This is a genomic window from Pedobacter petrophilus (assembly GCF_009674725.1).
Taxonomy (GTDB): domain Bacteria; phylum Bacteroidota; class Bacteroidia; order Sphingobacteriales; family Sphingobacteriaceae; genus Pedobacter; species Pedobacter petrophilus.
Genome location: NZ_WKKH01000027.1, coordinates 1 through 57,671 on the forward strand (window position 1 = coordinate 1; position 57,671 = coordinate 57,671).

Sequence of the window (57,671 nt, forward strand, 5' to 3'; positions counted from 1 at the left end):
AGCGGAATCTAAAGTAATGCTTCTCAAAAAAAATAATCTGACAATAAAAAAACCTCTAGTATACTATTGCAATTCCATACTGATTAAACTGATCATAGGAAGAGGTAATCACTTCATCGCCTTTAGCCAGGCCATCTAATATTTCGTAATACAGGTAATTTTTTCTTCCAATCTTAACATTTTTCTTTGTGGCTTTACCATTGTTTACTACAAATACCCATGAGCCACCTGTGCTTTGAAAAAATTGCCCCTGGGCTAAAAGCAGCGATTTACTATTATCAGATAAAGTGAGTTTGGTTTGCAGCGATAATCCACGACGTAAACCATCCGGCGACGGGCCTTTAAAAACCATCTCTACCTGGAATTGCCCAGCCGTTACTTCCGGAATAACCTTACTTACCATTAAGTTATAAGTTTTACCATTGAATTCGCAACTTGCCGTTTGTCCTTCTTTCACCCTGTTGATGTAATACTCATCAACTCCAGCCTGCAGCTTATAACCCTGGAGAACATCGATTTTACCAATCATTTCGTTGGAATTATACGATTTGCCAGTTACCGGATCATAAGACGATAATTTACCCGAAACTGGTGCTTTAATCGTCATATTTTCAATATTTTTACGAATCATTTCCAAACTTTCATTCATTTGATTCATCGATTGATCAATTTGCGAAAGTTGCATCCTTCTACTTTGGTTTTCCTGTTTGATGGCTTGTCTTACAATTTTCAGTTTTCCCTGGTAATACTCGTAATCCTGAACTGATTTATTAAACTCCTGAAGGGTAATCACCTTTTTAATATATAGGGTGCTGTCTAATCTATATTGCCGGGTTGCTGTACGGAGGTTATTTTCAACATCCAGCACATCCTGATTTAAAATTCTTTGGTTCTGCTCCAAGTCTAACCTCGATTTTCTCAATTGATTAATTTGTTCGGTAGCCGCCGTTTGTTGTGAAGTATAACCCAACATTGCATTTGAGTTTGCAATCCGCAATAAAGGCGTTCCCTTTACCACAGATGCACCGTTTTCGGTAAAGATTTCTGCAACCGTACCGCCTTCGGCCGAACTTACAATAACAGACGTTAACGGAACAACACTTGCATTTAACAAAACAACGTCTTCAAAATCTCCATACTGCACTTTGCTGATGGTTAATTTTTCAACATCAGCACTATAAGTTTTCTTCAGAGATAAGGTATAGCCATAAAGAACAATTGCTACAAAAACAACCGCCCCACCTATCATCATCAGGGTTTTTGTGCTAAATCTTTTTTTCTCTATTTTCTTATCCATTGTTCGGTTGTACTGTTCGGTTTCCTTAATAACCAAGCTTGTGCCAAAAGACAATAACTAATTTAAATATCTGTAAATCAGTATATTATAATTTATTTTTAATTTACCCTGTTCATTATCGAACAGTTTATGTACGGGAGCGGACAGTTTGAGTAAATTTACCCTCCAACCGCTAAGGGGGCGCTATAGGTGTGGAGGCAATGCAGGAGTTATAAAAAAACACAGAAAAAATAAAATCACACTTTCTATGAACGATAGAATGGAAAAGCCCCCTTTGGGGGGTTGGGGACTTGACGCCTCAGTTTTAATTATTGATGATGATGACGACATTTTATTGAGTGCCAGGCTATTCCTTAAGCAACAGGTTAAGCAGGTAATTACCTGCAAATCGCCTAAAGAAATAAATGTTTTATTAAGTAAAAACGAAGTTGATATTATCCTGCTGGATATGAACTATCAAAAAGGTGCCAGTGATGGACGCGAGGGACTCTATTGGCTCGAACACATTTTATCTATTGATAAAGATTACGTGGTAATTTTGATGACAGCTTTCGGCAATGTTGAACTTGCGGTAAAAGCCATTAAAATGGGGGCAACAGATTTTATCTTAAAACCCTGGGAAAACGAAAAACTCTTCGCTACCATTTCAGCTGCCTCTAAGTTGCGCGAATCAAATAAAAAATTGAAAAAACTGGAGAAAATACATTCTTCTCTACAAAAAGACATGACCCGCGGTTTCGAGAATATTGTTGGTCAGGCAGAGGGGATTAAACAGCTTCAAAACACTTTAATCAAAGTAGCACCTACAGATGCTAATGTATTAATTCTGGGCGAAAACGGAACGGGCAAACAGGTTTTCGCTTACGAAATCCATGGAAATTCGCAACGAAAAAATCAGGTCTTTATGCATGTGGATCTGGGTTCATTAAATGAAAACCTATTCGAAAGTGAACTTTTTGGCTATGCTAAGGGTGCTTTTACCGATGCAAAAGAAGATAAACCAGGACGATTTGAACTGGCTGACGGTGGAACCATTTTTTTAGATGAGATTGGAAACCTAACACTACCACTCCAGGCAAAATTATTGAGTGTTTTGCAAAACAGAACAGTGACCCGGTTAGGGGAAAGCAAGGAAAGAAAGGTGAATGTTCGTTTAATCACCGCGACAAACATGCCGTTAAATGATATGGTGGCCAAGAATACCTTCCGGCAGGATTTACTCTTCAGAATTAATACGGTAGAACTTCTATTGCCACCTCTCCGCCAGCGTGGAAGAGATATCTTGCTACTGGCAAATTATTTTATGCAGGTTTTTAGCACAAAATATCATAAAGAAAACCGAAGTTTAAGTCATAAAGCCGAAGACATTCTTTTACATTATAAATGGCCCGGAAACGTAAGGGAATTACAGCATGTATTGGAAAGAGCAGTAATTATGAGCGATGGGCGGGAAATTACCGAAGAAGATTTGCAGCTAAGTCCGCAACGTTTTACACAAAATAATGCCATCCCCGATGAAATGGCCCTAGGCGATATGGAAAAAATGATGGTGCAGAAAGCCATCGACAAACACAAAGGAAATATTTCAAAAGCCGCAGCTGAACTGGGTTTAACCCGGGCAGCTTTATACCGGAGAATTGAAAAATTTGGAATTTAAGCTGAGAGCTTAAAGGCTAGAGCTAAAAGCTTTAATCTTTAGGCTTTTAGCTTTCAGCTTTAAAATATGTTTTACAAACGCTTTACTTTTCGTCTCATCTTCCGCCTGCTGGTTATCAATTTGCTTGGTTATCTGCTATTCTATCTGATTAAAAACACCCAGCTTTGGTTTACCATCATTGGCGTGGGCCTAATTTTCTTCGGAACAATTATTTCGCTATACTACTACATCAACGAAATCCGTTCTGATATTAAGCGCTTCATCTTAGCGGTTAAAACGCGCGATCATACCTTAAATTTCAAAAACAAAACTACAAAAGGAAGCTTCCCGGAATTGTATGAATCCTTTGGCGACATCCTGCTCGTACACAAGCAAATTCGTTTGGAGCAGGAAGCCATGTTTCAACTGATTAAAACCATTCTCGAACAGGTGCCAGTTGGGGTGATTGTAGTCAACACAAGAGTTACAGATAATGAGAACCAGGAAATTGCTTTTTTTAATCAAGCTGCTTCCAACCTTTTGGGGGTACCGGCCTACAAATACTGGCATCGTTTAAAACAGCACCTGCCGGCTTTTGCCAACGAGGTTGATCAGATTCCAAACGGCGGTAAACGTTTTTTAGAACTAAAAATCCACGAAAAATTCATTCAGCTTTCAACTGAGGTTATTCCCCTTAACCTCTACGGAAAAAATTATACCATCATTAGTTTTCAAAACATTAAAGATGAAATTGAGCAAAAGGAAACCGAAGCCTGGAACAGGCTTATAGGCGTAATTTCACATGAAATATTAAATTCCATCACGCCAATCAGCTCGCTGTCAGATACGATTAACAGCATGGTAACCGATAAGGAAAATCTTGATCTCGATGAAATGGAAGACTTAAAAACCGCTTTACAAACGATTAAACGTCGCTCGGCAGGATTGTTGGATTTTGTTAAAGATTACCGCCTTATCGCAGAATTGCCCACGCCAAACCTGGAATCGCATACCATCGGCGAGATTTTAAAACACATTAAAGTGCTGATGCAACCTTTTGCAAAAGTGAAAAATGTAACATTAGGGGTAGAACAAACCAGTTCTAAAATTACAGTTCAGCTAGATTTAAAGCTCATTGAACAAGTACTCATTAACCTGATAACCAATAGTATCTATGCTGTGGAAGAAAAGGAAACGCCTCATATTACGGTTAGTTATCGCCTGGAAAATACAAAACTATATATCGATGTAACCGATAACGGCAATGGTATTGATGTGGCAGATCTGGAAAAGATTTTCGTCCCATTCTACACCACCAGAAAAAATGGTTCGGGCATTGGCTTAACCATCAGCAGAAACATCATGAAAATGCACCGCGGAAGCATAGAAGTAGTATCCATACCTTATGAACAAACCACCTTTTCCTTAGTCTTTAACTATGTCTGACAAGGTAAAATAACTGAATTTCCAGATCGAGAAAACCATTGAATTTTTACACCTCAAAGTTTTAAAAAATAGCGGTTGATGGAATTTCGATAAATCATTTAAATGTTTTTTCAGCTAAAAATTGAAACAAAATCAACTTAGCGTGCTTTTATTTATGTGGATACATCAAATACAAGCATGAAAACAGTTATAATATCGAACAGACTACCCGTTAAAATCATCGAAGAAAATAACGAGTATACCTTCATCCCAAGTGAAGGCGGACTCGCTACAGGCCTTGGAGATGTCTATAAAACAGGCAACTCCATCTGGATCGGCTGGCCGGGAATTGAAGTACCGGAAGAAAGACAACAAGAAGTAATAGATAAACTCTCCGCCCTCAACCTCTACCCCGTATTCCTCACGCAGGAAGAAATTAACCTCTATTACGAAGGCTTTTCAAACGAAGTTTTGTGGCCGGTTTTCCATTACCTCGTTACCTACGCGCATTACGAGCAAAGTTATTGGGATTGCTATAAATCAGTAAACAATAAGTTTGCAAAAGCAGCCTTACACGTACTTGCCAAAAAGGATAAAATATGGATCCAGGATTATCAGCTCTTACTGTTATCAGGAATTCTACGGGAAAAATTACCGCAATCAACCATTGGTTTCTTTCAGCATATCCCCTTTCCCTCTTATGAAATATTTAGATTAATCCCCTGGCGGGATGAATTGCTAAACGGAATGCTGGGTGCTGATTTAATCGGTTTCCATACCTATGATGATGTTCGCCATTTTCTAAGTACCGCCACGCGATTACTTCCGGTTAATTCTTCAGCTAATGTTTTAAATAGTAATGAAAGGCAAATTGTTGTCGAAGCTTTCCCTATGGGAATAGATTTCGATAAATTTTCAAACCTGACCACCTACGATGAAGTTCAAAAAGAAATTGAATACTTCCGTAAAGGTAAAGAGGAAATGAAGGTTATCCTTTCTATCGATCGTTTGGATTACAGTAAAGGCATTCTGGAACGGTTAAAAGCGCTGGAATTGCTGCTTCAGGTGCACCCTGAATATATTGGTAAGATTGAACTTTATATGATCGTAGTACCATCCCGCGATACCGTTCCACAATACAGGGATTTAAAAGAGCAGATCGACCAGTTTGTTGGGAATTTGAATGCCCGGTACCGCTCAATTAACTGGATTCCGGTAAATTATTTTTACCGCTCATTTCCAATTGAAGTACTTTCTTCACTTTATGCCACAGCCGATATCTGCCTGGTTACGCCAATGCGTGATGGAATGAACCTGGTCAGTAAAGAATATGTTGCCAGTAGAAATCATAACGATGGTGTACTGATTTTAAGTGAAATGGCCGGCGCTTCTAAAGAACTCACCGATGCCATTATTGTCAATCCAAATAATTTGGGTGATATTATGGAAGCCATCGTTTTGGCCCTAAAAATGCCTATCGAAGAACAACAAACCCGCATGAAAGCCATGAGGGCCATTGTAGAAAAATTCAATGTTAAACATTGGGTTAATAATTTTATTTTAAGACTAAACGAAGTGAAAGATTCTCAAAATTCATTACTCACAAAACATGCCGTAACCGCAATTAAAGAAATAATTGCCGCTAAATATAACCAAACGCAAAACAGGGTCTTTTTCCTTGATTATGATGGAACGTTGGTAGACTTTGCCGGAAATATCGATGATGCCTCACCGGATGAAGAACTGTATAACTTGATTACCAAATTAACGGAAGATCCATCCAACACGGTTGTAATTATTAGCGGAAGAAGAAATGAAACACTGGAGAAATGGTTCGGACATTTAAAAGTTGATCTGATAGCGGAACATGGCGCATGGCAAAAAACTTATGCCGACAAATGGAATTGCCTCCCGCTCCTCACCGATCAATGGAAACAGGAAATGAAATCGATTTTAGAAACCTATACCGATAGAACACCAGGGTCTTTCATAGAAGAAAAAAGTTATTCTTTAGTTTGGCATTACCGCAAAGCGGAAGAAGGGCTGGGCGACCTGAGGGCAAATGAAATTGTGAGTCACTTAAAAATCCTGGCTGCAGATAAAGGTTTACAACTGATGCCGGGAAACAAAGTAATCGAATTCAAAAACATGGAAGTGAATAAAGGTAAAGCCGCGCTAAACTGGCTCTACGGTAAGCAACCTGATTTTATTATCGCACTTGGCGATGATCATACCGACGAAGACATTTTCAAGGCTTTGCCTAATGATGCTTTTACCATTAAGGTTGGCAATAATATTTCTGAGGCGAAGTATTACCTCAACGATTATAAAGAGGTAAGAAAGCTGCTTTGGGGTTTAGTTCAGGAAGAGGTTGTAGCAAAATAGTACTTAATATTCATAAATCAACCTAAATTCGTTTTAAGGATTTAGGTTAATTATTATAAAACAAAATGGTCTGTGAAATTATCACAGACCATTTTTGTTAAGCTAAAAATCTTATAAAAATATTGGTCTATCTAATTTAATTGCAATGCGATACGCCGCATTCATTAAACCAACGTGACTGTAAGCCTGCGGAAAATTCCCCCACTGACTTCCTGTTTTTGCATCAACATCTTCGCTGAAAAGCAGTAAGTGATTACAGTATTTAATAATATTCTCGAACTCTTTAATGGCCTCATCCGTTCTACCTACACAAGCCAAAGCCTCTACATACCAGAAAGCACAAATGAGGAAGGTTGTTTTTGGCTTTCCAAAGTCATCCGCATGCAAATAACGATAGAACAATCCGTCTTCTGTTTTAAGCTCTTTCTCTAATGCGATTAAGTGGTCCTTCGCCCGATCGGAAGCCGGATCCAGATAATTCATCATAATCAGTTGTAAAGTACTCGCATCTAAATGCGGACTCCCAACTGCATTGGTGTACACCTTCCTTTCCGGATCGTAGCAGGCTTCAATATGCGCCGCTGCTTTGTCGATTAAGATCTGTGCACGCCTTTCAAAATCTTCGCTGCCAATGGTTTTAGCCATCTTCAATGCTGCCTGTGCACCTGCCCATTGAAATAGGTTACTATAGCAATGCACGTTGGCAATATTTCTAAATTCCCAGATCCCTGCATCTTTTTCGTCGATGGTTCTTTCGATTTTAGATAAGACGCTTTCAATCCATTTAACCGAATCACTCCGTTCTGAAAACACAAAACGATGATCGGTATACAGCGGTAACATTGAAGTTAAAACCTGCCCATAAATATCGTTTTGAATATGCTCATAGGCCTGGTTCCCGATTCTAATCGGTTTCTCGCCCCTGTAACCTTCTAAATGATCCAACGTACTTTCGGTAATTTCTCTTTCGCCGGCAATACCATATAAAGGTTGGTAACGCTCATCTTCGTTATGAGAAATATCAGACAGGTAATTGAAGTACTTCTCCATTTCCTCAAAATGGCCGATGTGGTTTAGCGAAGTAAGTACATAGTGTGAATCGCGTAACCAGCAATAGCGATAATCCCAGTTCCGTGTACTTCCGGGAGATTCTGGTAAACTCGTTGTACTGGCAGCAATGATTGCGCCTGTATCTTCGTACTGATGGATTTTCAGAACCAACGCAGAGCGAATAACAAAAGGCTGATAAAAACCTGCAATTGAAGAATGTTTAATCCACAATCTCCAGTAGCCTATGGTTTCCCTGAGAAAATTTTCTGCTGTACTTACTAAAGGAGCTTCAAGATTTTGACCGTAGGTCATAACCAGATATTTAGCTTCGTTGAGCACGAAAGGCTTTTCATCTATAATATACGTTAAAGATACGTTGGTGCTCAGGCGGATATTTTCGTCACAGCCTAAATAATCAATATGATTACTTCCGCGGCTGGCCATCATTTTGCCTTTACCGTAATCGCAAACCGGCTGACATTTAATAGTGATCCGTGGATTTCCTTCCAAAGGCTCTATCTTTCTGATGAGCATAAGCGGTTTAAAATACCGTTCGTGAAGACGAAAGCGCGGTGCAAAATCTGTGATGCGGTATTTCCCGTCTTCCGCCGTTATTTCTGTGCGTAATACATTGGTATTTTCAATATAATATTGCGTTGAACTGTATTCGCCTTGTGGGAGGATTGAAAATTCCCCGCCTTTGTTTTTGTCTAATAAACTTCCAAATACAAAAGGGCTATCAAAACGAGGCCAGCAAAGCCAAGAGATATCGGTATTTTTATTTACATGTGCCATAAAAGCACAATTTCCTATTATTCCAGTTTGATATAGATGCTGTTCAGCCATAAGCTATTTTTATGTGTTTATGAACTAACAAGCTTCTGCCTAAAATGTTGTCATTAATGTAAAAAAACATCATTTATCGCATTAAAACCTGGCACCTGCCGGATTACTGTACTTTTAACCATAAGCCTGATTGAAGTGGAATCTTTTTTGTTTAAAGCCTATTGTTTTACAAAAAAAAACAACAAAAAAATTACAGCGAAAACAGGGTGCAGATAGCGAGGGTGCCGTCAGTAAATCGTCATTCTGAATTTATTTCAGAACCTATTTTGTAAAATAAAAGATGCTCGTGGGTTTAAAATAAAATCGTCGTTGCGAAATGAAGCAATCTATTTCGTAATATCATCGCGCGTCTTCCTGAACTTGTTTCAAGATCTATCTTTTATGCGTAAAATCGTCATTACGAACTGAAGCGGGGGTTGAGCGAGGGCGTGAAGCAATCTTATCTATTGAAGGCTTATCAATCATTTGCCCCCGTTGCGCTGGCTTGCCCCGGCTGGCCGCCGAAGGGCTTTTACTTTTTTGCTTGATCAAAAAAGTAACAAAAAAAATCAAGGCTTGGATCTGATGTTGGATAAGCGATTCGAAAACCTGATTTCGGCAGCACAAGTACCGATGAAGAATCGGCAAATGTGCGCTGCCTTGGTGGGGTGAGGGGGTAAAGTTGGTGGGGGTGGTTTTCAACGGCTTCTCCTTTCATCATCTCCTAGGCCGGGCAGGACTGCCGGCCGCCAAAAGATTATTGCTGCCCACTTCCAAAAAACCATCAATACCAGAATCACACTCCAATGCACTCAAAAGATATTATCGCTAATAAATTACCTAACTGCGATTTGACTTCGCTTTTTTGCAACTTTCTGTATAGCAAGAGATAAATTGAAATATCCGCGAAGTGGTGCAATTGCACCGGAAAATAAATTCCCGAATATGTTCAAATCGGAAAACAATTACTAACTTAACACAGTTATCTACACCAAATATTTGATGGAAATTATACATATAAGCGCCGAGTGTTACCCTGCTGCAAAAGTTGGCGGATTAGCCGATGTAGTTGGGGCTTTACCGAAATACCAAAACAAAACCGGCCACATAGCAAAGGTGGTTATACCGGCCTACGATACGAAATTTATCCGCGAGAGTGAATTCGAAGTCACTTATGATGCCTGGTCTAACTATGGAAATAATCATTTTAAGTACCGCGTTTTAAAAGAAAAGACAAATAAATTAGGTTTTGATTTGTACCTGGTTCATATTCAAGGCTTAACCGACAGGCCGAATGTGTACGGCTATGAAGATGATACCGAGCGTTTTGTAGCTTTTCAAATTGCTACATTAGATTGGATTGCCCAGTGGGAACATCGTCCGGATATTGTTCATTGCCATGATCACCACACCGGGTTGGTTCCATTTATGGTATCAAACTGTTTAAAGTACCAGGCCATTAGCAAAGTACCTACTGTATTAACCATACATAATGCACAATACCAAGGTCAGTTTGGGTGGAATAAACTTTACTACCTGCCGGCTTTCGATTTGTGGAAAGGTGGCTTATTGGGCTGGGAAGATGCCATTAATCCTTTAGCTTCTGCAATTAAATGTGCATGGCGGGTAACTACGGTTTCGCCTAGTTACATGGAAGAAATGATGTACAATGCCCGTGGTCTTGAGAGCCTGTTAAGGGAAGAACGCTGGAAATCTGTAGGTATTTTAAATGGAATCGATACAGAAGTTTGGAACCCGGAAACGGACCCTATGCTGAGTAAAAATTACAACCTAAAAACATTAGAAAGTGGAAAAACAGCAAACAAAAAAGCCCTTTGCGATGTTTTTCAATTAGATTCTTCAAAACCACTCTTCACTTTTATAGGAAGACTGGTTGATGAAAAAGGTGCGGATTTGCTGCCGGATATTTTTTATACGGCACTTCAGCAACACGGAGATGATATAAATATTTTGATTTTAGGATCCGGAGATACCTGGGTGGAAGGAAGGCTAAATCAGATAAAAGACTATTACAGTGGGAAATACAATGCATATATCGGATACAATGAACAAGTTTCACACGAAATGTATGCAGGTGCAGATTTCCTTTTAATGCCATCAAGGGTTGAACCCTGTGGTTTAAACCAGCTATATGCTTTACGTTATGGAACGGTTCCTGTTGTACGCAGAGTTGGTGGTTTGAGAGATACAGTGATCGATATTGGCGACGGGGGTTTTGGAATTTGTCACGATCAAACCAGCGTTTGGGATGTAACCCAGGCTATAAGTCGTGCTTTAGCCTTATATAAAGATAAAAAAGCATTTAAAGCTGTTCGGAAGACCATGATGAAAATTGATCATTCCTGGGATCAGGCAGCGAAAAATTATATAGAATTATACCAAATATTAAAATAAGCTTAAACATGACTGATAAAGTTTTAGGCGTTATCCTTGGCGGTGGCCAGGGCTCTAGACTATCGCCACTTACACAAACACGTTCTAAACCTGCAGTTCCAATTGCTGGTAAATATAGGCTTGTTGATATTCCGATTTCCAATTGCTTAAATTCAGGTATTCACCGCATGTTTGTACTGACGCAATTTAATTCGGCATCTTTAAATAAACACATTAAAAACACCTATCACTTTAGTCATTTTAGTACGGCTTTTGTTGATATTCTTGCTGCAGAACAAACCGTTCAAAATGCTGGCTGGTTCCAGGGAACTGCAGATGCAGTACGCCAGTGTATGCACCACATTGTTTCTCATGAGTTTGATTATATTTTAATTCTTTCTGGTGATCAATTATACCAGATGGATTTTAAAGATATGATTGAGAAACATATTGAAGCGAAAGCGGAGATCACTATTGCAACCATTCCGGTAACGGCGAAAGATGCAACTGATTTTGGTATTTTGAAAGCTGACGAGGAAAATATGATCACCTCATTCACAGAAAAACCAAAAGTGGGTTTAGATGCATGGGTATCTGATACAGGTGCAGAAATGCAGGCTGAAGGCCGTAACTTTCTGGCATCAATGGGCATTTACGTTTTCAACCGTGAATACTTAATCAATATCCTGAATGAGAATGAAGATGAAAAAGATTTTGGTAAAGAAATTTTGCCAAGGGCGATTAATGAAAGCAGGGTTTTAAGCTATCAATATGAAGGTTACTGGACTGATATTGGTAATATCTCTTCATTCTTTGAAGCCAACTTAGGCTTAACTGATGAGATTCCAAAGTTTAATATGTTCGACAGCAACCATACCATCTTTACAAGAGCAAGGATGTTGCCGCCTTCGAAAATCTCTGGTACTACTTTAGAAAAAGCCATTATTGCCGAAGGTTGTATTGTGCAAGCGAGTAGAATTGAGCATGCAGTTTTAGGAATCAGGGCGCGTATTGGAAAAGATACCGTAGTTACTAATGCTTACGTAATGGGTAGCGACAGGTATCAAACCCTTGAAGAAATCCAGTCTGAAACTGAAAAAGGAAATGCTTTAATTGGAATTGGCGACAGGTGTTACATCAACAACGCTATTATCGATAAGAATTGCCGGATCGGTAATGATGTAAAAATTAATGGTGGTCCGCATTTGGAAGATGGCGATCATGAGCTTTACGCAGTTAAAGACGGAATTGTTGTAGTCAAAAAAGGTGCTGTGCTACCAAGCGGAAGCGTAATTTAGAATCATCAATAATATGATATACAGGCCAGTTTGATTATTCAAGCTGGCCTTTTTTTATTTGAAAGGGATTATATTGGTTAATGTTTCACAAAGATCATTGCTTTTTTATTTGGCGGAATATCTATTAACAAGCAAAATGAAAGCAGTATTTTAGGTGAGGCATTTTGATTTAGTCAAACCGATTATCAAAAAGAAAAACCGCAAGGCTTTCACCTGCGGTTTTACAACAAAACAAATAATATGGTTTAGGTTGGTATTAATATTCTTCAGCGATAATTTCGTAGAAGTCTCTGATCGGCTGAAATTGTGGATGTAACGAAACCACATCGCCAAAGACTAAAAGCGCTGGTGCCTGAATCCTTTTGTCTTCTACCACTTCGACAATGGTATCTACAATTCCGACAGCAATTTTTTCATCTTTTGATGAACCATTCTGGATCACGGCTACCGGCAACAAACCTTTATTCTGATTTTGGAAAATTGCTGCTATTTCTTTTATCTTTTCAATTCCATTCAAAACAACAATGGTTGCTTTCGTTTTCGCTGCAATGTATAAATCTTCAGAAATTTCGCCTTTGGAATTGGTTCCGGTCACTGCCCAGAAACTTTCGCTTAAGTCTTTATAAATCATCGGGATTTTTTGCAAGCTTGGCGCACCAGTTGCACTCGATATCCCCGGAATAATTTCTGTTGGAATACTATAAGATTCCGCAGCATCAATTTCTTCGTAACCTTTGGCAAAAAAGAACGGATCACCACTTTTTAAACGAACCACATGACCGTAGTTTAAGGCATAGTCAATAATGAGTTTATTCACGGCATCCTGAGAGAAATCTTCCTCATCAGTACGTTTGCCTACGTATACTTTTGGAATACCTTCTGGCGCATAACACAATAAAGCTTCGTTCACATTAGCATCGTATAGTACAACATCTGCTGTCTTTAATGCTTTAACTCCCTTTAAACTAAACAAATCCGGATCGCCAGGACCAGCACCTATTAGTGTAATTTTTGGTTCAATGTTCGCTTTTTCTACTTTATTTAAAATCATGTCAGAAAATATTAGCTCGTTTTTAATCTTATTAATTAAACAAATATATAAAGTCTATAGGATTTGTAGTAATTTATTTTAAAATAATTTTTATTTACCTGATAATCATAGTCACCGGCGGAGTAAAAGTATATGCCAAAGAGCTAATTAGCTGAGATATATCAATCGTTTGTCGTTGATCGTTTTTCGTTAATCGCTTTCATTGGCAGTGCGTGTGGCATCCAAGCTCACTTTATTCTTTAAGCTTTGGGCTTTTAACCTTTCAGCCTTGCCCCTTCAGCTTTAACCTCTCTTCTTACTTACAAGGCACTTCCTGGAAGGTGAATTTGCCTGCTTCATAATTAATTGACTTTCCTTTCACAAAGTAAGATCTACCCAGTGTGGTTTCAATTTGAGCAACTCCCATAATTAGTTTGCCGTCTTTTTTCAGGAAAGCCAAAGGATTGGTGAAGGCCCTGCTGGTATCAGTTCCTGTATTAAAACGGTAATCCACCAATAAGGTATCGCCATGGAACTTTCCATTTATCTCTCCGCTGTTTTTAGGCTTTGCACCATATTTAATTAATAAAGATCCGGTAACCTTACCTGATGCCATGGTGTTTAAAATCATGGCGGCACTATCTTTTTCGAATGATGATGCATAACAGGTTTGATTAAGGATAGAATCTTTCTTTGCATCAGCTTTCTTTTCAGACGGATTACAAGCAAACAGGAAAGGAACGGCGGCAAAGGCAATGTATAGAAGATTTCGTTTCATAATATTAAAATTAAAGGTTCTTTACTAAATATACTAATCAGATGATAAGTTTTGCATGTTTCCATAACCATATTATAAACAAGCGGCAACACCCCTAAACAAAAACGGGGCACCATATGGCACCCCGCAGAAATTGCTTTCTCTCTAAATTAAAAACTCAGAGTCTTCATATAATATTTGGTTATCAATCTCTAGGTAGGATTACTGTTATTTAACCGCTTTAATTACTCAACAGCGGCCCTGAACATTAAAGCACCAACCGTTAAATTTGTACGGCTATCAATTAAAATTGCAGAACCATTCGCCCTGTTGTCATCGTATAAATCGAACGCCAGGGCATCAGCTGTTTTTAAAATCACCCGGCCAATATCATTCAACTTAAATTCATCTGCAGCATGTTTTTCCAACGTATTGATATCAACTTTATGAAGAATCTCGCTAATCTTACATTTCGTAGTCTTGCTGTTATGTTGAATTAAATACATAATGGAAGTATCCAGCGCACGACTATCCATCCAGCATAAATCGGCTTCGATTAATTTCGATTCCTGTGGCAAAGCCGATGCATTCACAATGGTATCACCACGACTGATATCCACATCATCTTTTAAATGAATGGTTACTGATTGTCCGGCATGAGCAGCATCCGGCGACTGGTCAAAAAATTCTATTTTTTCGATGGTAGAACTTGCACCCGAAGGCAATACCGTAACCCTATCATTCACATTAAAGGTTCCGCTTAACACCCTGCCAGCATAACCACGGTAATCGTGTAATTCTGCTGTTTGCGGACGAATTACCCATTGAACAGGCATTCGGGCCAGCTGAGATTTATCTAAATTATCGGTATCAACTTTCTCCAGGAAATGTAATAAACTCTCACCACCATACCAGTCCATACGCTCCGAACTTTGAACGATATTATCACCCTTCAATGCGCTTACCGGTATGTAGGTTACATCTTGCAGCTTAAGCTGTTGTGCCAGAATTTTGTATTTGCCGATAATGGAATGGTAAACTTCGCCGCTATAATCTACCATGTCCATTTTATTGATACATACCACAATATGTTTAATTCCCAATAAAGAAACCAGGTAAGAATGGCGGATGGTTTGTTCCACTACCCCATTCCGGGCATCAATCAAAATAATAGCCAGGTTCGCAGTAGAAGCACCTGTAACCATGTTTCTGGTATATTGGATATGACCTGGTGTATCTGCAATGATAAATTTACGCTTCTCCGTTTGAAAATATTTATAAGCCACATCAATGGTAATTCCCTGCTCGCGCTCTGCTCTTAACCCATCGGTTAAAATGGCTAAATCTATTGTTCCGTCATCGTTTTTGCGGTTAGAGCTTTGTAGGGCTTCCAGCTGATCGGCTAAAATAGAATCTGTATCGTATAACAAACGGCCGATTAAGGTACTTTTACCATCATCTACACTGCCTGCTGTAAAAAATTTTAATATGTTCATGTTAATAAATGATTGAATGAATGAAGGATTGAATTTAGAATAGACTCTTGACTAAAGACTCCGAACTCAAGACTAAAAATATCCCCCTTTTTTCCGATCTTCCATTGCTGCTTCAGAAACTTTATCATCCAGTCGTGCACCGCGTTCAGAAATTTTTGATTCACTGATTTCGGAAATGATATCGTCGATTAAAGTTGCTTCTGATTCTACCGCAGCGGTACAAGACATATCTCCTACAGTCCGGAAACGCACTTGCTTACGGAAAATGATATCTTCGGCATCCATATTTAGAAAAGGGGAAGCTGCCATCAACTGACCATTTCTAGTGATCACTTCACGTTCATGTGAGAAGTAAATACTTGGTAATTCGATTTTTTCCCTGCGGATATAATTCCATACATCCAGCTCCGTCCAGTTGCTGATCGGGAAAACACGAACGTTTTCACCTTTGTGGATTTTGCCATTGTAGATATTCCAAAGTTCAGGGCGCTGGCGTTTTGGATCCCACTGCCCAAATTCATCACGAACTGAAAAAATACGTTCTTTAGCACGGGCTTTTTCTTCATCTCTGCGGGCACCGCCAATACAGGCATCAAACTGATGTTTGGCAATAGTATCTAATAAAGTAACCGTTTGTAAAGCATTTCTGCTTGCATTTTTACCAGTCTGCTCGATCACTTTTCCCTGATTAATAGATTCCTGAACAGAACCAACAATCAATCTTTCACCTATTCTTTCGATCATTTGATCCCGATAAGTAATGGTTTCTTCGAAGTTGTGGCCAGTATCAATGTGAACCAAAGGGAAGGGAAATTTCCCAGGACGAAACGCTTTCTCTGCTAAACGAACCAGGGTTATAGAATCTTTTCCGCCAGAAAATAACAAGGCTGGCTTTTCAAATTGTCCGGCCACTTCACGTAAAATATGAATGGCCTCGGCTTCCAGTTCATCTAAATAATCAAAATTATATGTACTCATTTATAAATTTTTGAATGTTTGAAGATTGAATGAGTGAGTGCTCTTAACATCAATTCTATTCTTCAAATGTTATATCATTTATTGTTATTGTTAATACTATCGTCATTGCGAGGAGGCAAATCTTCTCGCTTTAATCATTTAGCTTTCTGCTTTACGCTATTTCCTTACGCCCCCAACTTTTTACCCTCTACCTCAATGGCCTCAGTAGCGTGCAAACCACATTCTTTTTTGCTTTGGTCTTCCCACCACCATCGTCCTGCTCTGAAATCTTCGCCCGGCTGTACTGCGCGGGTGCAGGGGGCGCAACCGATACTGGGAAAACCTTTATCGTGCAAAGTATTGTAAATGATGTTATTTTCTTTGATATAAGTTTTTACCTCATCTAAAGTCCACTTGAATATTGGATGAAATTTTACCAGCTGGTTCCCTTCATCCCATTCTAAATCGTGCATATCCTCGCGGTCTGGGCTCTGCTCAGCGCGGATGCCCGTTACCCATATTTCATTGCCTTGTAATGCTCTTTTTAAAGGTTCTATTTTACGAATATAGCAGCATTCTTTTCTGTTTTCTACCGATTCATAAAAACTATTCGGCCCTTTCGTATTCACCATATCCTGCAATAACTCATTTTGCGGATAGTAGGCGTAAATAGGCTTGTTATACACCTCTAAAGTCCGGTTCCAAACATAATAAGTTTCTGGAAAAAGCCGCCCTGTTTCTAATGTAAATACCTTAATTGGAATGTTATTGGAAAAAATGAGGTGCGTAATGGCCTGATCTTCCCATCCAAAACTGGTTGAAAAGATAACTTTCCCCGGATATTTATTTGCCAGGAATTTTAATTTTTCTACTGTATTAAGATTTGCCAGTTCTTGTTTAATCTCCGCTAAATTCCCCATCACTAAATTAATTTTAAAATAAATACAATTACACTGCGCAAGCTGACGATCATCACGATGATACCAACAGCAACCATAATGGTCTTTGCTGATATTCTATTTGATACTTTCGCTGCAATCGGTGAGGCCACTGCACTCCCGATAATCAAGCCTAAAACAGCTTCCCAGTGTTTGCCTCCTAACATAGTGAAAAATGTTAGCGAACTTAATGTTGCGATAAAAAACCTGCTGATTTTTACAGTTCCGAGCGAGAACAAAGGGTGACGGCCGCCGGCAATTAAGCTGGACAGCACGATAGATCCCCATCCGCCACCAAAGGCAGCATCAATAAAACCGCCTACAAAACCAAGGAAACCAATTTTCTTTATTTTTTCATCTGCTTTTTTCCTTTTAATGTTAAAGGCTTTCATTAAAATGATTCCCCCTAAAAACAAGGTATAAACCGCAACAACGGGCTTTACGTAGGAGCTGTAATGTTCTAAAGAAGACAAAATATAGGCCCCTAAAACGGCCCCGATGATTGCCGGAATGATTAGAATTTTAAATAACTTCCAGTTTACATTCCCCATTCTATAATGCATCCAGCCTGCAATACCATTACTCATTACTTCTGAAATGTGGATGGCCATACTGGCCGAAGCGGGAGGTAGCCCCATTGCGAGTGAAAAAGATGCTGTGGTAACGCCATAAGACATTCCAATGGCACCATCTACCAACGCGAATAGAAACCCTGCTCCTAAAAACCAGTAAAACAGCGGATCAATATGAATTAAAAAGGATTGAAATTCTGGTTCAGTATTCCATAATGAAATGCCAATAGCACCAATAAGCAAAATGGAAGCAATCCAGATTAACCATTTGATGTTCCGTTCTGCAAAACTCTTTTTTGGGTTAATTAAACTTTTTGTAACCTTATTCAGCTTTTTAACTTTTGCAGAAAAATCGCCGGTTAAGGTTTGGCGCAGCGCACTCATATTTTGCAACGTTTCATCCAGCTCGGCTGGCAAACCCTCGTTCAAAATTTGTTTTAATCGCTTTGCAATGGTTGGGGATTTTCCATTGGTGGAAATGGCAATTTTTAAATCCCCTTTCTGTACAATAGAACCCAGGTAAAAATCACAGAGTTCAGGCTTATCCGCCACATTAATGAGCAAACCTTTTTCATGTGTAACCACCCTGATTTCTTCGTTCAGGATGTAATTATTAGTGGCTGCAAAAACAATATCTATGTTTTCCAAATCTGAAACATCGAAACTTTTCTGCTTCACTTTGATATTCGGATAATTTGCAACTAATGCATAAACCTCTGGTGAAACAATTTCAGCTACGATTGTAATTTTCGCGTGATGGCTATTGTTGACAATTGCCGTTAACTTTTCCAGGCCAATATTACCGGCACCAATTAATAATGTGCGCAGCTTATTCAGCTTTACAAAAACTGGAAAGAGCTGATTACCTTTCTCCTCTTCAGAGAAAGATGCTTCATTATCAGGTTGGTTAGGCAATACTTGCATATTGGGCTACGAGTTTTTTAAATGATGGATGTAAGGAAACCACTTCGCCAAAAATTAACAGCGCAGGTGCTTTTACATTTTCCTGTTGAACCAAACTTTCAATCGTCTCCACCACACCAACAACTAATTTTTCTTCTTCCGATGATCCGTTCTGAACCACCGCAACCGGCAAATTACTTCTGCCTGCGGCTTTGAAGATTTCTACAATCTTAGCTAATTTTTTCAAACCCATCAACACCAAAACGGTTGCATTGGATTCTGCTGCCTGATAGATGTCTTTAGATACCTCTCCGGAAGTGGTTGTACCGGTAATTACCCAAAAGCTTTCACTTAATCCGCGATGCGTTACCGGAATCTGTTGCAAGCCAGGAACTCCGATGGCGCTCGAAATGCCAGGAATTACATCAACAGGAATACTGTAAGATGCCGCATAATCCAGCTCTTCATAACCCCTCCCAAACACAAATGGATCTCCACCTTTTAAACGCACCACATGGCCATAATTTAAAGCGTAATCAATCATCAGTTTATTAATGGTTGCCTGAGGATATGAATGTTCACCAGAGCGTTTACCAACATAAACCTTTATTGCTTCAGCTGGTGCATGTTCCAGTAATGCTTCATTTGTTAAGGCATCGTACAATACCACATCAGCAGCCTGTAGTGCCTTAACACCTTTTAAGGTTAACAGATCCGGATCGCCGGGACCTGCCCCTAAAAGGGTAATTCTTGATTCTTTATTTTGATTTAACATACATTTAAATATTGAGGGAGTGAATGTTGAATGACTGAATGTTGAATGATTGAATGACTAAATGACTGAATGTTGAGTGAATGAATGTTGAGTGAGTGGATGTTTACCTGCGATTATTAATACTATTATTTTACTACTCATTAATTCTCCCATTTTTTTAATCTCTCATTCTATAATTCGCTAATTTTTAATTTATTCTTCTATAATTTCCTCATTCACTAATTCTATCATTTCACAACTACTGCCCTTTTCTCTTTAATCTGATTTAAAAATTCATCTGCCTGGCTAAAATAAGTACTGGCAAATGCTGCTGTCGGTTCATTTTTATTAATCTGTAACACTAAATCTGAAAAGTTGGTGGATAAATTAAACTCCCCTGTTTCCACATAGTGATTATCAAATTCTCTGATGACGCCAACCTGCGTGCTGCTATTGATTCCTTTATCTAAAAGCAAAGATTTTGCTGCACTCACAAACGTACTGTAGGTATGGTAAATGGCATCGGCATAGGCGCCTTTTTCTAAATTCTGTTTTGCCCATCCAAATTTCTCATCGGCCTCTAACAGCAGTGTTGCTACTAAATCGATCACTACACCTGCACATTCACCTACACCAATTGCCGTAACAAACTGTTCTACATGTCCCCAATCTACAAACTCCTCTTGTTTAAGATTTGTTAAATCGGCCAATGGCTTTAATAATTGATAAAAATGATCTTTACCTTTCCGGTCATAATACTGGTGGAAGCTTTCCTGCTCCTCGTTATTAGCCTTAAAGTCGTTCAAAATAAAGTGCAACACACTGGTAGCTCTTTTAGAGGGCACCTTAATTACGCGTTCGGCAACCCGCCCCACGCCGTTTCCAACTGTTCCGCCTCCAAGCATTACCTGAACTGCAGGCACCACTTTACCTTCGGCTTTTACTGAACTTCCGTGGAAGCCAATTTCTGCTAAACCATGCTGACCGCAAGAGTTCATGCAACCACTGATTTTGATGTTGATGTTCTTCTCGTATATAAATTCAGGAAAATCGGTGTAAATCACCTCTTCCAAAACTTCGGCTAAAGTCATGGAGTTAGAAATACCCAAATTACAGGTATCTGTTCCCGGGCAAGTGGTAATATCTGCCAGGCTATCAAAGCCAGCGGTAGTAAAACCAATTTTATTTAAGGCTGCATATAATGATGGTAAAGCATCTTCACGGACAAATTTCAACAGCAATCCCTGGTTTTGCGTAATCCTGATTTCGTCTGCTACATATGGTCTGATGGCTTCCACAAAAGCTCTCGCCTTATCGGTTTTAATATCACCAACCTGTACTTTTACATAAACTGCATAAAAGCCAGCTTGCTTTTGTGGAACTACATTAGTGGCAGACCAATGTTTGTAATGGGCTTCATTTAATATTTCTACCGAACCATAATGCTGTTCTGAAGGAATTTCCGGCTGAGGCACAGCATCTCTATCAATGGTATAAGTTTTAACTTTATTTGCAATGCGCTCTTCGGCAACTAAACGTAAAACCTCCTCTAAACCTAACTTTTGCACCAGGTATTTTAAGCGTGCCTTATTCCTATTGGTGCGTTCGCCATAGCGATCGAACACCCGAAGTACCGATTCTGTAAAAGGAATCAACTGATCTTCGTGTAGAAATTCTTCGATCGGGCTGGCTAGAAATGGCTGTGCACCTAAGCCACCTGCAAATAAAACTTTAAAACCACGATCGCCATTTTCGTTAATTTTTGGAATGAAGCCTAAATCATGAATATAGCTGAAGGCTGTATCCCGGTCACTAGAGGAAAAAGAAATTTTAATTTTTCTACCCATTTCCTGGCAGATTGGATTCCGCAGAAAGTATTTAAAAACTGCATGGGCATAAGGAGATACGTCGAAAGGTTCATCTTTGTCAATCCCCGAATTTGGCGATGCAGTTACATTGCGAACGGTGTTACCACAGGCTTCACGAAGGGTGATATCATCTTGTTCCAATTTAGCCCAAAGTTCCGGAGTTCGGTCTAAACTCACATAGTGCAACTGAATATCCTGACGGGTAGTTAGGTGCAAATTCCCACTGCCATATTCATCTGCAATATCTGCAATCCGGAGCAACTGTTTAAAAGTTACTTTTCCGAAAGGGAGCTTAATGCGAATCATTTGTACGCCTGGTTGCCTTTGTCCGTAAACCCCGCGGGCTAAACGTAAGCTCCTGAATTTCTCATCGTGAATGGTTCCATCGCGAAAAGCTTTAATCTTATTCTCTAAATCAATAATGTCCTGCTCGACAATATTGTTTTCGAGTTCTGTTCTGAAACTTTGCATATGTGTTGTTAGCTTTATTCAAAAAATGCTTCTCTTTTTACTGAGAAGCATCCAATATTTTATACCTATAAATTATTTAAATACCCTCTTTTACTTTGTTTTACAACAATAGTGCATCGATTTATCTCCGGTATTTATAACTATAGATTTGAAGTTCATCTTTCAAATATATAAAGTATATAGGAATAGTCGTAATTTATCTCAAAAAAGTTTTAGAATATAAGATCACTTAAGTTAAGTAACCGATTCGTGAGATGTCTTACTAGCTAACGTTATTCTGAAATTATCCCAGGAAATTATTGTGGTATAAGCGAAACAGATGCTGAATCAGGTTCAGCAAGACGAGTTCTCATCTAAATTATTCTTAGGAGATTGTTGTATCCACATTATCTTCTGAACTCATTTCAGAACCTAATTTACGAATCAAGATGCTGAATCAAGTTCAGCGGGACGCCCAAGGATTTAATGAAATTTAAAGGAAATTACAAACTTTCTATTCCCAATTTCAGGGTACCTTCCCGGCCAATTACATCAGCAATACTGGTTTCACTTAAAACCTTAAGCGTGGCATCCCTCACATCAATAAAAGCACTTCTAATTCCACAGGTTTTCTCGTCTTCGCATTCATCACATTTGTGATAAAAATTCAAGCTTGCGCAAGGCACCATCGCAATCGGGCCATCTGTTACCCGCATTACATGCACCAATAGAATTTCTTCAGGTCTTTTATTTAAGCTGTAGCCACCTCCCGCACCTTTCTTGCTGTACAAGAAACCTGCATTACGTAAATCCAGAAGGATTTGTTCCAGGAATTTTTTCGGAATATGCTCCTCCTCGGCAATCTTAGAGATTTGCATAGGTGGTTTTTCTACGTTTTTACCAAGCGCAACAAGTGCTTTTATGGCGTATTTAGTTTTTTTGGATAGCATATATCTTACAAAGCTAAGAAATTAAGTATAATTATGAAATTCGCAATATTCACAAAAAAACTTCTAATGATACCCTTGCAATCTTAAAACCTAGCTGGCTACAATTTAGCAAAAATGCAAAAGAATATATTTTTTTAATCAGACCTGCGTAAAAATACATTCCCAGCTGAACACAAATCTGCTAAAGCGGGTTTAAAACCTAACTTTACCCCCAGTTGCTAATCTTAAAATGAAAAAAAGAACAAGTTTTTTACCACTTTTAGTTATCGCCCTCCTATTTTTTGCCCTTAATGCATATGTCCTTTCCGGCTTAAGTGTCATCAACCACCAGGAATGGTTAGCACCAGCCTTTTGGGTTTTAATCATCAGTTTAACCGTCTCGCTAATTTTCGCAATAACACAAATGCGGAAAGGTATAAATAGGTTTTTTACCATTGTTAGTCATGCTTTTTTAATTGTTCTGGTTTCAGAAATGGTTTTTGCTGTTTTTCTGTTGATTGGAGATTTTTACCGCGTAGTGATGTCCATCACCACTAATTTCCAGCCGCTGGGCTATCAAATTGCGGATAGAAATTATTACTGGGTTGATTTTGCGTTCATTATGTTTTGCCTCACGGTGATCCTGTTCGCCTTCGGTATTACCAGGGGGAAATATGCCTACCGGGTAATTAACCACACCCTGTATTTTGATGATTTGCCAAAAAGTTTTGATGGTTTTACCCTCACCCAAATCTCTGATATACATGCCGGAAGTTTTACCAAACCTAAACTGGTGCAAAAAGGAATCGACCTTATCAATGCGCAAAAAAGCGATTTATTCGTTTTTACCGGCGATTTAGTTAATAATATGGCTTCAGAGATTGTACCGTACATCGATCACTTTTCGCAGATCAAGGCACCATTCGGTCAGTTTTCTGTTTTGGGAAATCATGACTACGGCGATTATATCAAATGGCCTTCGGAAACAGATAAAGTAAAAAATCTAGATCAGCTGAAAGCATACCATAAGGAATTGGGGTTTAAACTTCTTCTGGATGAACATGTTGTGCTGGAAAAGAACGGAGAAAAAATAATCCTTGCTGGAATAGAAAACTGGGGCGTTGGCTTCGGTGAGCGAGGCGACTTAAATAAAGCGCTTCAAAATACTTCAATAAACGATTTCAAGATTCTGCTTTCGCACGATCCCTCGCACTGGGATGCGCAGGTAAAGAACAATCCTTCTAAAATTCAGCTTTCATTGGCTGGCCATACTCATGGGATGCAGTTTGGTATTGAGGCTTTTGGCATTAAATGGAGTCCGGTAAAATACCGTTACAAACATTGGGCAGGGATTAAAAGCGAAAATAACCGTTATTTAAATGTGAACCGGGGCTTTGGTTTTCTTGGTTTTTCTGGTCGGATAGGTATCTGGCCGGAAATCACGGTGATTGAATTGAAAAGAAAAGATTCACTATAGACATTTCGACTGGAGCGCAACGGATGGAGAAACCTTTGTACTTGCGTATAGTAAAGTGCCAAGAAATTAGAAAGTCTTCACTTCGAATCTGATGAATAATGCCATTATTTTCTGAATAAGAGAATTATTTTTTTCACTCCTTCTGCTACACCAACGGCCACTAATCCTGCCGCTAAACCAATTGCAAACTCTTTAATGGTAGACATCAGATTTGGCAACAAATGGTGTAAAAATTCTATGTTGTGAACGAAAATACCGCCTGAAACCAAGATTAATGCCACCGTACCGGCGAAGCTTAATACTTTAATAATAATAGGTAATGATTTGATCAGTACATTCCCTAATGTTGATAGAAATCCCTTGTTATCGGCATGTTTAACCAGTTTATAGCCAGCATCATCCATTCTCACGATAAGGGCAACAATGCCGTAAACACCTATTGTTGCTAAAATGGCAACCACAGATACGGTTAAAATCTGAACGGTAACGCTTCGGTCTAAAACTGTTCCGAGGGCAATAATTACGATTTCTACTGATAGGATAAAATCTGTAGTTACAGCAGATTTTATTTTAGATTTTTCAGCTGCTTTATCATCCTGGATAACATCTTTAGCTGCTTTAGTATTTTCATGCCGGTGAAAAAGAAATTCAATGATTTTCTCTACGCCTTCGTAAGCGAGATAAAACCCGCCCAAAATCAAAATAAACTTAATGGCTATCGGGAAAAAAAAGTTTAACAGCAGGGCGATGGGGACAATGATAATCTTGTTAATCAGCGAGCCTTTTGTAATTGACCACAATACAGGAAGCTCACGCGAAGACAGAAATCCAGTGGCTTTCTCAGCATTTACCGCTAAATCATCACCTAAAATACCAGCGGTTTTTTTAGTTGCAATTTTTGCGGTCACCGCTACATCGTCCATTAAAGCAGCAATATCATCTAAAATCGCGAAAAAACCTGAAGCCATATTTATCTGTTTATGTAAGGCCCGCAAAATATAAATTCAATTTTACAATACCACGAAAACATAAAGATATTATTGGCTCTAATTGTTTTAAATATTCGTCAAAATAGCCGCCAGCTCCTTAGCGAAACCATAAACAGGCTTAATATCAGCTTCATGGTGAAGCAATTTTTTAAAACCCTCCCTTAAGCTACGTTGTTCTATTCATGAACTAAAACATGAAAAAGATGAATACAGATCCAAGAGAAAACGAGCAGAATGAAGATGATGGACTAAGGAAAACGAGTCCTAATGATACCCATGAGGCAGATGATAATGATGTGCAGCGCGGTTTAACCGGAGAAACTGACGATGAAGAAGATGTTGGTGGCGACCTTGCCGGTAACGCAGGTGGAAATACCTAGGCACCTATTTAAATGCACTGTCGAAAGGCTTGTAGATCATGATTGATGTACAAGCCTTTTTACTTTTAAGACGGCACCAGGCTGATGAATTCGATTTAAGCTAAACTTTGCCCGTTAGCAACTGTTTTATATGTATAAAAAACAATGGTCATGGAAAACGAAAAAAACAAAAAAGAAGATTCGAAAGAAGAAAAAGCAGGAGTAGTTCCTGCCGAAGATATTAAAGGCAGTGATGCTGATAGTGCCTATGCGGGCGAAGAAACGAGTGTTGAGGAACTTGCTGAGCAACAACTGGGAACAGATGCTGAAGCAGATGACACAGACACAGAGAATAATTCTGAAAAGGATAATGGTTAATTAACCATCCGTCCCGCTCCGCATTTATTAATAAATTTTATAGTTATGGAAGATAAAAAACACTTTGCATTAATTACCGGTGCAACCAGCGGAATTGGATATGAGCTGGCTAAACTTTTCGCAGCTGATGGCCATAATCTAATTATCGTTTCCAGAAATGAAGATGATCTTGCTAAAACGGCAAAGTCTTTAACAGCAAATGGAATTGAAGTCATCACCATTGCAAAAGATCTTTTTGAGCCAAGGGGAGCTTACGAAGTTTTTGAAGAAGTTTCCAATTGGGGCCATCAGATTGATGTATTGGTGAATGATGCTGGCCAGGGTAGTTATGGTAAATTTACAGAGACAGATCTGGAAAAAGATTTAAATATCATTCAGTTGAATATTTCTGCAACAGTAATTTTAACCAAACTATTCTTGCGTGAAATGGTAAAAAGGAATACCGGAAAAATCCTTAACCTCGCTTCTATTGCGGGCAAAGCACCCGGTCCGTACCAGGCTGTTTATCATGGAACGAAGGCTTTTGTCCACTCTTTTAGTGAAGCGATAAGATCTGAACTTGCCGATACAAACATTACGGTAACCTCACTTTTACCAGGGGCGACTGATACCGACTTTTTTAATAAGGCTGACATGCTGGACTCGAAAATCGTTCAGGAAGGTGATTTGGCCGATCCTGCACAAGTAGCGAAAGATGGATATGAGGCGCTGTTAGCTGGTCAGGATATGGTGATTTCCGGCTTTAAGAATAAGGTGCAGGTAACAATGGGAAATGTAATCCCAGATAGTATTCAGGCAAATCAAATGAAAAAAATGCAAGAACCAGTCGATCAAAAGAAAGACTAAAAATTTAAAATAAAATTATACCAATAACAAAAAATCCTGCTGAATATCAACAGGATTTTTTTGTTATGGCAATTCATTTTTTCCAATGTCTTCCTTATTTACTCAGGTGCCATTATCCCTTGTACCAATAACTTCCATTGTGGATAAGACAAGCCTAACTTAGCAGCACCGCCTACCAACATATTTCGTCCGTTATCGATTATACTTTCGGTATCTGTGTTTGCCATTTCGTTTCTTCCATGCTCTTCGGCACTCACCACGACTTGCTTTCTACGCACAATAAACGTTGATGTAGCATCCGCTTTGAGAAAATGCGCCGTCGAATCTTCTTCAGCCAAAGGCTTTGCACTCGGGCGAACCCTAATGGATATAAGCTCTTCTTCACCGTCAGTTACATGTGCAATTTCTTCAATTTTCACCCAGTCAAAACCATCTCCGGATCTTGGCCCCGGTCCAGGAATATCAATCCTGATATAGTCTCCCTCCTGCCCACTTCGACTTACTTCGGCTCCGTGTTGATCAAAAAGCCTGAAGCTAGACATACCAGCTATATTGCCCCAATCATTAATATTTAATAAGCGTCTGCAGGCCGTTGCGAAAAAATCTGCTGCTTCTGTCATTGTTCCAAAAGTACGGCTTTCTACTGCATCGATCTCACTACCCTTCCGCTGTTCCGGAATTGGATTATAGTTCTCTTTTGCTTCCATTCTTAAAAGTTTTACACTGTATGTTTATAAAACCAGTATCAATTTTAAAAGTTTAATATTTCCGAAAACATCCCTGTATTTCTTAAGTTGAGGTTAGTGAAGCAGAATGCTGAAATACTTAAAACTTTATGTAAAAAGGAAAGGTTATTAAGATACATTAACCAAATTAAAAAACAATATGGCAACGACAAAAGCAACAGGCAAAAAAGTGCCAAGCAAAAAAAAAGAAGCTAAAACCGGCAAAATGGAAAATTCAGAATTTCACGAATTTTTTGTTGATGAATTGAAGGATATTTATTGGGCGGAAAAACACTTAGTAAAGGCCCTTCCAAAAATGAAAAAAGCGGCAACCAGTGAGGAACTTGCAGCTGCATTTGAAAAACATACTCAGGAAACGCAACAACACATCGAAACGCTCGAGCAAGTGTTTGAATTGTTAGGAGAAAAAGCATCTGCTAAAAAATGTGATGCCATGGCAGGACTTTTAGAAGAAGCTGAAGGCATTATTTCTGATACCGATCAGGGAACAATGATCCGCGACGCGGGATTGATTTTAGCAGCTCAAAAAGTAGAACACTATGAAATAGCAACCTATGGAACCCTGAAAGTTTTTGCAGAAAACATGGGCCACCAGGAGGTAGCAGATTTATTGAATCAGACATTGGAGAATGAAAAAGATACCGATGTGGCACTTACTGAAATTGCAGTAAATTCTATAAATGCAGAAGCGGCTGAAGAATAATTTTCACCCTGCTTTTTTCAAACAAAAATGGCATTCTGAAGAGGAATGCCATTTTTGTTTATTACCTTTTTTAAAATCACTTGCCAAAAATTTTCACCAGCGCAAGTACAGCCAACGAGGCAGCAACGCCTGCAATATATTTTCGGTGTGCTTTTGGTTTACCTGGAATGCCCCAGCCACCATGCACTGCATTGCCATAGGCAACAGGTGTAAAGATATTTCCATTCGTGGTGGAAATCGGATCTGCCCTTTTTAAGTAGCCCTTAATCACCATACCAGCGATAAATTGTGTAAGTGTAGGAAAAATCCCGGCAGCACCTCGCAGTAAAACAGATACGCTACCAACCATTTGTTCCTTTTTCGGATGATCAGCTAACTTAACGATGGCCTGGGCAAGCCGTTCAGGATCGTAAACCGGCGGGGCTGGCTTGAGGTGTTTACCGGTATAATTGGCGGCATGCTGGATACCGGGACTATCTAAGAAAGCTGGAAATGCATCACACACAAAAATGTTTGGATACCCGGCAAGCTCTGCCTTCAATGCCTGGCTAAAGCCACGCAAGCCAAATTTACTTGCAGAATATGCAGCGCCCATTGGTACGGCTAAAAAACCACCTATAGAAATATTGTTAATTAAAATCCCTTTCCCCTGCTTTTTAAAATACGGTAAAACGGCGTGTGCCCCATGCATGTATCCCAGCAGATTCGTTTTTATCACCTGCGCAGACACTTCCATTGGGGTTTCATCATAAGCGCCAATGGCAAGTACACCTGCATTGTTTACCCATACATCTATACCACCGCCAAATTCATCAGCTGTTGCTGCCAGATTGAGCATGGCATGGTAATCGGTTACGTCAATTTCCCGATATTTTACTTCAGCGCCAAAGATCCGGCATTCATCTGCCACTTCCTCCAGAACCGTTAAGTTTCTCGAAGCCAGAACTAACCGGTCTCCCCTACGGGCAAATTGCAGCGCGATTGCCCTACCTGCTCCACTCGAAGCGCCAGTGATAACAACTGTTCGTTTTTTAATCTCCATACTAAAGTAACCCGCTTTCGAAATGGATTGTTTTCAAAGCTTTTTACGGAATGATTTTCTTGCTTTTTAATTCATCGAACAATGTGTAAAACATTTGTTCGGTATCAATAAATTCATGAAAACCAAGACGCCTCGCTTTGCCGGCATCTGAGAAAAAATCATAATCCCAGGAAAATACAAAGTCGGCAAACGCCCACGAAGAAAGCTGCTCGTAAGCATGTAGGTTAAGATTATTCTTTTTCTGAATTTCAGCCCATAACGTTGCTTTATCCGCCATCACCGTCTGCAATGGCAATGTTAAAGGCGGTGCCACTTCCATATCAAAATAGCCGGCAATTTTAGGCCAAAGGTCGTTCCAGCGAATTAAGTCCCCATTGGTAATATTGAAAGCCTGATTGGCACACTCCGGATTAGTGGCCGCCCAAACAGTCGCCTTTGCTAAAAGACCAGCATCGGTAATGTCTAACAATTTATCGTATGCACCCGGTTTTCCCGGAAAACGAAGCGGGAGCCCAAGTGCCTTTGAAATGGTTGCATACAAGGCTATTGCAAGCACCAAGTTCATGGGATTACCTAAAGCAGTGCCACCTACTACAGATGGGCGCAAGGCAGACCAAGTCCAGGTTTTTCCCACCTGCTGCTGCGCTAAAAACTGCTGCTGATCTATGTTAAATTCTGGCGGCATATGTCCGCCATCCGTTTCTTTTGCCGGTGTTTTAAACGGACCTAAATGCGCACCATATACTTTATAACCCTGCATTAAACTAACATGAACGAGCCCTTTAGCAACTTGCTCTATCGTATTCACCACGTTGACCAGCATTGCCAGATTAGGCGCAACCAGTTCAGCCCAAGTAGCTTTGTGTTGATAGGCTGCAAAAAAAATATGTGTCACGGTTGTGAGCTCGTTGAGTTTCCACGCATAATCATCTTCAGCTAAAAGATCCACTGCAATGTAAGTGGTACGATGTGTATTTTCCCTTCCGCGACGAGACAGGCCGATAATGTTCCAGTCTTCGAGACTTTCTAAATGATTAATCAGGTTGCTGCCGATTACACCATTCGCACCCACAACGAGTGCAGTTTTTTTTGGTTTCATATTCAATTGGATTTTATCTTCAATTTATTTACCAATCAAAGGTGCGGCGAAAACTATCGTTGCGTTTTGTATTAAACTATGATAAATTTGTAAATAGCTATGATAAAAAGATACAGGCAATTTCAACCCTTCAGCATTTCAGATTTTGAAGTTACAGCATGGTCACATCCGGTGCATAAGCACAACCACTACTAAATTATTTACATTAAACATGGCTCAGGCACCCATTTCATTAATTCTGCAGCTATTAATTATGCCGGAGGCGAAGTCTTTCTGATTGGCCCGGAGGATGAACACTACTTTGAGGTTACAGAAAGCACACGTTTTATATACCTTAAGTTTACGAATCTATATCTTTATCAGGAAGTGGAAAGCAATAATCCGGGTCTCCGGCATCTGGAATATCTGGTTAAAAGCAGAGAAACCCATTCATCCGCTTTCGTTTTGGAAGCAAATGATCAGCTCATCATCGGTACGTTGTTCGATGCCATTCTTGCTTTAAAAAATGATCTGCTCAAAAATGAACATATCATTTGGATGCAAACTTTAAGTATCGCCCATGTATTACAGCGGAACATGCCGGAAATAAAATCCAACCAATACCATAGTGCTGACTTGCAGGCTGTGTTTTGCTACATCCATAAAAATATTTATCAACCGGCAATGCTCAAAGCCGATGTGATGTCGGCGCAATTCAACCTGACTAAAGATTATATCGGACCTTATTTTAAACGCAATACCGGATCCACACTTCGCGAATACATTAACGCTTACCGAACGCAGTTAATTAAAGAAAGGATTGCCAGCGGAAGATTTGGTTTAAAACAAATTGCATCAGAATTTGGACTCACCGATGAAAGCCATCTGAGTAAATTATTAAAAAAATAATCCACACCATTATGCTCCATTTATTTTCTGAAGGCCAGATTCTTTTTTATACGGCTAAGTGTTTCCGGAGCGATGCCCAGGTAGGATGCGATCAGGTTCTGAGGAATTCGCGCTGTGATTTTTGAATTTGATTCAATTAATTCCAGATATTTTTCTTCCGCAGTATGGGTAATGGAACTCATCAATCGACGCTCTTTGGTTACTAAGCTATTTTGATAGAGGATTCTGAAATACCGGTCCATCACCGGTATTGCAAGCGTTAGTGCATCATAATCAGCCAGAGAAATCAGCAGTACTTCACAATCTTCAATAGCCTCGATATTAAACACAGCAGGTTCGGCAGACAGGAAACTGTTGAAATCAGAAATCCACCAACCTTCCCATCCAAACAGATTCACATGTTCGGCACCCTTACCATCAATATTATAAGTTCTCAATAAGCCTTTACTTACAAAAGCAAGGTGTTTACAAACATCTCCTTCCTGTAAAAGATATTGCCTTTTTTTAAGTTTTTTGGGACTAAAAAAATGAGGTATAGCGTCTTTGTCGGCTGCTGTAAGCGAAACTTTTTCCTGAATATGGCTGAAGAGTAATTCGAACATAGGTAATCTGATTAGTGCAAAGATAATTTTCATTGGCGCAATATCCTACGTTGTTTTCATGAAAAACCCTTGATGCAAATCAAGGGTATTATTTGATACAGGTCAACACTTAAAAACCGGTATCACTTTAAATTTGTGCTGGAATGAATACTCATTAGTTGATGAACGATTTCGAAATCGTTCAGCTTCAAAATTAAAAATATCAAAATGGAAAATATAGCTTTAGTAGTTGGTACGAGCGGCATCACAGGAAGTAACCTAGCCGAAAAACTGATTTCAAAAGGTTGGAAAACTTATGGACTTGCCCGTAACCCAGACATCAATGTTAACGGCCTTGACCCTGTTGCCGCAGATTTATTAAATATCGACAGCCTTAGAACTGCGTTGACAGATGTAAAACCTACCCATGTTTACATCACCACCTGGATGCGGAATGACACTGAAGCAGAAAACATTCGCGTAAATGGATTAATGGTTCGTAATATCCTTGATGTTTTATCAGAAAAGAAAACGGTACAGCATGTGGCGTTGGTTACCGGCTTAAAACATTATTTAGGTCCGTTTGAAGCTTACGCATCAGCAGGTTTTCTACCAGAAACGCCCTTACGCGAAGAACACCCTCGATTAAATATAGAGAATTTCTACTACGCCCAGGAAGATGAAGTTTACACCGCAGCCCAGCGGGATGGTTTTAGCTGGAGCATCCACAGGCCACATACGGTAATCGGAAAAGCTGTTGGAAACGCGATGAATATGGGAACAACGCTGGCTACTTACGCCACCATTTGCAAAGAAAATGGTCGGAAATTTATTTGGCCAGGTTCGGCTGCACAATGGAATGGCCTGTCTGATGTGACTGATGCCCGCGTCCTTGCTGAGCACTTAATCTGGGCTTCGACTACTGAGGCTGCAAAAAATGAAGCATTTAATGTGGTAAACGGTGATGTTTTCAGATGGAGCAGGTTATGGCATAAAATAGCGGATTACTTTAAGGTAGAGGCTGTCGGATTTGAGGGAGAAATTCATCCGCTGCAAAAAGAAATGGAACACGATGCCGATCTCTGGAAAGAAATTGCACAGAAATACGGACTTAAAGAAAACTCATTGAATAGACTGGCAAGTGCATGGCATACTGATCTCGATTTGGGCAGACCAATTGAAGTGATGACAAATATGGCAAAAAGCAGGAAGTTAGGCTTCACCGTTTTTCAAGATACAGAAGAGACCTTTTTTGAATTATTTGATCAGCTGCGCGAAGTAAAACTGATTCCTTAGTGATTAGTTACCAATTTTAATATGTTCAAAGTTACCAACTCTACAGGCAGCTTGCTTAGAGAGTTGGTAACTTTATTCGAATATGAGAACCTTCTCGCTTTTTATAAAGATGTTTTGAATGACATAACTGCCCCATAGGCTGTGCCAGCCGAATTTACAGCGTAAGCACGAACATAATAGGTTGTTCCACTAGATAAACTGTTAAGTGTACCACCCGCAGCACCTATTCCCGAACCATTATTGGTATAACTGTTAGAAAAAATTGTGGGCAAAGAAGTACTGGACGAATAGCATAAACCCTTTGATATAATTGTCCCTCCACCATCTGCGGTTACTGTTGCAGAAATACTAGCAGCATTTCTGCTAATCGAATTTATGGATACCATACTTACTGTAGCCAGTTTTACGGCAACGGTGTTAAAACTAATTTGTTCGCCATAAGCCGTTCCAGCTTGGTTGGTGGCATATGCCCTGACATAATAGGTTGTTCCTGGATTGAGCGTATAAATATCTCCGGTAAATACACCTGTACCACTTCCTGAAGCAATTTTGTTATTTAATATGGTTGGAGAAGTACTGGTACTCCAGCATAAACCACGGGTACTTACAAATCCGCCTCCCGCTGAGACTACATTTCCACTTCCTAGCGCCCCATTTAGCGTAACATTACCAACGCTATTGGTCACAACTGTCGCCAATTGATAATTAATAGTTTTAAACTGGATATTTTCACTATAAAGAATTTCATACCTGGTTTGAAAGTAAGCCCTTAAATAATAATTCGTTCCTGGTATAAGCCCGGTAATTGTTTCGGATATAGATCCCGTTCCGGCACCAGTACCACGATTTAATGATGAAGTGGTTGGATTAACACTCGTTCCCCAGCAGATTCCCTTTTCGATCACATCGCTACTTTGACCGCCATCAATATTTGTATTGATCAGGGCACTTACCTGTGTAACGGATGATGCAATTGGTTTAGCAACAGTGATCATACTACTTTTCCCGATAGGTACAACCATTCCTTTTTCACAGCCAGACACTAAACCAATAGCCAGGATGGTAACATATATTATATTTTGTATTTTCATTATTTATAGATTGAATCCAACCCCGATATTAAAATCTGTATACTTAAATTGTAAACTACTTGCTCCACCCATCAGGTTAAAGAGCCCCAGGCGAAGCATTAGTCCAAGCTCTAACTCCGCTCCTTTATAACTTTTACCCGTATGCGATGCGTAGCTTTTGGCATAAGAACCATTATCGCCATATTGATATTGATTGATGCCCCATAGCAATGTTCGCATGCCATATCCACCGCCCAGGTAAGCTGAAACCTTATTTCCACCTAAAAAGATACCCGCCGTATAGGCCGATCTTTTATTAATGACTTCTCCATTGTAGCTGTAATAACCGGCCATATTATAATCCGTTAGGGAAATATTATTGGTTTGAAATGCAGCAGTTGTATTATTTTTACTGCTTAGCTTTACTCTTGCAAACCAGCCTATCCGGCCCCCGCTACCAATGGTGATCACATAGTTATCTGATTTTCCTACATTGGAGGGTTCTGTAAAAACAACCCCGCCATTTACAATAAAACTTGTTTTGCCAGATCTATTAATGGGGTCTTGATAAGGCTTATTGCTCACGGAGATTGTCCGGGAGATGAATGCTGTCTGGTTACAATCTCCTTCGGCCCTTACAGAGAAAACCTCATCTGCATATAATGGCCCGGTTGAAAGTACTGCTCCAGTAGCTACTTGCTGTAATGCTGTTTTGCTGCCTTTGTACCAAATCCATTGTGCACCAGGTGCCAGGTAACCACCTACAATTTTTAAAACACTTTCAGCACCGTAGGTAATAATTTGAGCACCTTCTATACCATTAGGAATGTTAGACTTATTGTTAACCACGATTTGAAAAGACTGACAAACGGTTTGATCATTACCATTTTCGGCACGGACAAAATAAGTGGTTGTTCGCTCTGGTGAAACATTAATTGACGATCCTTCGCCAATTTTATTTCCGGTGCAACTTCCTGCATACCACACCCATTTAGCCTGGCCAAACAGTTTACCGCCACTTAAACTTAAAGCAATATTTTGTTCGCCTTCGCATATTGTATTTCTCCCTAAAATGGCTTTTGCTGCCAGGCTTCCTTGTTTCACCCTGATCTCCGTAGAAATACAGGAGCTTGATTCAGGAGTTGATGCACGAACAAATACAGTAGTCGTTCGATCAGGTGAGAGCTTAAGGCTTGTACCTTTTCCTAATAACGTTCCATTACACTCCCCGTCATACCACATCCAACTTGCGCCCGGCCCCAGGTACCCTCCTTTTAAGGTTAAGATGGTGGAGTCTCCACTTTGAATATCTTTCTTTCCGTTAATCGCAATGGGCTCCATAGAAAATGCTGTCTTGGGTTGGTATGATCCGATATCTGGTAAATCATTAGATACCTTCACATCATTATAATAGTTAGACATTTTCTTAAACGTAAAAGAATTTTCTTTTGGCGTAATAATGCCTGTTTTAGTTTTTTTGAGGATATGCAGGCTGTTGATCTGGGTTTTTAATTCATTATCGCAATTAAAAAAGTCAAATCTCCAATTGATATAATAATCCCTTATGGGTTTGATCCGTATTATTTTGTACCTGAAATAGGATGAATTTTGCTGTTCTGTACAGCCATCAGGAGATAGCAGGTATTCAATTTCAATATGGATATTTTTATCAGAATAGAGTGTACCTTTTGGCTTCCATTGGTTTTGCGCATTTATTGTACCTGCACATAAGGCTAAAAAAATGGTGAGCAGTATATATTTAGACATGTATTTTTATTTATTTTTTTTTAAAAAGGTCACTTAATAAGTATCAATGGTGAGTGGCCCATTGCAAAGGGATCTGCTAAAAGGATCGCTGGAAGATCTTGTAGCTACCTGTTTAGCCTCATAGTAATATTGGATTCCATTGGCGATCACCTTGCCGCCAGATCCGGATAGCCCATATTGACCAGGCTGGGGAATAAATATGGATTCCCAACGGCTCCATTCGCCACCGTTTTCCTGCGTTGTACGGAAGAAAAGCCTAACACTATCTGATCTTACCGTAACACGAACCCCTGTCAACTTTTCTTCACAGTTTTCACGTTTTGGAAGATTTTGCTCAGCTTGCTGCTTAACTTTCTTATTAAGCGGCTGTGATCGTTTTTTAGGCTGATTCTGAGTATTAGTATTTACATGATTCAAATCTAGCAGCGGATCTTTATGGTCTTCTGTAGCCGCAAGTTCGTCTGGTCTGGGACTAATCTGTTCATACGGTCCGGATGCAAGCAAAAGTCCAACAATTAAAAGTGCTATGGGAATACCTGCAAAAAGACTAATCTTTTTATCCAGCTTAAACTTTCTGGTCGCCACCACAGTTCCAAACACAGCGCCAGCCAGCAATCCAAAAAAGCTCCATATAAAAATGGGAGAATTTGCGCCAGACATGCTCAAAGCATGATCGATCAATACAAAGGCATTATAAGCTAGTGCGCCAAAGAAATTATGGAAAATAAGTAAGATCAGACCTACGATTATGTATTTCCATGTATGCTTGTCATTTGTACTTTCAGGTACAATAAATGGTCTTACTCGAGGCTTCATATTTGTTCTATTTTTTTAATTCTGGGCCAGGCTAATAATGGCACCAAAATGGCTACGATAAATATTAGTACATAAACCAGGTGATTTGCAGGAAGCTGCGCACTGAAATCATTCCAAACCAGCTGGGGTTTAAGCCAGCCACTCCCACTATAAGCTGCCGTAATCAGTAACCTGATGATGCATAAAAAAAATGTGCCCAAACCACCATATCTTAACAGGCAAAGCATGAATGCCCGCATCGGAAATACAGTTTTAAGGGCAAGCGGAATACGGACGGATTGGTAATCGGTTTGAATTTTAAGCGAAAGTGTATATAAATGATCTTTGATTAGCCTGGAAGGATCTACATTTAAATGGAATGTAACAGACTCCTTTCCTTCAAGATCTGATAAAGTTAAATTTTTAGGAGAAATCCAGACTCCGGGAATATCACGTTCAAAGCCAACTGTTGCACGTACAAATCCTTTATTGTTCAGGCGGACAACAATAGGATTAAAAAGTGGTTTATCCTGAATATTAAGAAAGGAAAGTTTTTCTACAGCAGCGGATAAATCAGGAACTTCCATATCTGGCGCCAATGCTTCCAATAATTTTTGCACCAGATTTCGGGAAAGCTCTTCACTCTTTTTTTCTGTTGCCAGGAGTCCAGCTGCATACTTTTCAAACTTAGAAATGACTTCACCCATCCCTCTTCTTTCGAGCCATATGGATAATGAACCATGATCTAAAGCAGCAAAAAGTGGTAACCAAAAGGTAGCATCTCTTTTTGCCCTTGTTACTAAATCTCCTGGCTGCAAGAAAAGCTCGCTTTCTACATAGAAAGGATAATTTGGTTCAATTGTATATATAAAATAAAGAAAATCACGAAATGATTCGCCTGAGGGCAAAATGGTAATAAGCACATTAAAGCGACGATGGATCCAGATTTGCAGGTGTCCAATAGCAAATTTATTATAAATCTCACTAAAAAAGTCGATGCCCATCCAACCCCAGTCCAGAAGTCCTTTAATGTTAGAAAAAGACTCTTCTCCTACCTTAAATGGCAGTTCTGCATTTAACTGGTAACATATTTTAAGAAAGCGCTTTTTGCTATTCCGCTCGCTGCTATGAAGTTCCATCAGTTCCATGGCCTGGTCAACATTCTGATGGCTGAGATAGGTAACATTCTCTTTCAGAAACACCGCATCTTCCAGGTATTTCAAGGCTTTAACCTGGTTTTCATACAATACTTCGCCAAGCTTTTCCAAACTCCTTACTTCTACACCAAAAATATGAATAGGCCTTACTACCCTATCCCTTCCCTGCCGCTCATCCCTTAAAGCATCCCAGTTGATGCTCAAATGAATTTCCTGTAACAGCGCACTGAACTGACGGTTATCCAAACCGAGCGTTTGTGCCTGTTTTTTTAAATGGGTTTGATCTGAATCAGACAGGATGCCGATTTTTTCAACCAACAGGTTTTTGATGGTCTTTTTAAATGCGCTAAGTTCTTCCATTTACTTATCTGAATGAAATTTTTGCCTGTTCTTTAATTTCCCACTTTCCGCCAATTAAGGTTAATGAACCTGGTGATTCGTTAATGATGGTACCAGAGGGCAGTGTATCATAATGGCAGGTAGGTTCCAGAAAATAATCAGCATTACTTAATGCATATTTCTGTGCTGCCGGGTTGCTGCTTACTTTAAAACTCGCCTTATTGGGTGAGAGGATGGTAATCTCGAAAACGGTATCATTACCTTCCTTGGTGAGTAATTCTGAAGCAGAAAAACCATCAACCAGATCTGCATAACGGCTATAAAATGTTTCCTGTATTTTTTGTGGTGCCTCTGGTTTATCCCAAACCACCGTGTTACTGGCTACTTCTTCTACAGCTGCTTTTTGTTTTAATGCAGCTAAACTTAATTCTTCTTTTAACTTATCAAGTTCAAATTTATCTTCTTCTCTTAAAGCTTTGACCTCATTTAGCGCATTTCTCAAGTTTTCAATTTCATGCCTAAGCTGATCTCTTTCTTCCCTGATGCGTTTAAGATCTTTTAAAAGTTTACCACCTTTTTTTTGATCATTATTGTTTCTGAATAGTATGAAGGCCAGTAAAAGAACAATTACACCTAATGCTCCGTAGAGCATATTCGCACTATAAAACCAAGAGCCACTTTTAGAAGGCGTTTCTGCATCAGCTTGAAAATCATTTTTTAAGTTGTTGACGGTTGAAATTTCTGTAGAAGAATTTGTTGGTGTAACAGGTGGCATAATTTCAATACCACTAATCTTTTCATTATAAGCATGATATTCACTAAGCTGTTTCCGATTTGAGTGCACACCACTTGTTATTGATGAATCAATTTTAGAAACAAAATTGAACAGATCTGTTTTTGCTTTAGCTTCATCCACAGTATCTATTTTCCAAGAGATCCATTTATCAATGAGTTGGCCACTACGCTCAACACTATTAACAGCAGCAAATTTCTTAATTGAAGCATAGCTATCACACGATTTGCATTCCTTCTCTTTTATAGGTTTTCCGCTGGAACTATCGCCTATCAGGAATTCTACAGATGCTATCATTACTTCCCTCTTTGCTTCGGTTACCCTACGGGCAAGAGACTGACTTCGGCCTTGAATTGAAATAGCAACTAAAAAGACCAGGAGCAATACTATTTTTTTATACATAAGTTAAGATGGATTGGATTGCGTGATAGATTTAGACAAACGGTAAAGGGTATCTTTAAATGCATAGAAGAACAGCGATTCGGGAAGCGGTTGCTCATGATCCAGCTTGTGCAGGTCTTTAAGCACTTTCCTGTAACTATCGTAAACTAGTCCTTCACCATCAAACACACCGCCATTCCATTTCAGCTCATTATAAACTGTTTTGGAATTTGTGATTTTGAAATCGCTCAGGAAGTCTACAATTTTTTTATTGGCGAGCGTGCGTTCTATAAATTCATTTACATTTTTCAACACGCCAATATTGACGGCATTATCCAACTCGAGGGTATCACTGATGGTGTTAGCAATGCCAGCTGCACTGCCTGTTTGCAGATCTCCAGACAGTACAAATTCCTGGTATTTTTTTCTTGGGTCACTGTCCGTTGCAGAAAAATCTGCATCTCTTGAGATTTCTACAAACTGATCCTGAAGATCGGCATCAAAGTATTCTATTGTACCGTTGGCTGTAATTACCTTAGGGTCTTCATTTACATGAACCTGAAATAAAGTCGGTATGCTCTGGCTGCTGTAGGCTTCAAATAGCAATTTGGTGAAATTGTTAAGTTCCTTCTCGCTTCCATTACAAAGTAATTTAAGGTATTGGCTACCTTTACCCGTAAAAGATAAATACTGTGGCAAAGGATATTTTTTAGTTTCAATGATCTGACAAATGTGATAGATAATGGCACTATAATGTAAATACAACACGATTGATAAATTCGGATTGCCATTGGTGATGGATTCACTAAAGCCAAAGCTTTTATCGTATTTAAAAAGTATACTGATTAGATCGTCAGAACTAAGATTATTATCGCTAACAGCGTTACGAAAATAATTATTATCTCTGCTCTCAATATGGTTGGCACTTTGAAAAGCCTGATAATTTTTAATAAAACCATTATCTTTAAGTTTACCTCTATAGCCACTTCCCCAAATATCATTGCCTGCAAAGCGAAAAGAGCTGGTTAAATACTTATCAGATCTTTTAGCGGTAGACTCCATAAACATCATGATATCCGTTGTACCGCCCCCTATATCTATATTTATTACATTGGCTCCGTCCTGAATACCACTACCATTCTTGGTTAAAAAAAAGTATGGCGCTACAGATTCTTTAATTGGATCTTCTATTGTAGCAATCTTTTTCTGATCAGCATTTGGGAATACAGATAGGTAAGCATCTTTTATAATTTTGGTGAGTTCGGTACGGGTTTTCCGATCCATTGAAGATGGAATAGACCAGAGTACATTAAGTTCTTCGGGTTTGCACAAATTTAGAATGGCTTTTGTTCGGATGTGTAGCATAAGCTGCTTTATAAACAAACTAACCCTGGCTTTATTGGCTATAATCTTACTTACTTCAGTATTACTTTCCAGTAACCATTTTAAATTAGTGGTGTACACTGCACTACTGTTATTATTTTCCTCCCGTTCTATATTAAACCCAATATTGAGGTGGCCAAAAAGCTCGACAACTTGTTTATCCATATTACTGAATGAAGAAATTTCGCAGGTTGCCGTACGGAATGGAAAAGAAACTGTTGAGTGTCCTCGCGATTTAATTACTCTAGGCATAAATTCACGATTTACAGTTAATGCAAGAGCCGGCAATTGTCCAAAATGATCATAACTAATACGAAGATCAGCAGATGCCAAAGGCTCATTGAGCATCACCATTTGTTGGTCAACTTCATTAATTTCAAAAGATAAGGGTAAGGGCGAATTTTTTTCCTTAAAGGCGATATGAGTATTGGAGGTACCAAAGTCAATAGAAAATGTAATTGAATTATTTAAATTCAACTTATTAAATATCCTTCCTTCAAAATTCGGAATAATGATTCCAGAGACTTCAAGTCCATTATCCTGGTAGCGGAGTTCCAGATAGTCAAAAGAATCTTTTAATTTGTAGAATCTGGATGCAGTTAGTGCAGACCCTTCTACATCCGCAGCAGTTGTGCGTTCTATTACATTTGCCTTTAACCGTTCTGGCTGACTATTATCAGCGCATACCAGATGATCATAGTTGTAGAAATTTAAGGCTTCGAGTTGAAGTTCATCATTTTTTTCTGCCAGCAGTATAGTAAAATCATTCAGGTAGTTATAGGCTGGATCTTTTTCGCTGATCTTGTAAAAAGGAAAGATCCCAATATCAGCCTTGCACATTTTAATCTGATTTCCTGAATAGGTTTTGGTAAAAGTAATTTCCCTAACGCCTTTCTTATTTTTAATCGGCACTTTTAAGGTGACTACAACCTGGCCCGGGCTGGCTTTAATCTCCAGGTTACGTTTCAAATCTTCAAAATCGAAGAAATTAAAATATTCCTTTTTAATTGGAAGCAGGAATTTAAAATCGCCCCCTACGCCTGTAAAAAACTTATTCCGGTTAATTTTAAAGGGCATTTCCATTAAATAATCCTCCAGAAAATCTCCGGTGGTTAAAAATGGATAAGTTACTGTAAGGGAATCTCCTTGTGGCAATCTGCGCTCAAATAACGGGGTATGTTGCTGCAGGAAATAATTAATTCTGGTCGTTGCATCCCAGGCGGAACGCTCTTCCATGTAATCGCCAGAAAAGTTCATGCCCTCTACCAATACCAATGGGGCTTCTACCTGGATCTGGTTTCCATCTTTATCTCGCTGCAAGGCATATTTCTGATTAGAAGCCTGGATCACAAAATCGCTTACATTTTTGATTTTTCTGCGCTTAACCTCTTCACTCTGGTGGTAGAAAAATATCTCGTTTACTTTTAGCAGCTTGGATCCAATTTCTGTTTTAAATGGAGAATATTCATCCCCCAGCTTTTTCGTTCCGTTAGGTCCCCAGTCTGTAAATTGATGTGTAAAATCAGGAAAGTAGCGCCCAACAGTTTTGTTAATATATTGCCTAAGGCCACCACAATGGGTAAATCCAGCAGGATTACTCAATAGCAATTTATAAAGGTATTCTACAAAAGAGCGGTCGCGTTCAAAAAGTGCACGGTGTTTATCTCCAAAAAATGGAACGCCATCACTCCCTTTTGGTACATTGGCAATTTGTTTATCAGCAATGTAACGATCCCAGTTGGGCGAGGTAAAAAACAAGGTTAGCGGAGAAGTTCCACCCATTAACCTGTTTTCGTAATAGATCAGGTAAATGCTTTCCGTTCCAGAAAAGCCAGATGGCATGGCCTGTGCATCAAATATTAGTGAAAAGGCTTTACCTAATAGCTGATGCGGGTGATCTGCAGGTTTGCTTCGAAGGAGGTTAAGGCTTTCCTGTACCCGCCATTCTTTAAACCATATCTTTTTTCCTGTACCAATATCAGACGAATTGGTATTGAAAAGTAGCTGAATCATGTCCAAGCAATCTGATACCAATTGATGATACACAGAAGAACCATCTAACCCATTCCTCTGGCTGTCTGATGAAACCATTTGAAACGCGGTATCAAAAAGTTCCATCCTGGCCATTGGCGATGGAATTGAAGTTCCGATTTTGGATGCACCGCGTTTAGACTGTGTATCGCTTATTTCAAAATTATCAACTCTGATCAACCCGGTTGGCGACCAGCATTTAATTTCGTTGGCATTATAGCCACTGTATTTTCTAAATGTATATGGCATATCCTTTTATTCAGTCATGGTTGGTAAGGCACCCAAAACGCTATAGCATTCTGCTGCAATCTGGTTTAGTAATTGTAGAAATCTTCGTTCTTTTTCAGGATCAGGAATGGTTTTTCTAAGATCATCTTCCATTTTGCCCATCTTTTCACTGATGAATGATTGACTTAAACCTGCATCACGCACAATACCCAGAATCTTTTTAATTGGAATTGGCTTCCCGGTTATAAATCCATTCAGTGTTTCATCAAGTTGTACAGGTTGAAAACTGCGTTCGTTTAATGCCATTTCGTTCAGCCATCCCTTAAAATGGGTACCTAAAAAGGAAGAAAGGGTTTGATAAAATAAGTCGGTATGAATATGATCTTTCAACAAATCTTTATAGAATACTTCACCTTGCAGTTGAGGGATACTATCCAGATAAATTTTCATGGCATAGGCTAAATGTGCCAAAGGCTTCATTACCTGTTGCCCAGACCAGTTATAAAAATGCCTGAAATCTACAGTAGCACTATCCTGAATAATACCATAATCGAAATATTTGGTTATACCATTCAGTGCAAGTGTTTCATCTGGTTTGTTGATGAAATCAATAATGGCCGTTGCCCCGATCATCTCTACCAAATGTGCCGGATCTAGCTGTTGATCTCCACCTGCATGATATTCATATTGCTTGGTTGGCTTATCCCATACATGGTATAGTGCATTAAGCTGCCCGGCCATGTGTTTGGCGTAATAACTTAAGGCGGCCTCTGTTTTAGCATCAAAGCTTTCTGAACTGATTTTTCCATCGCCACCTGCTTTTTTCTTCGCTTCAATTTTATAATAAGGCATTACGGTTAGGGCACCCAGTTTAATATTCCGAAGCCGGTCATCCCCCTTAATCAACTTAATCAGCTGGGGAAAACCTGAAGATCCTGTTCCTCCAAAGATGGAGCTGATGATAAAAATTCGATCCTGAGGATTGATGCTTTTCGCCACAAACTGATATTCTTTGAGGGAGGATAATCCATTAAAAACCACACATCCAATATTTGGATTTCCTTTAAAGCCTTCATCAAGGCGGAGGTTAAGTTCTGTATTTTCGTAACGTGGATGATCAGATGGGGTATCATCATAAAGTGCCCGCAGCATATCCATGGTTACATCACTCACCAGTTCTTCATGAGGATCAACATATTTGATAAACGAAGTTTCCAGGTTATCAAATTTCAACTGAAAGGAGTCGTCAATTTTTTCTGCTCCTTCCGTTTGCAATGAACTTAATGTATTTAAATTGGTATTAAAAAAACCGTTGGAAAGGTCTGATCCATCAGCACTGCGTTGTGGTGAATAAGCTGTTTTACGAATTAACTTATAAGCTTCCAATGCTTTAAGCGTTCTGGTGGTATCTGCATTCTTCGCATCTACGTCTATAATCACTGGGATTACCTTGTTCGTATTGTTAAGTTTAGACCCTGCAGCCAAAAGCATGGTGAGTGCCCGTACTACCCTTGCACCGGTACCACCTATTCCGAATATAAATGTGTTTCTTATCATGTCTAAAGATTAAAAGGGGGTTCTTTTGGAAAAAACAGACATTGGCTTAACGACTATGGATAGTATGATGAATACAATTGCGGCAAATACTGCATTCATTAAGCAAAAGCGATACATGTAACTGTCTATATCGCCAATCTTATCTTTAGCGGTCATGAAAGCAATGGCAAAGGATGCACACATGATGAGGATGAGCGTAAATATCCAATGCCCGAGTTTGTGAAAAATAGGTTTCCACCTGCCTAAGCATAAATAAAAGATGAGTACCACGGCTGAAACGACTATCAAGGTAATCTGCCCAACGGTTTGGTACACTTCTTCATCATATTCTGGAACTGCTGGGTTGGCACCCGCAATGAGCTCATAAAGCCCTGAGAAAATAGTTAAAATCATCGCTATTATTGGTTAATTTGAAATTTTAGATCAACAAGGTTTTTACCTTCGTTATTGTATGCCTCCATTACGCCATTTACAAGGTGTTCGAAAGCAAATGTTTTTTTCCCTAATTTTTTAACGTCCTTGTCGTTCATGGTTGACCAGGCCTGGTACCAGGAATCATATATTAAGGGTACGCGCAGATCAAGCGTTGCCTGATCCAGACGAAGCTGTGTGATATTTACTTTTATCACGTGACTTGCCATTTCATAATGAGCGATTTGATTTTTGTTTTTTAAAGTAACAGCTGGCAAACGCTCTGAAATATTAACATTGGCGCTACAGCCACTGGCTTCAACTTTTAAATGCTCACGCAGATAACTTAACTTTTTGGCATATGGCGGCAGGGAATTTAAATCTACCACGGCAGAAAATTCGATGGCTTGATTTTTTTCTACTTCTACGTTTTCTATTCCTGCATCACTTACTTTTCCTGCCTTGATCAGTTTATAATCACCTTTCATGCCCAGCTGGGTTAGGATATGATAGTTACTGATTTTTTGATCAAGCAATCCAAAATGAATTTCCTGCTCAGGCTTAAAATTTGGAATCCTGGCGAGTTTGGCATCAAACACTGGTAAGACGTTATTTTTGGCAATTACCCACACATAGAAAGGCCTTACTGTACCTTTAATTGCAACCTTAACATTTTGATAGTCATAATATTTTCCAAAAAAGGAAGAGCTGAAAGCATATAAACTGGCTGCCTGTTTTCGGCCCTTTAAATCGATGAATGTGGCATAAATATTGTTTTTTAGTGTTCCTGATGCCGCTTGCCTATTCACTTCTGCATTTGCTTTTACCGCTGCATTTGGAAAGGATAAGATACAATCGGAAACGAAGATGGAGATATCGCCATCTTTTGTTGTTTTAGCAATATCATTAAAGATGTGATGCAACTCTGAACTATTACTGAGTGCAATTTTAGTGGTTGCAATGTCGCTGCTAAATCTTGTTGCTTCAAATGGATAATTTCTGATGCTATCTGAAATGAAGTGGATCTTCACCGGAGAGATCTCCTTATCTATCTTCACGGCTAGATCAGAAACAATTTGCTTAAACTCTGCTGATCCGGTAAAATACCCACCCATACTCGCAGAGGTTTCGAGATAGAGGTTAACCTGCCCAATTTTTGGTGGCAGTGGGCAACCTCCAGGCTTAGGGCCTTTTACCTCTTTACATTTGTCTTTTTCATCAAGCACGCCATCTCCATCTGAATCCTTATCGCTCTTGCAGCCTTTAAATAAAGTAAGGGATAACAAGGCTATGAGCAATGCTCCAATAGCCCAAAATTGAGAACCTTTTGTTTTCATTTTCTTAATAAATGTGTTCCATAGTTTAAAAAATATGTTGTTATAGATTGATCATGCCCTTTTAAAAACGGTTAATAATCTCTTGAAATAAAATTCATGCTATTGTGCTAAAAATTGGTTGTTAAAACCCAACATATTAAAACGAATAGATTTTCCTGTATGGCCGAAAATGAATTTTCAAGTTGTTAATACCGTATCTATTGGTACTGATCAAGCGCCAGGTGCAACTGTTCCCGATAGTCATAGATTTCATCGGGTGAAGCAATTTGAAACTTTTCTCCGGCATCTTTGCCTTTTCCAAATGTCTCCAGATACTTGTTTACCGTATTGAAATGAAATCTACAAATCGGCTTTCTGTTGTTATCATCTAGCAGCACACCAAAATAAGATTGGGTATCTCTGGCCGCAATGCGGGATGAAGGAATTCGTTCCCGAAGGATAGCCTTTACAATTTGAAAAGCTTCTGTTTCCTCTTCTGTAGTGATAATCTTGTTGTCTGCAAGTTCATTAATGGGCATTACTTTGGCCTCCTCAGTTTTCTCGATGGTTTCGTTAATACTCAATGCAGATTTAAGTCTGGAACTGATTGATTCGTTAATAGACAGCGTTAGTGCTTTCTTAGCATATTCTTTAAAAGTCCCCATTCTATTGGCAGTTAATGGTTTATTAAAAAACCGGTTCACCAATAACTTCACCAGTTCATCAGATGGATGTTCGATTTCATTTTCAAATTCTTTTCTAATGGCTTTAATGTATTTCAGGCCTTCTGCTGAATCTAAAATGCTTTCGAGGCTATATTCTGTTTTTGTAAACCCCTCCAGAATTTTAATGGAACTGTCTTTAAGATCTTCAATATCAATGGTAAAGAAAGGTTTCTCATCCATAATATTAGGCTTTTCCAAATCCATGTAAAAATTATAGATGGTACCGTTGGTTAATACGCCAAATCTGGCTTTAGAAACATGGTAGTAACGGTGCAATTGCGAATTGTGCGCATCAGCTTTTTCTTTCCAGTGCTTGCATTCGAAGATAAGAATGGGCTCGCCGTTTTTCTTAATAACATAATCGATCTTCTCCCCCTTCTTGGTACCAATATCGCAAATGTGCTCCGGAATTACCTCCGTAGGGTTAAAAATGTCGTAGCCTAAAATCTGGATAAAAGGCATAACGAATGCATTTTTAGTGGCTTCTTCAGTATTAATCTGGTCTTTTAAGCCGTTCACACGTTGGTGTAATTGCTCCAGCTTTAGTTTTAGTTCCATCTGCTTTCGGGGATAATCTTTTTATTATTAGTTATCAACCAAAAGTATGAAGCAGCAAAAGGCTTTCCTTACGGGAAACCGTAAAGCTAAATACCGTTTGAAAGATTAGACGCTTAAGGATTCCATCTATACAAGGTGATAGGAATTAGGGAGACACACGCTCAACCGTAATGTTAGACTCTAAAGTTACTAACGCTAACCGGCTGGATGCATACTATAGATTTAGTAACTTTGATAATTCTAAATCAAATTCAGATAGGCACTAAAGGACTTAACTGCTCCGCCGGAGCCATTCCAGCTTAATTTCTGCGAATAACAGTTCAGAAGAATGTTTAATTCACGAGACCTTTTCGATCGTTTCCACCCCTTGCCAACTTTTTGTTGATAAACGGGCTGCTCTTTATGCCTGGCAATTTGATGTGCAATGGTTTCCACAGCAATGCTTTTTATGGTATCGATTTTGATTTTTTAGGCATGGGAGTGCCTTTACCGCTTTTGCCGTTATTTCTTTGAATATAGTTGTCGGTATGGGTTTAGTCCAGTACTTCTGCCTTTATGCTGCCCTGCCTTCAATAAAAGTTAGGAATAGGAACATACATTTGCTTTCTTCAAACCATGTTTTATTCTAACTCAAAAGACAATTATGTATGAGCTTAAATAATGTTATCCTGCTAAAAACTACAGGATAACAAATATTTAAGGTTTGCCTTAAGTTTTAATTGCACAGCACGCCAAATTACCTGAAAAATAAGGGTTACATGCAAATATTACAGCAACTGAAGGGCTTAAGATTACCGGTCATCTGTGATGCCTTTTTCCTAATAGACTTATCAAGTAAAAACAAAACCTGGCTGCCTAAACCTCTATTATACCTCTAAACTAGAAGTAAGGCAGCACAGGAATTGCCCTCCAAACTAAACAGGATTTTTTGGCTTCAAGGCAAGTAGAAAAATAAAGGGGCATTTTTTGGGACGAATAACGTAAATGGAATGTTTCAGAAGAGATTTGAACGCAAAGAAAAGTGCCGCTTTGAGATTAAGCGAAGAAGGTAAATGCACTTGATTTTCTTTTGGGTTCATACTCATATTGTTTGAATATGAGTCTTGAGGGAATGAATAACTGTGGGCTCTTCAAACCATGATCACTTAAAAGTTTCTGAAGCCTTATGTTAACATGGAATTACAGCAGAGCCCACAACTATTTCGACGCGCAAATATAGCACATACAGTGAAGTTGTGGGTATTAATCTGCTGACTTGCGTTAACGGCTTCAGAACGGTGATCGCAAGACTCTTATTAATACCTAATTATAATACACGAATGTAACATTAAATTATGATATTCCAAATTTGTTTAATAATAGGAACTGATGAGTTTCGACTCTCGTCAGTAAAATAATATTCAAATCCGATCTGAGAAAGCTACTATTAAACTAAATCTGTTGAGTGTCTTCGAATTATCTGTAGATAGGGATGTCTATTCGGAGTACTAAAGTAGCACCAGAGATTTTGAAAAACCGGAAGATATTCGGGCTTCACTTATGGAACCTAATAACAGACAGACAGGCCATGAAGACTTCCCTATGCTAATGATTTTTCCACATACTTTTAAAATAGTTTATTAAGTGAAGATAATCACACAACAATACACTATTCAACTGATAATTAATTAAATAACTAAAACCATAATTATTTACCATGCTGCCAGCAATAACCCTCACCATCTCCACTCCGCTTGCATTGGCTTCCTTTTTTTGTTATGGCCTTGCATCGCCCAACATAGTGAGCAGTTTTAATCTTTGTGGTGATGCTGCCAGAAAAGGTATTAATTTTCTTTACATTTTTCGTGCTGCAAACCCCACAACTACCACCTGCCCCACAATGTTTACAATGGCTACAATTGGAGCAAGCCGAACAAGGGCTGTTTCCATAACAGGTAGCAACGGTTTCTTTAACTTTAATATTGTCTGGTGCGGTATGAAACAGTGTTAAACTTAACACCATCAGGATAATCGTTTTCACGGGAGATGGTTAAATAGATGTGACAAAGGGTTAATTCAGCAATAAATTAGGAGAATTTTTTAAACAACACAATACTGAATAGTGTGTATTTTAAGTACTTCTTCACTGTATTGATATCGCTGGTTAAAGATACAGCCCTGCCAGAAACTGAATTTACGGAAACCCGGAATGGTAGCAATTCACTTTGAAAGATACTAACTTGGCCTACCTGCGCTTTCTGCATCAATAACCTAACTATTGAACTTTTGGGTACTAAAGTGACCAGAAATTAAGGGCCTTGATTATTAAATATCAAATTTGAGTTTCTATTCATTCGGATTTTTATTCAACAGCCTTATTTTTATACCGTTCGCGTGATTCCATCACTTCAGGGATATGAACTGTAGCCCAATCAACTAAAGATGCTATTGCCGGCAAGAGACTTCTTCCCAAATCGGTAAGCGTATATTCTACTCTTGGAGGAATCTGGGCATACATTTTCCGAGAGATCAAGCCATCTGCTTCCAGATTTTTAAGCGTTATGGTTAACATCTTTTGTGAAACAGTTTCTATTTTCTGATTCAATTCTCCAAATCGCTGCGTTCCAAATTTACCTAACAGAGAAATAACCAATATAGACCATTTATCTCCAATTCTATCGAGCAAACTGCGAACGGGACACGTATCACTAAAATTTTTCGAATTATTTTCTATCATAAACTACTTATTATCAGCATTAGTTACCCGGAGGTAATTCAATGACAAAAAAGTGCCTTCTTGTTCGCCTCAAATCTACGTTATAACTTTCGCTTTCTAACGGGAGTTAAAATAAAGAAATAAGTGTCATAAGTATATTATTAATAGCGCTGTCAATGAAAATATTGAAGAGAAATACAAGCAAATCAATTAATCAAAACTGTTATGATGATAGTATCCGCCGAAAAGGATTTGCCTTTATTACTTACCAGATGCCATGCAGGCGATAGAACTGCTCAGCGGGAGCTATACCAGCGGTATTATAGCTTCGCGATGGGTATCTGCATTCGATACGCGACCAATCGGCTGGAATGCGTTAAGATCATGAATAATGGGTTTTGCAAACTTTTTGCTGAGCGTGATTCAATAAGGCATATTGCGGATTTTCCTGCAAACCTTCAAAAAATTATGATCAACAGCATACTAAATCATTATCAGGATGAAGTAAAACTGACATTTAAAGAATCAATTGTTAACAACAAAATACGTAATGATCACGCAATTGATAAAAGTTTAATTAACCACCACCTGCTATCTGCACTGCAAAAACTTCCGGTAATCCAGCGGATTATATTTAATTTACATACCATTGATGGCTACACTCATTTTGAGATTTGCAAGATGATGAATGTGACACATTCTTTTTCGGAACGTTTTCTATTTCTTGCTAAAAATACATTGAGTAGCATGATGATTTAATTTTCCATCCACAGACTATCCGCCTCTCACCTCCGTTATAGAAAAGCATAACATTAAAAACTACAACTTCACAGAATAATTTAAGAATATGGAATTCACAAAAACTTACGTAGTAAAAGATGAGCACATTGATGTTCAAAACATCATGGATGGATTATATTATCCGTTTTACATGGAATATTGCAGACATGCATTCATTAAAGAAGTTCTTGGTTTTGATTTCGAAGAAGAGGCTAGAAAAGGGATTCACATGGTGCTCTCTAATTATAGCATCCAGTTTTTAAGATCATTAAAGAGAGGTGATCAGTTTACGGTAACATGCGAATTATGCGGAGATGCCAAAGGTTTACCGAAAGTTCATTTTAAACAATCTATTTTGATGAATAATAAAGTAATGACTAAAGGTGTCTTCACCGGAACATTTGTTCCTGCTGCCGGAGGAAGACCTTATTTACCTGAAAGTATGTTATTACTTTTGAAGGATACACCCGTTTACGAGGGGCAATAACTCAACAAAATGAATCTACGGTGAGCTTGGCTGCTATAATTATAAACAAGCTTACCAAATTTATTTATAGGTTTTATAACGGGTGAAACTTCCAATCACGAAGTTTGCCCGTTTTTTGTTACGTTATTCTATTCTGTAATCACTACTCTAACCAGTGTTTAATCTAATTAATCGGCTAATCAAAGTAAGATTAACTTATGCATAATTATTCCTGCCCTTTTTGGGCACGCTGTTGCTTTTATTCTTTAAGCTTTCAGTCTTATTTAACCAGCACAATCTTACCGATGTGGTCACCAGATTCAAGCAAACGATGCGCATCTGCTGCCTGATCAAATGGCAGGGTTTTATATATAACAGGCTTAAATTTTCCCGCTTCTATTTTTGGCCATACATTTTCTAAAATATCTGAAGTCAATTTGGCTTTAAATCCGGTATCCCTCGCACGCAAGGTACTTCCAGTTATGGTGAGTCTTTTCACCATCAGCTTCCAGATATCCAGATTGGTATTTTTTCCTTCAATAGCATTGATATGCACAAGTCTGCCATCATTGCGAAGGATGCTTACATTCTTATCAAGATAAGAACCGCCAATGCTATCCAGAATTACGTCCATTCCTTCTTCAGCCAGTTTTTTTGCAAAATCTTCATTTTTATAATTCACAAAAACATCAGCGCCAAGTTCGAGGCAGGCTTTACCTTTCTTATCAGAACTTACAGTAACGAAGACCTTAGCTCCGAAAGCCCTGGCCAATTGAATCGCCGTAATGCCGATTCCCCCACTGCCGCCATGAATAAGTAAATTTTCTCCCGCTTTAAGCAAACCCCGTTGAAAAACGTTTGACCAAACGGTGAACACTGTTTCAGGAAGTGTAGCTGCCTGTGCAAAGTCAAATCCAGCCGGGATTGGCAGACACTGCGTTTCTTTTACTGCAACATAATCTGCGTAGCCGCCACCTGCCAGCAAAGCACAAACGCGATCGCCAATCTTCCATTTATTAGCATTTGATCCACAAGATTTAACAATTCCAGCTACCTCCAAACCAGGTATATCCGCTGGTGCTCCTGCCGGAGCCGGATAGTTTCCTTCTCTCTGGAATATGTCGGGACGATTTAAACCAGCGGCCATCACTTCGATTAAAATTTCTCCATCTGCAGGGATAGGATCAGGGTAGTCAACTAGTTGTAGCACATCTGCATTTCCGGGTTTAGTAATTTTTACTGCTTTCATGAGGTTTTAATAAGTTATAGTGGCAATGAAGTGGTATCAAACATTTAATTGGAACCAGGTTGCATATTTATATCATCACCACAACACCGATTACATTAAGTTTAACCCTGAAATAGAGATATTGTTATTTGAGTTTACAACTTATAATATTTTATGGCGGCGGGTTTACATTTTACATGCTTTAAAATGCCAGCGCTTTAATGATGAACCGCAAATAAATTGATTGATATGAAGAACGACTCCATAAAAAATATAGCTAAAAAATCAAGTGACGTAAAATCCGACAATTTAATGAAACATATTGCGATTAAGACTGGCTATTGGATTTAAAACTAAAGACAATTATTACAAATGCATAAAAAGCCCCGCAAAGATGCGGGGCTTCATTTTTAGAGATGCTATCCAGAATCTCTACTCATAAAAAAATAAAATGCGATTAGTTATATGCATTTTTGATGAATCTTAATCGTCCCATTGATTTAATTCTAACCTTTAAATAAACGGAATACAGTCAAATCCGGTTCTTATAGCAGCATGCATTATACAATTAAATGACAAAAAGATACTTCAGTGGTTAACTAATAACAAATGTGAGACGCTGCTATCATGATGAAGTAAAACACCCATGAACTATCTGTAATGGGCATCTCAATTTTTCTTCAGACAGAAGTCCGGTAAATAACTTATCGGCTTCCGCTCAGCTTATTATATCGCTAGTCTGGTACTTTTACCGTAGGTCTCTTTAAGCTCGTTTACCCGGCTTAAGGGTGTGATTGCAACATTTGGATTTTCATGACCTCTATTATCTTTGTTTGATACCTGTATTTTTGATAGCCATATCTATTTCTTCATACTGACCTAAATTGGTCATTTGCAAACCTAAAATCTTCTTTCAAAAAAATCCGGTTTCCCTTACTATTGGATAACCGCTGTTAATTGACCCCATCCCCGCCAAAAATATTTTTCTCATGAAACCCTATTTAGTAATGAGCTTACAAATAATTAAAATCGGTAAAACGGAGTCAAACTAATTGGTTTGCCCGCTTTTAACTATCAAAACAATAGCTTAACAAGCTCCGGATGTATATCTACATGTTGATCGAAACAAAGCCATAGTTAAAATTTTATTTTTTAAGTTGAATTTTTAAGAATTTTTGAAAGAAACTTACAGATAAAACTTACGGATAAAACTTGGCAGTACAACGAGTAGCAATGGCAATGCAATGATAAACCCACCGATTACTGCAATTGCCAATGGTTGATGAAGTTGTGCACCTGCGCCAATGCCCAATGCCAACGGCATTAACGCAATAATCGCACCCAGTGCGGTCATCAATTTAGGCCTTAACCTCGTAGAAACCGCAAAAGTAATCGCATCATCTACATTCTTATCGTGCAAGGATTCCCTGAACTGCAAAAATGTAAAAATTGCATTTTCACTAATAATCCCAACAATCATAATCAGTCCGGTATAACTGCCAACATTTAATGGAGTTCCTGTTATAAATAAGGCCAAATAACTACCTGATATACCCAGGACAGCAATCAACAGGATTAAAAAGGCAATTTTGAAATCTTTAAAAAGAAATAATATCACACTAAAAACAAGCAGACTTGATGCAATGAGAATAGTTAGTAGTTCAGTAAAAGATTGCTGTTGTTCTTTGTATGCGCCACCGTATTCAATATGGTAGCCTGATGGGAGGTTTACTTTGGTCTTAATTGCTGCCTGAATATCTTTCATTACACTCCCCAGATCCCTGTTATCCAGTCGGGCGGTAATTGCTCCAATGGTTTGCAGGTTTTCTCGTTCTACTTCGGCACTACCCGATTTAAGCTCAACTTTTGCAAGGTTCTGAATTGGAATAGCAGTGCCGTCGGGCAAAAAAATCTTCATCCTCGAAATATCAGAAATGCTAAATTCCCTGCTGCCCGGATAAACCATTCTAATTGAAGAAAGTTGCTGTTTATCATACAAATCACCGATAACATTTCCCTGCATAGAAGTTTGAACCTGGAACTGAAATGATGCAGGCGTTACACCATATTGAGCCAACATGGTAAAATTTGGCTGAACATTTATGGTGGGCCCGGACAGTACAATCCCATCAAACACATCGGCCGTTCCACCCACTTTAGAAACCAATTCGGCCACCTGCTTAGATAATGTCTGTAGCTTTAGCTGGTCATTTCCAAAAATTTTAATCTCGATTGGCTGCGTCGAACTCATTAAATCGCCCAGCATATCGCCAATTACCTGACCAAAATCAACTTTGAGTGCGGGTTGAGTATGTTCGATATGTGTTCTGATATCCGAAATCACCTCATCGGTACTTTTTGTTCGATTGGGCTTTAGCTGAATGAGGTAATCACCTGTATTTGGCTCCGTAATAAAAAAGCCCATTTGAGTACCCGTTCTTCTGGAATAAGCCTGAACATCAGGAATTTTGACGATTTCCTTTTCCACTTCCCTTAAGATCCTGTCGGTTTCCTCCAGCGATGTTCCCGGAGGAGAAGCATAATCCAGGACGATACTGCCTTCATCCATTTCGGGTAAAAACCCTGTTTCTAAACGCGGAAAAACGACTGCAATGGAGGCGATTAATATCAGTATAAAAATAAAGCTGATGTATGGGCGCACGATAAAGTAGCGTACCCAGTTTTGAGATTTAACCTCGTGAAAAGCTGGTGCCTTGCCTGATGCGTTGTCATGTGAATTTTTGGTTAAAAGTAAGTAAATAACGGGCAATCCAATCCAGGTTACAAAAAATGAGCAAATGAGGGTAATGATCATCGTATTGGTCATCACCTGAAAATAGGAGCCAGCAACACCTGTCATGAGCACAAAGGGTACAAAAATTACGATGGTACTGATGGATGAACCAAGCATCGCCGGAAAAAGATAACGAATAGCCCGGCCAAGTAGAGGAATTGTCGGTTCATCGGGATGTTCCTCATGGGTACGATGAATTTGTTCAACCACCACAATGGCATCATCAATAATGAGTCCGATGGCTGCAGCTATCGCACCCAAAGTCATAATATTTAAAGAGTAGCCGATACAGTAAAGCACAATCACTGTTAAACACAAAGTAACCGGAATGGTAATGAGGATGGTTGCGCTAGCTTTAAGCGAACGCAGAAAAATAATAGCCACAAGAATGGCTAAAGCCAAACCAATCCACAAACTATCGCGAACACTTTTTACCGATTCGTTAACAAAATCTGCCTGCACATAATAGGGCTTGATTGCAATGCCCGGTGGAAGAATATTTTTTAGTTGATTAACTTTCGCTGCCATTTGGCTTGAAAGATCGACCAGGTTTGCATTGGGTTGCTTGATAACAGCAATTAGAATTCCATCTTTTCCGTTAGCATTTATCCTGGTGTATTCAACGCTTTGCTGTATGCTTACCTCGGCAATATCGCTAATTTTTATGTTGCGGTTTCCCTTTCTGGCCAATACCAAATCTTCGAGGTCGCCTTTGGTTTTTACTGTAGCATCAGTAACAGAAAGATACAGGTAATTATGGTCGGCTAAATAGCCGTTAGATTTAATAAAGTTGGTTTGCGAAAGCGCATTGCTAATCTGGTCTGGCGATATACCAAGTGTTTGCATCTTTTGCACATCCATTTCCAGCCAGAATTCCTTATTCTTCCCTCCGATTACACGAATTTCAGATACACCTGCAACCTGAGAAAGAAACGGTTTTACGGAATAAGTAGCGATTTTTTTCAACGCTGCGGGCGAATAGTTATGGCTTTCTAAACTATATCCGCTAACGGGCAAAATCGATGGATTCATTTTTTCAACCGATACATTTACCCCAGCAGGCAGGCTTGCACTTATTTTAGCAATCTGCGATTCTATCTGCTGCTGGGATAAATTGATGTCTGCACCCGGATTCATAAATGCCGATAATTCGCAGGTCCCTCTGCTGGTTGTACTTCGAACCAGCTGTAGGTCCGGCACCTGTTTAACCGCATTTTCTAAAGGACGGGTAACTGTAATCACCATTTTATCTATCGGCTGGAGCTCGGCATCGGCTATTATTTTAATTTTCGGAAAAGTAATTTCAGGAAAAAGCCCGGTTTTCAGCTGCCCGAACGAATACACACCGCCAACAATAATAATCACCAGCACTGCCAGGATTGGATTCTTATGGGAGATAAAATAGTTTTTCATTGCTATTTCTGAATTTTGACTTTAGCGGTATCTGCAATTCCATAATTTCCGGAAGTGATAATCCTATCGGTTTTCAGAAATTTCGGGCTCAATACTTCTGTTATATTGCCATTTTCAATACCTTTCTTAACATTAACCTTTACCGCGGTAGAATCATTAATGAGCTTCATCACCCAGAATTCATCTTCTGTTTCGTTGGCAAGGACCGCAGATTTAGGTAGGACCCGGGCATTTGCATGACTTATTTTGCTCAACCTGACCTTACCAATTAATCCCTCCGGGATATCTTTTCCAGAGGGCACTTTGATAATATAGCGCTGTGTTTGGGCTAGGGAATCAACGGAAGGCATGGTTCCGGAAAGGGCGCCAGCCAGAGCAGTTCCATCAGGTAATAATACACTTAAGTTTCCATTTTG

At 39.1% G+C, this 57,671-nt stretch carries 45 protein-coding genes and 1 pseudogene (1 of these 46 running past the window's edge); 15 read left to right on the forward strand and 31 right to left on the reverse strand.

Going from position 1 to position 57,671, the window contains the following annotated elements:
• Positions 1-55: 55 nt before the first annotated feature.
• Entirely contained in the window at positions 56-1,297 is a 1,242-nt protein-coding gene (locus tag GJU39_RS15790; RefSeq protein ID WP_154281952.1) for an efflux RND transporter periplasmic adaptor subunit, read from the reverse strand.
• Between the two features lie 247 nt (positions 1,298-1,544).
• Here GJU39_RS15790 and GJU39_RS15795 point away from each other — a divergent pair, with 247 nt between their 5' ends.
• The 3 genes from GJU39_RS15795 to GJU39_RS15805 all read left to right on the forward strand — a co-directional run bounded on the left by GJU39_RS15795 (position 1,545) and on the right by GJU39_RS15805 (position 6,743).
• A complete protein-coding gene (locus GJU39_RS15795; RefSeq protein WP_154281953.1) occupies positions 1,545-2,954 on the forward strand; it encodes a sigma-54-dependent transcriptional regulator in 1,410 nt (469 codons plus the stop codon).
• A gap of 66 nt (positions 2,955-3,020) precedes the next feature.
• Positions 3,021-4,379: a sensor histidine kinase gene (locus GJU39_RS15800; protein WP_154281954.1), complete on the forward strand. Its 1,359-nt coding sequence runs from the start codon at positions 3,021-3,023 to the stop codon at positions 4,377-4,379.
• A gap of 177 nt (positions 4,380-4,556) precedes the next feature.
• Positions 4,557-6,743, forward strand: a complete 2,187-nt coding sequence (locus tag GJU39_RS15805) for a bifunctional alpha,alpha-trehalose-phosphate synthase (UDP-forming)/trehalose-phosphatase (protein WP_154281955.1) — start codon at positions 4,557-4,559, stop codon at positions 6,741-6,743.
• A 111-nt stretch (positions 6,744-6,854) separates the two neighbouring features.
• Here the strand turns inward: GJU39_RS15805 and GJU39_RS15810 are convergent, their stop codons facing one another.
• Positions 6,855-8,639: a glycoside hydrolase family 15 protein gene (locus GJU39_RS15810; RefSeq protein WP_154281956.1), complete on the reverse strand. Its 1,785-nt coding sequence runs from the start codon at positions 8,637-8,639 to the stop codon at positions 6,855-6,857.
• A 981-nt stretch (positions 8,640-9,620) separates the two neighbouring features.
• Between GJU39_RS15810 and GJU39_RS15815 the strand changes: the two genes are divergently transcribed.
• A complete protein-coding gene (locus GJU39_RS15815; protein WP_154281957.1) occupies positions 9,621-11,033 on the forward strand; it encodes a glycogen synthase in 1,413 nt (470 codons plus the stop codon).
• Between the two features lie 8 nt (positions 11,034-11,041).
• Entirely contained in the window at positions 11,042-12,310 is a 1,269-nt protein-coding gene (locus tag GJU39_RS15820) for a glucose-1-phosphate adenylyltransferase (protein ID WP_154281958.1), read from the forward strand.
• Between the two features lie 256 nt (positions 12,311-12,566).
• Here the strand turns inward: GJU39_RS15820 and cobA (GJU39_RS15825) are convergent, their stop codons facing one another.
• From cobA (GJU39_RS15825) to GJU39_RS15865, 9 genes are all read right to left on the reverse strand, one after another.
• Positions 12,567-13,361 (reverse strand): uroporphyrinogen-III C-methyltransferase, encoded by a 795-nt coding sequence (gene cobA, locus GJU39_RS15825; RefSeq protein ID WP_154281959.1) that lies wholly within the window; start codon positions 13,359-13,361, stop codon positions 12,567-12,569.
• Positions 13,362-13,656: 295 nt separating this feature from the next.
• Entirely contained in the window at positions 13,657-14,118 is a 462-nt protein-coding gene (locus GJU39_RS15830) for a hypothetical protein (RefSeq protein ID WP_154281960.1), read from the reverse strand.
• A 224-nt stretch (positions 14,119-14,342) separates the two neighbouring features.
• On the reverse strand, positions 14,343-15,593 hold the full coding sequence (locus GJU39_RS15835; protein ID WP_154281961.1) for a sulfate adenylyltransferase subunit 1: 1,251 nt from the start codon (positions 15,591-15,593) through the stop codon (positions 14,343-14,345).
• Between the two features lie 72 nt (positions 15,594-15,665).
• Complete coding sequence (cysD, locus tag GJU39_RS15840; protein ID WP_154281962.1) at positions 15,666-16,571, reverse strand: sulfate adenylyltransferase subunit CysD; 906 nt, start codon at positions 16,569-16,571, stop codon at positions 15,666-15,668.
• Positions 16,572-16,735: 164 nt separating this feature from the next.
• Positions 16,736-17,470, reverse strand: coding sequence for a phosphoadenylyl-sulfate reductase (locus tag GJU39_RS15845; protein WP_154281963.1), 735 nt, complete (start codon positions 17,468-17,470; stop codon positions 16,736-16,738).
• 2 nt (positions 17,471-17,472) lie between these two features.
• On the reverse strand, positions 17,473-18,984 hold the full coding sequence (locus tag GJU39_RS15850; RefSeq protein WP_154281964.1) for a TSUP family transporter: 1,512 nt from the start codon (positions 18,982-18,984) through the stop codon (positions 17,473-17,475).
• On the reverse strand, positions 18,968-19,738 hold the full coding sequence (gene cobA, locus GJU39_RS15855; RefSeq protein WP_154281965.1) for a uroporphyrinogen-III C-methyltransferase: 771 nt from the start codon (positions 19,736-19,738) through the stop codon (positions 18,968-18,970). The genes GJU39_RS15850 and cobA (GJU39_RS15855) overlap by 17 nt, the downstream gene beginning before the upstream one ends.
• Positions 19,739-19,965: 227 nt before the next feature.
• A complete protein-coding gene (locus GJU39_RS15860; RefSeq protein ID WP_154281966.1) occupies positions 19,966-22,056 on the reverse strand; it encodes a HEPN domain-containing protein in 2,091 nt (696 codons plus the stop codon).
• A gap of 482 nt (positions 22,057-22,538) precedes the next feature.
• Positions 22,539-22,985 carry an RrF2 family transcriptional regulator gene (locus GJU39_RS15865; protein ID WP_154281967.1) on the reverse strand — a complete coding sequence of 149 codons (447 nt, stop codon included), beginning with the start codon at positions 22,983-22,985 and terminating at the stop codon, positions 22,539-22,541.
• 229 nt (positions 22,986-23,214) lie between these two features.
• Here GJU39_RS15865 and GJU39_RS15870 point away from each other — a divergent pair, with 229 nt between their 5' ends.
• Positions 23,215-24,441 carry a metallophosphoesterase gene (locus GJU39_RS15870; RefSeq protein ID WP_154281968.1) on the forward strand — a complete coding sequence of 409 codons (1,227 nt, stop codon included), beginning with the start codon at positions 23,215-23,217 and terminating at the stop codon, positions 24,439-24,441.
• Between the two features lie 104 nt (positions 24,442-24,545).
• Here the strand turns inward: GJU39_RS15870 and GJU39_RS15875 are convergent, their stop codons facing one another.
• Positions 24,546-25,409, reverse strand: coding sequence for a DUF808 domain-containing protein (locus GJU39_RS15875; RefSeq protein WP_154281969.1), 864 nt, complete (start codon positions 25,407-25,409; stop codon positions 24,546-24,548).
• A gap of 215 nt (positions 25,410-25,624) precedes the next feature.
• Between GJU39_RS15875 and GJU39_RS15880 the strand changes: the two genes are divergently transcribed.
• From GJU39_RS15880 to GJU39_RS15890, 3 genes are all read left to right on the forward strand, one after another.
• A complete protein-coding gene (locus GJU39_RS15880; RefSeq protein ID WP_154281970.1) occupies positions 25,625-25,810 on the forward strand; it encodes a hypothetical protein in 186 nt (61 codons plus the stop codon).
• A 150-nt stretch (positions 25,811-25,960) separates the two neighbouring features.
• A complete protein-coding gene (locus tag GJU39_RS15885) occupies positions 25,961-26,167 on the forward strand; it encodes a hypothetical protein (protein WP_154281971.1) in 207 nt (68 codons plus the stop codon).
• A 45-nt stretch (positions 26,168-26,212) separates the two neighbouring features.
• On the forward strand, positions 26,213-27,013 hold the full coding sequence (locus tag GJU39_RS15890; RefSeq protein WP_154281972.1) for an SDR family NAD(P)-dependent oxidoreductase: 801 nt from the start codon (positions 26,213-26,215) through the stop codon (positions 27,011-27,013).
• Between the two features lie 98 nt (positions 27,014-27,111).
• On the opposite strand, the gene GJU39_RS15895 is transcribed toward GJU39_RS15890, so the two are convergent.
• On the reverse strand, positions 27,112-27,720 hold the full coding sequence (locus tag GJU39_RS15895; RefSeq protein ID WP_154281973.1) for a hypothetical protein: 609 nt from the start codon (positions 27,718-27,720) through the stop codon (positions 27,112-27,114).
• 178 nt (positions 27,721-27,898) lie between these two features.
• Here GJU39_RS15895 and GJU39_RS15900 point away from each other — a divergent pair, with 178 nt between their 5' ends.
• On the forward strand, positions 27,899-28,462 hold the full coding sequence (locus GJU39_RS15900; RefSeq protein ID WP_154281974.1) for a YciE/YciF ferroxidase family protein: 564 nt from the start codon (positions 27,899-27,901) through the stop codon (positions 28,460-28,462).
• A gap of 76 nt (positions 28,463-28,538) precedes the next feature.
• Here the strand turns inward: GJU39_RS15900 and GJU39_RS15905 are convergent, their stop codons facing one another.
• Together GJU39_RS15905 and GJU39_RS15910 are read right to left on the reverse strand one after the other, a co-directional pair.
• Positions 28,539-29,504 (reverse strand): SDR family oxidoreductase, encoded by a 966-nt coding sequence (locus tag GJU39_RS15905; protein WP_154281975.1) that lies wholly within the window; start codon positions 29,502-29,504, stop codon positions 28,539-28,541.
• 43 nt (positions 29,505-29,547) lie between these two features.
• Positions 29,548-30,603: an SDR family oxidoreductase gene (locus GJU39_RS15910; RefSeq protein WP_154281976.1), complete on the reverse strand. Its 1,056-nt coding sequence runs from the start codon at positions 30,601-30,603 to the stop codon at positions 29,548-29,550.
• Between the two features lie 204 nt (positions 30,604-30,807).
• On the opposite strand from GJU39_RS15910, the pseudogene GJU39_RS24315 reads away from it, so the two are divergent.
• Positions 30,808-30,915, forward strand: a pseudogene (locus GJU39_RS24315) (hypothetical protein); the annotation flags it as partial.
• A 54-nt stretch (positions 30,916-30,969) separates the two neighbouring features.
• The gene (locus GJU39_RS15915; RefSeq protein WP_154281977.1) at positions 30,970-31,491 is read left to right on the forward strand and encodes a helix-turn-helix domain-containing protein; all 522 of its coding nucleotides are present in this window, start codon (positions 30,970-30,972) and stop codon (positions 31,489-31,491) included.
• Positions 31,492-31,511: 20 nt separating this feature from the next.
• Here the strand turns inward: GJU39_RS15915 and GJU39_RS15920 are convergent, their stop codons facing one another.
• Complete coding sequence (locus GJU39_RS15920) at positions 31,512-32,093, reverse strand: Crp/Fnr family transcriptional regulator (RefSeq protein ID WP_154281978.1); 582 nt, start codon at positions 32,091-32,093, stop codon at positions 31,512-31,514.
• Positions 32,094-32,300: 207 nt separating this feature from the next.
• Here GJU39_RS15920 and GJU39_RS15925 point away from each other — a divergent pair, with 207 nt between their 5' ends.
• Positions 32,301-33,368 carry an SDR family oxidoreductase gene (locus tag GJU39_RS15925; protein ID WP_154281979.1) on the forward strand — a complete coding sequence of 356 codons (1,068 nt, stop codon included), beginning with the start codon at positions 32,301-32,303 and terminating at the stop codon, positions 33,366-33,368.
• 101 nt (positions 33,369-33,469) lie between these two features.
• Here the strand turns inward: GJU39_RS15925 and GJU39_RS15930 are convergent, their stop codons facing one another.
• The 12 genes from GJU39_RS15930 to GJU39_RS15990 form a co-directional block, all read right to left on the reverse strand.
• A complete protein-coding gene (locus tag GJU39_RS15930; RefSeq protein WP_154281980.1) occupies positions 33,470-34,459 on the reverse strand; it encodes a hypothetical protein in 990 nt (329 codons plus the stop codon).
• A 3-nt stretch (positions 34,460-34,462) separates the two neighbouring features.
• Entirely contained in the window at positions 34,463-36,205 is a 1,743-nt protein-coding gene (locus GJU39_RS15935) for a hypothetical protein (RefSeq protein ID WP_154281981.1), read from the reverse strand.
• A gap of 33 nt (positions 36,206-36,238) precedes the next feature.
• The gene (locus tag GJU39_RS15940) at positions 36,239-37,021 is read right to left on the reverse strand and encodes a hypothetical protein (RefSeq protein WP_154281982.1); all 783 of its coding nucleotides are present in this window, start codon (positions 37,019-37,021) and stop codon (positions 36,239-36,241) included.
• The gene (locus tag GJU39_RS15945) at positions 37,018-38,517 is read right to left on the reverse strand and encodes a hypothetical protein (RefSeq protein ID WP_154281983.1); all 1,500 of its coding nucleotides are present in this window, start codon (positions 38,515-38,517) and stop codon (positions 37,018-37,020) included. Before GJU39_RS15945 ends, GJU39_RS15940 begins: the two co-directional genes overlap by 4 nt.
• Before the next feature lie 4 nt (positions 38,518-38,521).
• The gene (locus tag GJU39_RS15950) at positions 38,522-39,691 is read right to left on the reverse strand and encodes a hypothetical protein (RefSeq protein WP_154281984.1); all 1,170 of its coding nucleotides are present in this window, start codon (positions 39,689-39,691) and stop codon (positions 38,522-38,524) included.
• A 3-nt stretch (positions 39,692-39,694) separates the two neighbouring features.
• Positions 39,695-43,333, reverse strand: a complete 3,639-nt coding sequence (locus GJU39_RS15955; RefSeq protein ID WP_154281985.1) for an acetate and sugar kinases/Hsc70/actin family protein — start codon at positions 43,331-43,333, stop codon at positions 39,695-39,697.
• Between the two features lie 6 nt (positions 43,334-43,339).
• Positions 43,340-44,869 carry a tubulin-like doman-containing protein gene (locus GJU39_RS15960; RefSeq protein WP_154281986.1) on the reverse strand — a complete coding sequence of 510 codons (1,530 nt, stop codon included), beginning with the start codon at positions 44,867-44,869 and terminating at the stop codon, positions 43,340-43,342.
• A gap of 9 nt (positions 44,870-44,878) precedes the next feature.
• Positions 44,879-45,262, reverse strand: a complete 384-nt coding sequence (locus GJU39_RS15965; protein ID WP_154281987.1) for a hypothetical protein — start codon at positions 45,260-45,262, stop codon at positions 44,879-44,881.
• 5 nt (positions 45,263-45,267) lie between these two features.
• Positions 45,268-46,617, reverse strand: coding sequence for a hypothetical protein (locus GJU39_RS15970; protein WP_154281988.1), 1,350 nt, complete (start codon positions 46,615-46,617; stop codon positions 45,268-45,270).
• Positions 46,618-46,814: 197 nt separating this feature from the next.
• Entirely contained in the window at positions 46,815-47,879 is a 1,065-nt protein-coding gene (locus tag GJU39_RS15975; protein ID WP_154281989.1) for a type I restriction endonuclease, read from the reverse strand.
• Between the two features lie 1,687 nt (positions 47,880-49,566).
• Positions 49,567-49,899 carry a hypothetical protein gene (locus tag GJU39_RS15985; protein WP_154281991.1) on the reverse strand — a complete coding sequence of 111 codons (333 nt, stop codon included), beginning with the start codon at positions 49,897-49,899 and terminating at the stop codon, positions 49,567-49,569.
• Positions 49,900-50,220: 321 nt separating this feature from the next.
• The gene (locus GJU39_RS15990; protein WP_154281992.1) at positions 50,221-50,595 is read right to left on the reverse strand and encodes a winged helix-turn-helix transcriptional regulator; all 375 of its coding nucleotides are present in this window, start codon (positions 50,593-50,595) and stop codon (positions 50,221-50,223) included.
• A 204-nt stretch (positions 50,596-50,799) separates the two neighbouring features.
• On the opposite strand from GJU39_RS15990, the gene GJU39_RS15995 reads away from it, so the two are divergent.
• The gene (locus GJU39_RS15995) at positions 50,800-51,333 is read left to right on the forward strand and encodes an RNA polymerase sigma factor (protein ID WP_154281993.1); all 534 of its coding nucleotides are present in this window, start codon (positions 50,800-50,802) and stop codon (positions 51,331-51,333) included.
• 88 nt (positions 51,334-51,421) lie between these two features.
• Positions 51,422-51,841, forward strand: coding sequence for an acyl-CoA thioesterase (locus GJU39_RS16000; RefSeq protein WP_154281994.1), 420 nt, complete (start codon positions 51,422-51,424; stop codon positions 51,839-51,841).
• Between the two features lie 259 nt (positions 51,842-52,100).
• Here GJU39_RS16000 and GJU39_RS16005 read toward each other — a convergent pair whose 3' ends face one another.
• From GJU39_RS16005 to GJU39_RS16015, 3 genes are all read right to left on the reverse strand, one after another.
• Positions 52,101-53,069: an NAD(P)H-quinone oxidoreductase gene (locus tag GJU39_RS16005; RefSeq protein ID WP_154281995.1), complete on the reverse strand. Its 969-nt coding sequence runs from the start codon at positions 53,067-53,069 to the stop codon at positions 52,101-52,103.
• A 1,165-nt stretch (positions 53,070-54,234) separates the two neighbouring features.
• Positions 54,235-57,255: an efflux RND transporter permease subunit gene (locus tag GJU39_RS16010; protein ID WP_154281996.1), complete on the reverse strand. Its 3,021-nt coding sequence runs from the start codon at positions 57,253-57,255 to the stop codon at positions 54,235-54,237.
• Between the two features lie 2 nt (positions 57,256-57,257).
• Positions 57,258-57,671 carry the final stretch of an efflux RND transporter periplasmic adaptor subunit gene (locus GJU39_RS16015; protein ID WP_154281997.1) on the reverse strand. The gene runs 516 nt beyond the window's last position, so 414 of the gene's 930 nt are visible here — the last part of the coding sequence; its start codon lies off the right edge, out of view; it ends in the stop codon at positions 57,258-57,260.

Excerpts from the sequence above, each read along its gene's own strand:
- GJU39_RS16000 (WP_154281994.1), top strand. The coding sequence starts at position 51,422 with ATGGAATTCACAAAAACTTACGTAGTAAAAGATGAGCACATTGATGTT.
- GJU39_RS15970 (WP_154281988.1), bottom strand. The coding sequence starts at position 46,617 with ATGAAAACAAAAGGTTCTCAATTTTGGGCTATTGGAGCATTGCTCATA.
- GJU39_RS15870 (WP_154281968.1), top strand. The coding sequence starts at position 23,215 with ATGAAAAAAAGAACAAGTTTTTTACCACTTTTAGTTATCGCCCTCCTA.
- GJU39_RS15860 (WP_154281966.1), bottom strand. The coding sequence starts at position 22,056 with ATGCAAAGTTTCAGAACAGAACTCGAAAACAATATTGTCGAGCAGGAC.
- GJU39_RS15900 (WP_154281974.1), top strand. The coding sequence starts at position 27,899 with ATGGCAACGACAAAAGCAACAGGCAAAAAAGTGCCAAGCAAAAAAAAA.
- GJU39_RS15805 (WP_154281955.1), top strand. The coding sequence starts at position 4,557 with ATGAAAACAGTTATAATATCGAACAGACTACCCGTTAAAATCATCGAA.
- GJU39_RS15850 (WP_154281964.1), bottom strand. The coding sequence starts at position 18,984 with ATGCAAGTATTGCCTAACCAACCTGATAATGAAGCATCTTTCTCTGAA.
- GJU39_RS15895 (WP_154281973.1), bottom strand. The coding sequence starts at position 27,720 with ATGGAAGCAAAAGAGAACTATAATCCAATTCCGGAACAGCGGAAGGGT.
- cobA (WP_154281965.1), bottom strand. The coding sequence starts at position 19,738 with ATGTTAAATCAAAATAAAGAATCAAGAATTACCCTTTTAGGGGCAGGT.
- GJU39_RS15845 (WP_154281963.1), bottom strand. The coding sequence starts at position 17,470 with ATGGGGAATTTAGCGGAGATTAAACAAGAACTGGCAAATCTTAATACA.
- GJU39_RS15830 (WP_154281960.1), bottom strand. The coding sequence starts at position 14,118 with ATGAAACGAAATCTTCTATACATTGCCTTTGCCGCCGTTCCTTTCCTG.
- GJU39_RS15820 (WP_154281958.1), top strand. The coding sequence starts at position 11,042 with ATGACTGATAAAGTTTTAGGCGTTATCCTTGGCGGTGGCCAGGGCTCT.
- GJU39_RS15865 (WP_154281967.1), bottom strand. The coding sequence starts at position 22,985 with ATGCTATCCAAAAAAACTAAATACGCCATAAAAGCACTTGTTGCGCTT.
- GJU39_RS15880 (WP_154281970.1), top strand. The coding sequence starts at position 25,625 with ATGAAAAAGATGAATACAGATCCAAGAGAAAACGAGCAGAATGAAGAT.
- GJU39_RS15920 (WP_154281978.1), bottom strand. The coding sequence starts at position 32,093 with ATGTTCGAATTACTCTTCAGCCATATTCAGGAAAAAGTTTCGCTTACA.
- cysD (WP_154281962.1), bottom strand. The coding sequence starts at position 16,571 with ATGAGTACATATAATTTTGATTATTTAGATGAACTGGAAGCCGAGGCC.
- GJU39_RS15930 (WP_154281980.1), bottom strand. The coding sequence starts at position 34,459 with ATGAAAATACAAAATATAATATATGTTACCATCCTGGCTATTGGTTTA.
- GJU39_RS15790 (WP_154281952.1), bottom strand. The coding sequence starts at position 1,297 with ATGGATAAGAAAATAGAGAAAAAAAGATTTAGCACAAAAACCCTGATG.
- GJU39_RS15935 (WP_154281981.1), bottom strand. The coding sequence starts at position 36,205 with ATGTCTAAATATATACTGCTCACCATTTTTTTAGCCTTATGTGCAGGT.
- GJU39_RS15815 (WP_154281957.1), top strand. The coding sequence starts at position 9,621 with ATGGAAATTATACATATAAGCGCCGAGTGTTACCCTGCTGCAAAAGTT.
- GJU39_RS15940 (WP_154281982.1), bottom strand. The coding sequence starts at position 37,021 with ATGAAGCCTCGAGTAAGACCATTTATTGTACCTGAAAGTACAAATGAC.
- GJU39_RS16010 (WP_154281996.1), bottom strand. The coding sequence starts at position 57,255 with ATGAAAAACTATTTTATCTCCCATAAGAATCCAATCCTGGCAGTGCTG.
- GJU39_RS15950 (WP_154281984.1), bottom strand. The coding sequence starts at position 39,691 with ATGTATAAAAAAATAGTATTGCTCCTGGTCTTTTTAGTTGCTATTTCA.
- GJU39_RS15990 (WP_154281992.1), bottom strand. The coding sequence starts at position 50,595 with ATGATAGAAAATAATTCGAAAAATTTTAGTGATACGTGTCCCGTTCGC.
- GJU39_RS15810 (WP_154281956.1), bottom strand. The coding sequence starts at position 8,639 with ATGGCTGAACAGCATCTATATCAAACTGGAATAATAGGAAATTGTGCT.
- GJU39_RS15925 (WP_154281979.1), top strand. The coding sequence starts at position 32,301 with ATGGAAAATATAGCTTTAGTAGTTGGTACGAGCGGCATCACAGGAAGT.
- GJU39_RS16005 (WP_154281995.1), bottom strand. The coding sequence starts at position 53,069 with ATGAAAGCAGTAAAAATTACTAAACCCGGAAATGCAGATGTGCTACAA.
- GJU39_RS15795 (WP_154281953.1), top strand. The coding sequence starts at position 1,545 with ATGAACGATAGAATGGAAAAGCCCCCTTTGGGGGGTTGGGGACTTGAC.
- GJU39_RS15965 (WP_154281987.1), bottom strand. The coding sequence starts at position 45,262 with ATGATTTTAACTATTTTCTCAGGGCTTTATGAGCTCATTGCGGGTGCC.
- GJU39_RS15960 (WP_154281986.1), bottom strand. The coding sequence starts at position 44,869 with ATGATAAGAAACACATTTATATTCGGAATAGGTGGTACCGGTGCAAGG.
- GJU39_RS15955 (WP_154281985.1), bottom strand. The coding sequence starts at position 43,333 with ATGCCATATACATTTAGAAAATACAGTGGCTATAATGCCAACGAAATT.
- GJU39_RS15800 (WP_154281954.1), top strand. The coding sequence starts at position 3,021 with ATGTTTTACAAACGCTTTACTTTTCGTCTCATCTTCCGCCTGCTGGTT.
- GJU39_RS15890 (WP_154281972.1), top strand. The coding sequence starts at position 26,213 with ATGGAAGATAAAAAACACTTTGCATTAATTACCGGTGCAACCAGCGGA.
- GJU39_RS15905 (WP_154281975.1), bottom strand. The coding sequence starts at position 29,504 with ATGGAGATTAAAAAACGAACAGTTGTTATCACTGGCGCTTCGAGTGGA.
- GJU39_RS15975 (WP_154281989.1), bottom strand. The coding sequence starts at position 47,879 with ATGGAACTAAAACTAAAGCTGGAGCAATTACACCAACGTGTGAACGGC.
- GJU39_RS15835 (WP_154281961.1), bottom strand. The coding sequence starts at position 15,593 with ATGAACATATTAAAATTTTTTACAGCAGGCAGTGTAGATGATGGTAAA.
- cobA (WP_154281959.1), bottom strand. The coding sequence starts at position 13,361 with ATGATTTTAAATAAAGTAGAAAAAGCGAACATTGAACCAAAAATTACA.
- GJU39_RS15945 (WP_154281983.1), bottom strand. The coding sequence starts at position 38,517 with ATGGAAGAACTTAGCGCATTTAAAAAGACCATCAAAAACCTGTTGGTT.
- GJU39_RS15995 (WP_154281993.1), top strand. The coding sequence starts at position 50,800 with ATGATGATAGTATCCGCCGAAAAGGATTTGCCTTTATTACTTACCAGA.
- GJU39_RS15875 (WP_154281969.1), bottom strand. The coding sequence starts at position 25,409 with ATGGCTTCAGGTTTTTTCGCGATTTTAGATGATATTGCTGCTTTAATG.
- GJU39_RS15885 (WP_154281971.1), top strand. The coding sequence starts at position 25,961 with ATGGAAAACGAAAAAAACAAAAAAGAAGATTCGAAAGAAGAAAAAGCA.
- GJU39_RS15910 (WP_154281976.1), bottom strand. The coding sequence starts at position 30,603 with ATGAAACCAAAAAAAACTGCACTCGTTGTGGGTGCGAATGGTGTAATC.